At 59.7% G+C, this 57671-nt stretch carries 36 protein-coding genes and 10 pseudogenes (1 of these 46 cut by a window edge); 20 read left to right on the plus strand and 26 right to left on the minus strand.

Going from position 1 to position 57671, the window contains the following annotated elements; genetic code table 11:
• Nucleotides 1-198, plus strand: the 3' portion of a protein-coding gene (locus tag MB84_RS26420; RefSeq protein WP_052653841.1) for a soluble NSF attachment family protein. The gene continues 1887 nt to the left of window position 1, outside the view; the window shows 198 of its 2085 coding nt (coding positions 1888-2085); its start codon lies off the left edge, out of view; the stop codon is at nt 196-198.
• A gap of 178 nt (nt 199-376) precedes the next feature.
• Here MB84_RS26420 and MB84_RS26425 read toward each other — a convergent pair.
• Nucleotides 377-655, minus strand: a pseudogene (locus MB84_RS26425) (transposase domain-containing protein); the annotation flags it as partial.
• Between the two features lie 68 nt (nt 656-723).
• Between MB84_RS26425 and MB84_RS26435 the strand changes: the two are divergent.
• A protein-coding gene (locus tag MB84_RS26435) for an IS3 family transposase (protein WP_157122635.1) occupies nt 724-1811 on the plus strand; the annotation gives its coding sequence in 2 pieces (ribosomal slippage) (nt 724-973 and nt 973-1811; 1089 coding nt in all).
• 137 nt (nt 1812-1948) lie between these two features.
• Here the strand turns inward: MB84_RS26435 and MB84_RS26440 are convergent.
• From MB84_RS26440 to tnpA, 7 genes and pseudogenes are all read right to left on the minus strand, one after another.
• A complete protein-coding gene (locus tag MB84_RS26440) occupies nt 1949-3199 on the minus strand; it encodes an IS256 family transposase (RefSeq protein WP_046290551.1) in 1251 nt (416 codons plus the stop codon).
• Nucleotides 3200-3247: 48 nt separating this feature from the next.
• A pseudogene (gene tnpC / locus MB84_RS26445) lies at nt 3248-4459 on the minus strand (IS66 family transposase); the annotation flags it as partial.
• Nucleotides 4460-4522: 63 nt separating this feature from the next.
• Nucleotides 4523-4792, minus strand: a complete 270-nt coding sequence (gene tnpB, locus MB84_RS26450) for an IS66 family insertion sequence element accessory protein TnpB (RefSeq protein WP_052653847.1) — start codon at nt 4790-4792, stop codon at nt 4523-4525.
• A 35-nt stretch (nt 4793-4827) separates the two neighbouring features.
• Nucleotides 4828-5424, minus strand: coding sequence for a plasmid pRiA4b ORF-3 family protein (locus tag MB84_RS26455; RefSeq protein ID WP_046290070.1), 597 nt, complete (start codon nt 5422-5424; stop codon nt 4828-4830).
• 11 nt (nt 5425-5435) lie between these two features.
• On the minus strand, nt 5436-6980 hold the full coding sequence (tnpC, locus tag MB84_RS26460) for an IS66 family transposase (RefSeq protein ID WP_046290069.1): 1545 nt from the start codon (nt 6978-6980) through the stop codon (nt 5436-5438).
• 51 nt (nt 6981-7031) lie between these two features.
• Nucleotides 7032-7379, minus strand: a complete 348-nt coding sequence (tnpB, locus tag MB84_RS26465) for an IS66 family insertion sequence element accessory protein TnpB (RefSeq protein ID WP_046290068.1) — start codon at nt 7377-7379, stop codon at nt 7032-7034.
• Nucleotides 7376-7810, minus strand: coding sequence for an IS66-like element accessory protein TnpA (gene tnpA / locus MB84_RS26470; protein WP_052652849.1), 435 nt, complete (start codon nt 7808-7810; stop codon nt 7376-7378). Before tnpA ends, tnpB (MB84_RS26465) begins: the two co-directional genes overlap by 4 nt.
• Nucleotides 7811-7857: 47 nt before the next feature.
• Here tnpA and MB84_RS29470 point away from each other — a divergent pair.
• From MB84_RS29470 to MB84_RS30630, 3 genes and pseudogenes are all read left to right on the plus strand, one after another.
• A protein-coding gene (locus MB84_RS29470) for an IS3 family transposase (protein ID WP_157123044.1) occupies nt 7858-9224 on the plus strand; the annotation gives its coding sequence in 2 pieces (ribosomal slippage) (nt 7858-8329 and nt 8329-9224; 1368 coding nt in all).
• Nucleotides 9225-9557: 333 nt separating this feature from the next.
• Complete coding sequence (locus MB84_RS30290; RefSeq protein ID WP_157123046.1) at nt 9558-10907, plus strand: hypothetical protein; 1350 nt, start codon at nt 9558-9560, stop codon at nt 10905-10907.
• A 131-nt stretch (nt 10908-11038) separates the two neighbouring features.
• A pseudogene (locus MB84_RS30630) lies at nt 11039-11170 on the plus strand (IS6 family transposase); the annotation flags it as partial.
• 206 nt (nt 11171-11376) lie between these two features.
• Here the strand turns inward: MB84_RS30630 and MB84_RS29475 are convergent.
• Nucleotides 11377-11565: pseudogene (locus tag MB84_RS29475) on the minus strand (IS6 family transposase); the annotation flags it as partial.
• Nucleotides 11566-11607: 42 nt separating this feature from the next.
• On the opposite strand from MB84_RS29475, the pseudogene MB84_RS31285 reads away from it, so the two are divergent.
• The 4 genes and pseudogenes from MB84_RS31285 to MB84_RS29480 all read left to right on the plus strand — a co-directional run.
• Nucleotides 11608-11697, plus strand: a pseudogene (locus MB84_RS31285) (IS6 family transposase); the annotation flags it as partial.
• Nucleotides 11698-11765: 68 nt separating this feature from the next.
• Nucleotides 11766-13076, plus strand: coding sequence for a hypothetical protein (locus MB84_RS26495; RefSeq protein ID WP_052653856.1), 1311 nt, complete (start codon nt 11766-11768; stop codon nt 13074-13076).
• A 68-nt stretch (nt 13077-13144) separates the two neighbouring features.
• Nucleotides 13145-13315, plus strand: a pseudogene (locus tag MB84_RS30295) (IS5/IS1182 family transposase); the annotation flags it as partial.
• Nucleotides 13316-13342: 27 nt separating this feature from the next.
• A pseudogene (locus MB84_RS29480) lies at nt 13343-13591 on the plus strand (IS6 family transposase); the annotation flags it as partial.
• A 29-nt stretch (nt 13592-13620) separates the two neighbouring features.
• Here the strand turns inward: MB84_RS29480 and MB84_RS26505 are convergent.
• The 4 genes and pseudogenes from MB84_RS26505 to MB84_RS26520 form a co-directional block, all read right to left on the minus strand.
• Nucleotides 13621-13902 (minus strand): annotated as a pseudogene (locus tag MB84_RS26505) (IS3 family transposase); the annotation flags it as partial.
• Between the two features lie 19 nt (nt 13903-13921).
• On the minus strand, nt 13922-15007 hold the full coding sequence (locus tag MB84_RS26510) for an IS110 family RNA-guided transposase (protein WP_046289963.1): 1086 nt from the start codon (nt 15005-15007) through the stop codon (nt 13922-13924).
• Nucleotides 15008-15245: 238 nt separating this feature from the next.
• Nucleotides 15246-15920, minus strand: coding sequence for a DDE-type integrase/transposase/recombinase (locus MB84_RS26515; protein ID WP_084009760.1), 675 nt, complete (start codon nt 15918-15920; stop codon nt 15246-15248).
• Nucleotides 15917-16414, minus strand: a complete 498-nt coding sequence (locus MB84_RS26520) for a transposase (RefSeq protein WP_046289964.1) — start codon at nt 16412-16414, stop codon at nt 15917-15919. The genes MB84_RS26515 and MB84_RS26520 overlap by 4 nt, the downstream gene beginning before the upstream one ends.
• Before the next feature lie 69 nt (nt 16415-16483).
• On the opposite strand from MB84_RS26520, the pseudogene tnpC (MB84_RS26525) reads away from it, so the two are divergent.
• Nucleotides 16484-17926: pseudogene (gene tnpC / locus MB84_RS26525) on the plus strand (IS66 family transposase); the annotation flags it as partial.
• Between the two features lie 31 nt (nt 17927-17957).
• Here tnpC (MB84_RS26525) and MB84_RS26530 read toward each other — a convergent pair.
• The 4 genes from MB84_RS26530 to tnpB (MB84_RS26555) all read right to left on the minus strand — a co-directional run bounded on the left by MB84_RS26530 (nt 17958) and on the right by tnpB (MB84_RS26555) (nt 23320).
• Nucleotides 17958-18404 (minus strand): hypothetical protein, encoded by a 447-nt coding sequence (locus MB84_RS26530; protein ID WP_052653865.1) that lies wholly within the window; start codon nt 18402-18404, stop codon nt 17958-17960.
• Nucleotides 18405-18827: 423 nt separating this feature from the next.
• Nucleotides 18828-21053, minus strand: coding sequence for a hypothetical protein (locus tag MB84_RS30300; RefSeq protein ID WP_157123050.1), 2226 nt, complete (start codon nt 21051-21053; stop codon nt 18828-18830).
• A gap of 276 nt (nt 21054-21329) precedes the next feature.
• Entirely contained in the window at nt 21330-22916 is a 1587-nt protein-coding gene (gene tnpC, locus MB84_RS26550) for an IS66 family transposase (protein ID WP_052653871.1), read from the minus strand.
• A gap of 56 nt (nt 22917-22972) precedes the next feature.
• Nucleotides 22973-23320, minus strand: coding sequence for an IS66 family insertion sequence element accessory protein TnpB (gene tnpB / locus MB84_RS26555; protein ID WP_052653874.1), 348 nt, complete (start codon nt 23318-23320; stop codon nt 22973-22975).
• On the opposite strand from tnpB (MB84_RS26555), the gene MB84_RS31290 reads away from it, so the two are divergent.
• Nucleotides 23305-23610, plus strand: a complete 306-nt coding sequence (locus MB84_RS31290; RefSeq protein ID WP_169835070.1) for a hypothetical protein — start codon at nt 23305-23307, stop codon at nt 23608-23610. The two genes, tnpB (MB84_RS26555) and MB84_RS31290, sit on opposite strands and share 16 nt — an antisense overlap.
• Here the strand turns inward: MB84_RS31290 and MB84_RS31645 are convergent.
• The 5 genes from MB84_RS31645 to MB84_RS26575 form a co-directional block, all read right to left on the minus strand.
• Complete coding sequence (locus MB84_RS31645) at nt 23548-23733, minus strand: transposase (RefSeq protein ID WP_084010133.1); 186 nt, start codon at nt 23731-23733, stop codon at nt 23548-23550. The two genes, MB84_RS31290 and MB84_RS31645, sit on opposite strands and share 63 nt — an antisense overlap.
• 323 nt (nt 23734-24056) lie before the next feature.
• A complete protein-coding gene (ureC, locus tag MB84_RS26560) occupies nt 24057-25760 on the minus strand; it encodes an urease subunit alpha (protein ID WP_052653877.1) in 1704 nt (567 codons plus the stop codon).
• Nucleotides 25761-25768: 8 nt separating this feature from the next.
• Nucleotides 25769-26074 carry an urease subunit beta gene (locus tag MB84_RS26565; RefSeq protein ID WP_052653880.1) on the minus strand — a complete coding sequence of 102 codons (306 nt, stop codon included), beginning with the start codon at nt 26072-26074 and terminating at the stop codon, nt 25769-25771.
• A gap of 17 nt (nt 26075-26091) precedes the next feature.
• Nucleotides 26092-26394 (minus strand): urease subunit gamma, encoded by a 303-nt coding sequence (locus tag MB84_RS26570; protein WP_052653883.1) that lies wholly within the window; start codon nt 26392-26394, stop codon nt 26092-26094.
• A gap of 21 nt (nt 26395-26415) precedes the next feature.
• Nucleotides 26416-27243 (minus strand): urease accessory protein UreD, encoded by an 828-nt coding sequence (locus tag MB84_RS26575; protein WP_245725600.1) that lies wholly within the window; start codon nt 27241-27243, stop codon nt 26416-26418.
• 208 nt (nt 27244-27451) lie between these two features.
• Between MB84_RS26575 and MB84_RS29495 the strand changes: the two genes are divergently transcribed.
• The 4 genes from MB84_RS29495 to MB84_RS26595 are packed head-to-tail and all read left to right on the plus strand — an operon-like array spanning nt 27452 to nt 31515.
• Nucleotides 27452-28024 carry an urease accessory protein UreE gene (locus tag MB84_RS29495; protein ID WP_084010134.1) on the plus strand — a complete coding sequence of 191 codons (573 nt, stop codon included), beginning with the start codon at nt 27452-27454 and terminating at the stop codon, nt 28022-28024.
• A 46-nt stretch (nt 28025-28070) separates the two neighbouring features.
• Entirely contained in the window at nt 28071-28688 is a 618-nt protein-coding gene (gene ureG / locus MB84_RS26585) for an urease accessory protein UreG (RefSeq protein ID WP_052653889.1), read from the plus strand.
• Nucleotides 28678-29649, plus strand: coding sequence for a cobaltochelatase subunit CobS (cobS, locus tag MB84_RS26590; protein WP_157123055.1), 972 nt, complete (start codon nt 28678-28680; stop codon nt 29647-29649). The genes ureG and cobS overlap by 11 nt, the downstream gene beginning before the upstream one ends.
• 9 nt (nt 29650-29658) lie before the next feature.
• Nucleotides 29659-31515 carry a cobaltochelatase CobT-related protein gene (locus tag MB84_RS26595; protein ID WP_052653895.1) on the plus strand — a complete coding sequence of 619 codons (1857 nt, stop codon included), beginning with the start codon at nt 29659-29661 and terminating at the stop codon, nt 31513-31515.
• Between the two features lie 477 nt (nt 31516-31992).
• Here the strand turns inward: MB84_RS26595 and MB84_RS26600 are convergent, their stop codons facing one another.
• Nucleotides 31993-33873 carry a hypothetical protein gene (locus tag MB84_RS26600; protein ID WP_157123057.1) on the minus strand — a complete coding sequence of 627 codons (1881 nt, stop codon included), beginning with the start codon at nt 33871-33873 and terminating at the stop codon, nt 31993-31995.
• Nucleotides 33874-35321: 1448 nt separating this feature from the next.
• On the opposite strand from MB84_RS26600, the gene MB84_RS26610 reads away from it, so the two are divergent.
• The gene (locus MB84_RS26610) at nt 35322-36251 is read left to right on the plus strand and encodes a hypothetical protein (protein WP_052653904.1); all 930 of its coding nucleotides are present in this window, start codon (nt 35322-35324) and stop codon (nt 36249-36251) included.
• A gap of 766 nt (nt 36252-37017) precedes the next feature.
• On the plus strand, nt 37018-38958 hold the full coding sequence (locus tag MB84_RS26615) for a soluble NSF attachment family protein (RefSeq protein ID WP_169835087.1): 1941 nt from the start codon (nt 37018-37020) through the stop codon (nt 38956-38958).
• 604 nt (nt 38959-39562) lie between these two features.
• On the opposite strand, the gene MB84_RS26620 is transcribed toward MB84_RS26615, so the two are convergent.
• The 3 genes and pseudogenes from MB84_RS26620 to MB84_RS26630 all read right to left on the minus strand — a co-directional run bounded on the left by MB84_RS26620 (nt 39563) and on the right by MB84_RS26630 (nt 51957).
• The gene (locus MB84_RS26620; RefSeq protein WP_052653910.1) at nt 39563-44914 is read right to left on the minus strand and encodes a hypothetical protein; all 5352 of its coding nucleotides are present in this window, start codon (nt 44912-44914) and stop codon (nt 39563-39565) included.
• A gap of 434 nt (nt 44915-45348) precedes the next feature.
• Nucleotides 45349-46281: pseudogene (tnpC, locus tag MB84_RS26625) on the minus strand (IS66 family transposase); the annotation flags it as partial.
• A gap of 162 nt (nt 46282-46443) precedes the next feature.
• Nucleotides 46444-51957: a hypothetical protein gene (locus tag MB84_RS26630; protein ID WP_052653913.1), complete on the minus strand. Its 5514-nt coding sequence runs from the start codon at nt 51955-51957 to the stop codon at nt 46444-46446.
• 1701 nt (nt 51958-53658) lie between these two features.
• Between MB84_RS26630 and MB84_RS26640 the strand changes: the two genes are divergently transcribed.
• The 3 genes from MB84_RS26640 to MB84_RS26650 all read left to right on the plus strand — a co-directional run bounded on the left by MB84_RS26640 (nt 53659) and on the right by MB84_RS26650 (nt 57116).
• On the plus strand, nt 53659-54879 hold the full coding sequence (locus MB84_RS26640; RefSeq protein ID WP_046289972.1) for an ISL3 family transposase: 1221 nt from the start codon (nt 53659-53661) through the stop codon (nt 54877-54879).
• Nucleotides 54876-55505, plus strand: coding sequence for a hypothetical protein (locus tag MB84_RS26645; RefSeq protein WP_052653919.1), 630 nt, complete (start codon nt 54876-54878; stop codon nt 55503-55505). Before MB84_RS26640 ends, MB84_RS26645 begins: the two co-directional genes overlap by 4 nt.
• A gap of 75 nt (nt 55506-55580) precedes the next feature.
• A complete protein-coding gene (locus tag MB84_RS26650) occupies nt 55581-57116 on the plus strand; it encodes an MORN repeat-containing protein (protein ID WP_084010135.1) in 1536 nt (511 codons plus the stop codon).
• Nucleotides 57117-57671: the final 555 nt, after the last annotated feature.

Here is a 57671-nt window from a genome sequence, read left to right on the forward strand (position 1 = left end):
CCAGAGGCGACCGTGGAATGGCTCGCGTTCGACGCATCTGACGCGAAGGGGGTCTTCCACTTAGTCACCGCGAAGACGGTGTCGACCGTGATCAAAGGCCACCACCCGTACCTGCGGCGCCCCGTCGAGGAAAAGGAATGGCTCAGAGGATACGACTTGCTGGAGCGTCTGCAGGAAGCGCCTCTGGATCAGGCGTAAGCGACGAGACCCAGCAACTGCTGTCGCTGTCGGGACGCAACTCTCCCATCTACCCGGCGCCTGTTTCCTTGACGGCGCCGGGCCGCGCCCGCTTCGCCGTCACGGGCAATCAACTCAGCAACTGTGATTTGCGTCGTAAGCCTCCGGTAAACCCATCCCCAATGGAGAGTCCGGGCAATCAGGTGTTTGCCGGCTTCCAATGATGCGGTAGCAGTTGCGCGATGTCTCTGGCTTTGTGCGTCGGCAATCGAGTCAGCACGTCCTTCAGATAGACGTACGGATCGTGCCCATTGAGTTGTGCCGAGCGGATCAAGCTCATGATCGCCGCACCGCGCTTACCCGCACGCAATGAGCCAGCAAACAACCAATTGCCGCGTCCCGTTGCCCATGGGCGGATCTGGTTTTCCACCCAATTGTTATCGATAGGCAGCAGCCCATCGGCCAGATAACGTGTCAGTGGGTAATGCCCCCTGAAATCCACCGCTAGGAGAAGTAGAATTTTCTCGTTAAGAGGGAGTTCTGCAGATGAAGAAGTCGAGATTCACGGACAGCCAGATACTGGAGGCGCTCAAGCGCGCGGAGGCTGGGCTGGCGGTGCCGGAGCTGTGCCGAGAACTGGGCATCAGTTCGGCAACGTTTTATAAGTGGCGCTCGAAGTACGGCGGCATGGACGCGTCGATGATGTCGCGCATGAAGGAGCTGGAGGCGGAGAATACCCGGCTTCGCAAGATGTACATCGAGGAGAAGCTCAAGGCTGAGATTGCCTCGGAGGCCCTGCAAAAAAAGTTCTGAAGCCATCTCGTCGGCGCGAGATGGCAAAGCAAGTTGTGCAACAGCGGCGCGTGTCAATTCGTGTGGCGTGCGCGGTGCTCGGCATCAGCGAGTCGTGCTACCGGTACGCGGCGAAGTTGAACACGGAGAACGAAGAGATTGCCGACTGGCTACTGCGTATTACGGGCTGCCATCGCAACTGGGGTTTTCTGCTGTGCTACTTCTACCTGCGTAATGTGAAGGGATTCGGCTGGAACCACAAGCGCATTTACCGAATTTACCGGGAGCTGGAGCTGAACCTGCGCATCAAGCCGAAAAAGCGGCTGGTGCGCGAAACGCCGCAGCCGCTATCGGTACCGGAGGCCATCAATGAAGTGTGGTCGATGGACTTCATGCATGACCAACTGGTTGACGGGCGCAGTATCCGGACGCTGAACGTGATTGATGATTTCAACCGCGAGGCGCTGGGCATCGAGGTGGATTTCTCGTTGCCATCCGAGCGGGTGATTCGCACGCTGAAGCAGCATATGGAATGGCGAGGCAAGCCGAAGGTCATCCGGTGCGACAACGGCCCGGAATATTTGAGTGCGGCCATCGTGACATGGACGCAGAAGCAAGGCATCCGGCTGGAATACATCGAGCCGGGCAAGCCGCAGCAGAATGCGTATATCGAACGGTTCAACCGGACTGCGCGATACGAATGGCTGTCGCAGTACCTGTGGGAGGACCTGGAGCAGGTTCGCGAAGCGGCGGCCGACTGGATGTGGATTTACAATCACGAGCGCCCGAATATGGCATTGGGCGGTTTTACCCCGAAGCAGCGGCTTGCCATGGTCGCTTAGTTTCTACTTCTGCTGACCGTGGAAAACGGGGGCATTACCAGTGCTGCCCAGCGCTTGAGGCTGTAGTCCAGCGCTTTGGCGATGGCCGATCCCGGCGGGGGGTGTCAGAAATTCCGTGTTCAAGGCGGGGTTGAGGTTTACACGGATGGCCGGACGAAACGATCCTCGTAAAGGATAGCGAATTGGTTCATAGCTGTCTTCCAATCTTGAGCGGCGCGGCCCCAATCTGCGGTGATGTTACGCAGCGCCAGCCAGATCAGCTTTGTTGCCGCATCATCGGTTGGGAAATGGCCTCGGGTCTTGATGATCTTGCGAAGCTGCGAGTTGATGTTCTCAATAGCGTTCGTTGTGTAGATCACCCGGCGCACAGCGGGCGGGAACGCGAAGAACGGAATGACACGATCCCAGGCATTGCGCCACGCGGCACTGACCGGCGGGAATTTCTGGCCCCACGGCCCTTGGGAAAATGCGTCCAATTCGGCCAGAGCCGCCTCGGCGCTTGGTGCCGTATAGATCGGCTTGATTGCGGCGGCCAGCCCCTTACGATCCTTCCAGCTCGCGTAATCCAAACTGTTGCGGATCAGGTGGACGATGCACGTTTGCAACGTCGTCGCTGGAAACACCGCGGCTAACGCCTCGGGCATGCCTTTGAGGCCGTCAGTCACAGCAATCAGGATGTCGCCCACGCCGCGCGTTTTCAGATCGTTGAACACTTTCATCCAGAACTTGGCCCCCTCGGTGTTCTCGATCCACAGGCCCAGGATGTCGCGCGTGCCGTCGGGCAGAATGCCCAGCGCGAGATAAATGGCCTTGTTACGCACGACGGCATCCTCGCGGATCTTCACGCGCAGCGCGTCGAAGAACACGACCGGATACATCGGCTCAAGTGGCCGAGCCTGCCACGCCGTGACTTCAGCCATCACTTCGTCAGTGACTGAGCTGATGAACTCGGGCGAGACCTCGGTGCCGTACTGCTCCAGAACAAAGCCCTGAATCTCGCGCACGGTCATACCCCGGGCGTACATGGCGACTATCTTGTCGTCGAAGCCTGTAAAGCGTCGTTCGTGTTTGGGGATCAACAGTGGTTCGAAGCTGCCATCACGGTCGCGGGGCACCCCGATGCGAATCGGGCCGCCTTCAGTCAGAACCGTCTTGGCGCCTTTGCCATTGCGCTGATTGGTCACGCTGGCCGGTTTGGCCGCGCCAGGCGCGTAGCCGAGATGGTGATTGAGCTCGCCCCCCAGCGCGCGTTCTATGAGCGCCTTCTTGAGCGCAAGCGTCGCGGCGTGGATGGCTTCGGCCGTCATCGGGCCGTTACCGAATTGTTCAAGCAATTCAGCGGGAATTGCCGGTAGCTCTACCGGCGGGGTCTTCGGTTTGCGAGGCATAGTCACTCCTTGGCGACATGTTATGCCTCAAACACGAAATTAATGACAGGCCCATCCCGGCGAGACTCGCCCACGCTGCTCGATCATCCACGCGTGTAACCCCTGCGCAATCGGCCGGCCTCGCGCTTCGCGTAGTTCCCTTCGCTCGCCTGCGCTAAGCTGCGCGAGCTCGCGCTCCACGTCGTAGAGCGCACCGAAGTACGTCAGCGCCTGGGCCGCGAGCTCACTTTTGTGTTGCACATGCAGATCAAAGAATTTGCGTCGCGCGTGCGCCATGCAACCCACTTCGGTCAGCCCTTGTTTGAATCCTTCTTTGTAGCCGCTAAAGTCATCGCACACCAGCTTGCCTTGCCATGCCTCTAAGAATCGACGCGCGTTTTCGCCAGCACGGCTTTCGGCAAAGTCATAAACCACTGCGCGAATGTCAGCGAATTGCGTGCTCGCATACGCCCACACGTAAGCGCGCTGGGTTTTGCCCTTGCCCGGTGCCAACATCTGCACCGGCGTCTCGTCGGCATGCAATACCGCTTGGGCAAGCAGGGCCTCACGCAACGCGTCGACCAGCGGTTGCAACTGCACCCCACACGCGCCTACCCAGGCACCCAGGGTCGATTGCGGGATCGCCAGGCCCGCGCGGACAAAAATACGTTCCTGCCGGTACAGCGGTAGGTGATCGCCAAACTTCGCGACCAGCACCTGCGCGAGCAGGCCCGTCGTCGGAATCCCCTTATCGATCACGTGCGCCGGCACGGGTGCCTGAATCAGCGTCTCGCAAGCCTTGCAGGCCCACTTGCCTCGGATGTGGCGCTCCACCGTAAAGACGCCGGGCGTGTAGTCGAGTTTCTCGCTGATGTCCTCGCCCACGCGTACCCGCTCACATCCGCAGGTGCAAACGATACTCTCCGGCTCGTGGTGAATCTCTGTTCGTGGCAAGCGCTCCGGCAATGGCAAGCGTTTGGGTTTCCGGCGCGTGTCGTGCGGGGCCGGCACCGATTTCAACTGCGCCAGCTCGAGCTCAATGGCCGCCAGATCCGCGTCCATCGTCTCTTCGAGTAGATTCATCTGCTCGGTATTGAGCTTTTCGCTGCGCTTGCCGAAGTGCATGCGCTTGAGCACGGCAATTTCATGCGTGAGCTGATCGATGCGCGTCTGACGGTAATGCAGCTCCCGGTCCTTCTCACCGACCTGTGCCATCAACCGCGCAGCCAGCGCGCGCAGTTCGTCGGGGTTCAGGCTATCGAGTTCGGTGGCAGAGGTCATGACAGCCAGTCTGCCACAACCTGCCTCGCAGCCCTCGCAAGCCAGTTTACGGCCGTGGGGGTATTACACGACGGTAATCGCGTGATCCGCCGCGAGCGTTTGCCAGGGGAGTCCGCACACGAGCGCGTGCAGCTGTTCCGCGTTTAGCGCGTTGACGAGGTCATACTCGCCGTTGCCCCACACGAAGCGCCCTTTGTTCAAGCGGCGCGCGGCGAGCCAGAACCCCAGGCCGTCGTAGACCAACACCTTCATACGTGTCGAGTGTCGGTTAGCAAACAGGTAGGCGTGGTGTGGCCTGGCCGCGCCGAACACGGTGACCACGCGGGCGAGGATGGTGTGTAAGCGTCACTCTAAGGCCGTCTTGACGATCAGAGCTTGACCTCTGAGAGCCGCTGATTCGTCAGCACGAGATCGAAAGCGGCGGGATCGAAGCTGCCGCCACACCTCTCGAGGAAGTGGTCGTGTTCCTCGTGCGTCGGATCGGTGATCGCTTCGAGGAAGTCGGCATATCCTGGAACTCCACCGACGTCTTCCGGTGGACACGCATTCTGCCCGTCCAGGCACAGCGGCCGGCGCATGTCTGGATCAGGCGTCAGCGCCTTCTCGACCTTGATCCGATGCTGCCAGTTGTCCCCGTAATCGTAGACGTAGGTGAATGACTTCAACCCGCCCAGCGCCTTCGCCAGCGTGACCCGTGCTTCATTGAGCATTGGCGGATCGCTCTCGAACCCGAAGTCATCCGGTTCACCATAGTTGGTTTCGCCGAAGACGAATTCGTGCAGGTGCCCGCCCTCCCAGCCCATGGCCAGCAGTAGCACGACATGCAGCTTGCCCAGCCGGATCGAACCGGGAACGATGATTCGGCGCCAAATCGCAGGCTTGATGTACTTCAGCTCAACGCGCAGTACGTAATCGGGCACTGGCGCCTTGACTCGGCGCACAGCAGGTCTGAGGGGGTGGACCATCGGATTGATTCTCAGGCGGCGTGCTGCTCGACGTGTTCGGCTGACATCAGGCTCCACGGCAGCAACTCGTCGATGCGGTTGATGGGATGATCGGCGATGCGCTCAAACACCGTGCGCAGGTACGCAAACGGATCGAAGCCGTTCAGGCGTGCAGTACCGATCAGGCTGTAGATCACCGCCGCGCTTTCGCCGCCGCCGTCTGAGCCTGCGAACAGATAATTGCGCCTGCCGAGGACCAGCGGCCTGATCGCACGCTCCGCCGTATTGTTGTCCACCTCGACGCGCCCGTCTTCGCAATAGTGTGTGAGTGCGTGCCAGTGCCCCAGCGAGTATCTGATCGCCTTGGCCAACCCCGACTTCGTCGAGACCTGTGAGAGCGAGTGTTCGAGCCAAGCCTTCAGCTCGGTGAGCAACGGTGCCGAGCGTTGCTGACGCGCAGACAGGCGCACGTCCGGCGTCTGGCCGCGAACCTCGCGTTCAACAACATATAGCGCCCCGATGCGGCGCAGTGCTTCTTCGGCAATCGGTGAGCTGTCCAGCTTGTACAGGTCGTAGAACTTGCGCCGCGCATGCGCCCAGCATCCGGCCTCGATGACCGTGCCGTCACGATACAGGGCGTCATACCCGCTGAAGGCATCTGCCTGCAGGATTCCCGTGTAGCCCGCCAGATGTTCCCGAGGTCGCTCCCCTTTGCGGTCGGGTGAGTACCTGTACCAGACTGCTGGTGGCGCACGGCTTCCTGCCGGGCGGTCATCGCGCACATAGGTCCACAGGCGCGCCGTGCGTGTCTTGCCACGCCCCGGCTCCAGCACAGGCATGGGCGTGTCGTCGGTATGGATCTTGTCTGCATCGCGCACGTAACGACCAAGTGCATCGGACAGCGGTTGCAGCAGCGCAGCTGCTTCACGCACCCACGAAGCCAGTGTTGCCCGATCCAGTTCGATGCCCGCGCGTCGATAGATGCCGGCCTGCCGGTAGAGCGGCGTATGGTCAGCGTACTTCGCGACGACGACCTGTGCGAGCAGCCCCGCACCCGCCATCGAGCGTGCTATCGGCCGCGAAGGTGCCGGCTCCTGCACGACTGCGGCACAGCGCGGGCAGCTCAGCTTCGGACGGACGTGACGCAGTACCTTGAAGTAGCCGGGCACATAGTCGAGCACCTCCGAGACGTCCTCGCCGAGTGCTCGCATCTGTTTGCCGCACTCCGGGCATCCGCAGTTTGACGGCGCATGCACAACCGTTTCGCGAGGAAGATGGGCAGGGAAGTGCCGCGACTTGCGGCGCAGCGGGACAACGTTCGTTGTGGCTGATGTATCAGCAGCCGTATCAGCATCGGGCACCTTCGACGTCGCGGTCATGGCCGATTCAGCAGCGGGCAGTTCACCGAGCGCGAGCTGCAACTGGTCCATCAGTTCGGTCATGCGCTCCGATGACCGCCCATACTGCCAACGCTTGAGTCGCGAGATCTCGGCCAGCAACTGTGCGATGGTCTCGTCGCGCGAAGCAACGATTCGCTTGAGTGCGGGGATGTCATCGGGCAGATGGCTAGCTGGCATGCGTGCCAGTGTAAATGAAGCCCACGGGTTTGTGGACCCTCGCTTCCCCCTTTACGCCGCGTGCGTCGGCTGCCACGTCCGCTCGGGATGCCGCCAATCAATCCCCTCGAGCAGCATCGACAGTTGGGCGGCAGATAGATGGACCGTTCCTGAATCCGCTTGTGGCCACACGAAGCGTCCGCGCTCGAGTCGTTTCGCGTACAGGTTCATGCCGTCGCCGCTCCACCATAAAATCTTGATGAGGTCACCGCGACGCCCGCGAAACAGGAAGATGTGCCCCGAGAAGGGGTCACGTCCGAGTGCTGACTGCACCAGTGCGGCAAGCCCATCCATGCCACGGCGCATATCGGTAATGCCCGCTGCCAGCCAAACGCGGGTACCGCTTGGCGGCGCAATCATGCTGGCATCAGGCAGCGCAGCACGAGGCGCAACTGCACGGGGTCGACCATGCCCGTGACACGTACACGGGCACCGTTTAGTTCAATTTCGATGCCCGATGCTGCCGGCACGCTCTCGCGATGTGGCTCGACAGACTGTAGAGCGGGCGACACCGGTTCTGCTCTCTCGCCGCTCGGTGCATCAGGTAGCGCTACGGGCAGCAACACCGCTGTGCTGTGCCCCGTCCCTTCAAAAAGTCCCGCTCGCAGTTGCCGACGCCACTTGAACACCATATTCGAATTCAGCCCGTGCACCTGCGCGAGCTTGGCCACCGAAATACCCGGCTCGCATGCCGCGACGGCAACTTGCCGTCGGTACTCTGGTGTGTAATTCGGTCTGCCTTTACGGTTCGAAGGCTTTACATTCCGTGTGTCCAAAGTAGTCCCCACCACTTGAAGTGAACTGAACCCCGAAGGTTGGACTCCGATCTGAATAGATTATGGGAAAATACACGGATCAAGCCAAGTTGGCGGCCGTTAGAGATTACTGCAGCGGCGAGGCCGGCCTAAAAGCGGTTGCCCAACGGCATAGCGTCAATGTTTCATCGTTGCGTCAATGGATTGCCGGCTATCGGGCTCATGGTGAAGAAGGCGTGCGAACGAAGAAGCGGATTCCCACGAATTTCAGTGCTGAATTCAAACTTTCGGTGCTGAAGCGGATGCGCGAAGAAGGCTTGTCGCAGCGTCAAACTGCAGCACTGTTCAACATCCGCCGCTTCAACGTGATTGGCGAGTGGGAAGATAAATTCAATCAAGGCGGTCCGAAAGCTCTCGGGCGAGTGCCCAGAGAGCGCCGCAAGACGATGTCAAAAGCCTCCTCTGACCAAGCAAAGCAACCGAATTCCGACCATGACCGCAGTCGACAGGATCTGATCGACGAGCTCAAGAGTCTCCGAATGGAGAATGCATATCTAAAAAAGCTCGAGGCCTTGGTTCGGGCGAATGCTCGGCAACCGCAAAAGAGCGGACGCTGATCGTGCTTGAGCTGAGGCAACATTACCCGCTTGCCGGTCTGCTGCAGCTAGCCGGCCTTGCCCGCAGCACGTTCTACTATCAGCAAAGGACGTTGCAGCGAAATGACAAATATGCCGACTTGAAGTTGAAGATTCGGGAGTTGTTTGACCGGCACAAAGGGCGTTATGGCTATCGTCGTATCACGGCTGCTGTCCGCCGTGGTGGTGACCTCGTGAATCACAAGACGGTTCGCCGACTGATGGTGCAGCTTCAGTTGCGATGCCGGGTACGAGTGAAGAAATACCGTTCCTACAAAGGTCAACTCGGACACGTTGCCCCAAACGACCTGGCGCGTCAGTTTTATGCCAATCGGCCAAATGAAAAGTGGGTGACAGATGTGACCGAGTTCAACGTGGGCGGTCGGAAACTGTACCTGTCTCCCGTGCTAGATCTCTTCAATGGCGAAATCGTTTCGTACGAGATGTCCTCTCGACCACTTTTCGGCATGGTTGGCGGGATGCTCAAGAAAGCCTTTAGCAGGTTGAAAGTTGATGACCGGCCGATGCTGCATTCGGACCAGGGCTGGCAATACAAAATGCCCGAATATCGGCGGCTGCTTGACGCACACGCGGCGAAGCAAAGCATGTCGCGAAAAGGTAATTGCCTTGATAATGCCGCGATGGAAAGCTTCTTCGGCACGTTAAAGTCGGAGCTTTATTACCTGGAGACATTCCGCAGCGTAGAGGAGCTGCAAGCAGGCATTGATCACTACATCCGGTACTACAATCACGATCGGATCAAGCTGAAGCTCAAAGGCCTAAGCCCCGTCGAATACCGGATTCGCTTCGCGTGAAATTCGTTCAACCACCGTCCAACTTCTGGGGTTCAGTTCATGAAGTAACGGACATCACTTTGGACACCGCAGGAACCTTTGTCCATGCGGCCTTCAAGTCACGCTTACGCTTCATCGACTGAGTTCCCGGTGCTTGAAACTGTAGAATCTACCTGACTATCCATATTGCGACGGAACCAGATTTTTTCATGTCGCTTTCTATCCTCCCACCTCGCCCATCCGAACAACCTGACAATAACAGCCAATTCGCTATGCCGCTTGATTAAAGTTCATGTGTTTCTAATCAATAATGTCTTTTGTTTTCCCAGTGAATTTTTCAATATGGATTTTCATATGTTCACTTCAATGAATGTAGGTGGATACAAATCAATATACCAAAAACAAGATCCGAATGACGAGGCTTCTTCTATTGGGTGCACCAATACGGCTCACTTATATTTTCATGATGGAGATTCTTCAACGGAAGAAAAAATTCAGAAGGCCGACTCGTGCAAAATCAATCCAGGATTTTATTCTTTGAATGTGGACTCTGACGTTGCCACTGCAAAAATAGCCGAAACAATAGAGGGCAATATTAAGAGTTTTTTGAAAAAAAATCCTGAATGCAAGTGTGTGAATGTCAAATTTCACAGTTTTGATAACGACTCACCAGCAAGGGTGAGTGCGATCAAAGAAATTGTAATTAAAAAATTTGCCGATACCGATATAGAAATAAAGCCAGCAGACAAAAAAATTAGCTATAAATCATTGAACAATAGTCGATTCAGAAATAGAATGATTCGCTATGTTGGCGAGTTAAATAAAAAAAACAACCTTAGATACGAGGACGAATTTCTTACCTCGAATGGCGCCAATAGAAAAGCAGGAAACTTTAAAAATCTTTGCGAAGAAAATAGAAAAATATATAAAATATATCAGGACGTCTTAAGTAAAGAAATTGAGGGGATGAGGCAGAGAATAGAAGAAGATGGAAGCATCGCGTATATCTACGAGGGTAAGGATTTATCTGGGGCTTTGAATAAGTTGATTGCTCACGATCCTTTTGTGTTGGATTGCACGTTGTTTGTTAATCTGTGCATGACTTTATCTTTGAGGGATGAGCTTGGCGATGAGCGTTTAAACGAATTGTTATCCAGCAAGCTTGGCGGAAAATTTTCTTTAGACGCATCGGACGTCAATAAGTTATTGGAAGAAATTGGCCTAAAAATTGCCGTGAAATCCGTTAATCAAATGAATAAAGGTGACATCCTTTATATTGAAGCCGTAAATGCTCGCGTGTTTCACCCTACGGCCACAATGAATTCTCATAATTTAGTTTGCATCGGCAAAAACCCAGCGGCAGATCATCAGCTTATGTTTCAAGGTTTTGAGAGGATGGAGCCGTCAACTTTGGCTGACCTCAAGGAGTTTATTGTGACTTTGGCTAAGTGTAATTTAACTTATGCCGATCTACTAACAATGCACTCCAATTCGAAATTTGACGATGTTCTTGAAGGGGAAGAATTTAGCTGCAAACAAGCTTGGGAAGAAATTGTAAATAAGAACGGCAGGGAAGTAGTGAGTAACGAGCTTGATTTTATTAAGGATAGAGATATGCGAGGCATATACGACGATTCACGTATTGAAATGCCTGACGTCTTGATCTTCCCCGACATGAATGTCGTCGGTGTGATGGAGATATAGGGCATTCCATTACACACTCGGGCACCTCAAAAAACCACCCAGACGCTGGCATGAGCAGATGGTGCGAGGGTTCCGTCGCAATATGGATAGTCAGGTAGATTCTACAGTTTCAAGCATCGGGAACTCAGTCGATGAAGCGCGCAGCCAAACCGCCGAAAAAGCCCTTGCCCGCAGGCATCGTCAAGGTCCTGAAGCGGTTGCACTACCCGTTGGAGGTTATGTTGCAGTGCGTGCGCTGGTACGCAGCCTATTCGCTGAGCTTGGTAAGCGCTCGATCCATACCGTCTTTTCGTGATGTTGCAAGGAAGGCACTCTGATTCCCGAACACGCGTTTCGGAGCGCCGAACACCGATTCCGGAATTCACCGAAACCGTTCGACTTCAACCGAAACGGCTGTTCACCTTCCTCCGGAAACCCTGTTCGACTTCAACCGAAATCGGTGTTCGGCTTCGCCGAAATACGCACCTATTGCGACGGAACCGCCAAACTTGTCGCACCAGCGGCGGATCGTCTCGTAGCTGACTATCACCCCACGCTCGAACAGCAACGCTTCGATGTCGCGCAGGCTGAGCTGAAATCGGAAGTCCCAACGCACGGTATGGCCGATGACCGACGCCGGGAATCGGTGGCCGTGATAAAGTGATTTCGGTTTTCTCATAGCTTCATCGTACGCCAACTCACCGCCAACGTGACAGTGCCCGCGACACTCTACCGCAAACAACTGGCGGTGTGCTTTGCTCAATGGCGTGAATTCACCAACGTTACCCAAAATCCGTCCAATGCTTTTTGAGACGCTGGGGACTCATACATCGGCTTCGGTCAAACCTCACTAAGTTGTCAACGCCGGAAAAACAAACAATGTTCGACGAAGTTTCCGCTATTTCGATTAGTCCCGCATCGCAGGTGACGGCGACAAATGAAAATATCAATCGAGTTACGTTAGGCAATGACGAGGCGTATTTTCTAGCCATGAATTTTAAAAGTCTGGCAAGCCGGCTTTACCCACCATTCGAAGCACTACCCACGGGGTCAGACAGATATTTCGACGATATTGTCGACCTACCAGAATCGATCAAGAACATACGAGTCGGCTACCGATACATTTATATCGTGGATCCGATGCTTGCCTATAAGGATTCATACAAACCGTCTAGGCTCTTTGGCGAGAAAATGTTTGACGACTGGCGGGGCACAAAGAACACCGAAAGCTTTTGCGCGGGAATGAATTACGCCAGCTCACAGCGATTTGATGTGGGAAATTTTGACTGTATTAAAGAAATTTACCGGCGTGTAGGTTACAATGCGAAACTGTGCGTCCCCGCGCAGACTCGTGATTTTCTAGTTGTTCCTGTTTCGGCCGAAAGTTGCGGGGCCAAGTACAGCGTGATGAAACGCTACAAAGAGGGTAGCATTTGCTTCAATATGGCCGATAGAACCCTCAACATCAAGCAACCAGGGGATGTCTTTAGGGGTTATCAATTCAAAGCCGGGATTGGTGAAATCGAAAAAAAGGAATTTATTGATTCCCTCAAAACAACGGATAGGTTGGTAGCTCCAGAAAAGTTGGCATATCTGTTTGAATATATCAAGTACTCGCTGCCGGACGGCGAACGTAACAATTATGTTTCAGCTAGTTACGGCCCAGGTTATGCGCAAATGTATTTCCCCAAACAGGAATATCCATCGGGTTTCCCTCTCGGCAGCAGGCCAACCATAGAAGAAATGGAATTCATGCACAGTTTCCTAGGTAAAAACGACGCCGGATATTTTCGCTCTTATCAAACTAACTACCAAAATGAAGCGCAAATCACGAAATTATATGAAGCTGCTTTCAAGAAATATCTGATCGCCAACCTAAAAAATATAGCCGACCCGGATGAACAGATAGCCTTGATCTCAGGCTTTGCATCCACCATGGTACATTTGCACTTTTTTAACGATAAAAACAACCGGATATGGACGCAAATTCTTTTAAACCACCTGCTGAGGTCGTGCGGGTTAAGCGATTCTATTCTTGCCGTGCCTAACGGCTTTGCCCATGCAATAAGGTACTGCTGGATCAAAGGAGGTGCGCCGGCACCGGGAACCCCTGAATATATAGAGGTTATGCGACCCGCTATCAGTGCCATTCGCGATGGCATGGCGTATTATCGATCCGTGTGCGCCTAAGAACTTATCCGTAAATAAAGGTATGCTTCATTCGGAGCCGCAAGCGAGTGCGGCGTTGGAGCGAAGGCTTGACTAAGAAGCGAGTCGAATCGTGGGAGGTGACCGATGAGTTCTGGCAGGGGGTGGAGTCACTGATTCCGCAACGTGCGCCTTCACCAGAGAAAAAGTACCTGCGCAGGCCGGGCGCGGGACGACCGCTGAAGCCGGCTCGCCAGGTGTTTGAAGGGCACTGTCACGTTGGCGGTGAGTTGGCGTACGATGAAGCGATGAGAAAACCGAAATCGCTCTATCACGGCCACCGATTCCCGGCGTCGGTCATCGGCCATGCCGTGCGTTGGGACTTCCGATTTCAGCTCAGCCTGCGCGACATCGAAGCGTTGCTGTTCGAGCGTGGGGTGATAGTCAGCTACGAGACGATCCGCCGCTGGTGCGACAAGTTTGGCGCGGGCTTTGCTCACCGGGTCAAAGCGGCACGCCGCAAGCCCGGTAGCGCGTGGCACCTCGACGAGATGTTTGACCCTGCCTCGTTTTCACGTACAGCAAGTCATGCAGCAGCCAACGTGGCCTCGTACTCGACAGGGGTGAGAAAGTCGATTGAGGTGTGTAAGCGTTGTCGATTGTAATAGCCTTCGATCCAGTCGACGATATCCAGGCGAGCCTGTGCTCGCGTGTCGTAGCGAACCTGATAGATTCTCTCGACTTTCAGGGTTTTGAAGAAGCTCTCCATCGGCGCGTTGTCCCATGCATTGGCACGGCGGCTCATCGAGATGGTGGCTTTGAATCCGACAGCCAGCTTCCTGTACGCCCGGCTTGCGTATTGCGCCCCTCTGACGCCCTTCTAAAGGTCAAGAGGTAAATTGGGTCTGCGCGATCTGGCGGTAACGTTGCCGGATGGCGTAGAAGACCTCTCGTGCGATATAGCGCTTGAGGCATCGAATCGCTTCAAGCTTTGAGTGGCCCTCGCTGACGCGTTTGGCGACATAGGCTTTTGTGCGATCGTCGGTTCGCAATCGACCGATGGCGATAATGTGCAGGGCGCTGTTGGCCGCGCGATCTCCACCGCGATTCAGTCGATGTCGTGTCACCTTGCCAGAAGACGCCGGGACGGGACTCACTCCACAGAGGGCGGCGAAGCTGGCCTCTGACTGAAGCCGGTCGCTGTTGTCGCCAGCGGTCAGTAGCAGTTGCGAAGCGGACTCATAGCCAATTGAATACCGGGAGACCAGATCGGGGGCGAGTTCATCGACCAGAGCCGCGATCATGACATCGAGGTCGGCGATCTCGTCGTGCAACTCGAGATACCGACGCCCCAGTGATTTTAATGCAATCCGGTTGGCAGAGATCAGGCTCCGATAGTCAGACAGATCGGGACGCCACGCGGCCAATGTTCGAATAAGCTGCATCCGTGTCATCTTGCGCAGCGATTCGCGTAACTCGTCAGGCGCGCTGATGATGGTACTGTGAATTAGTTGCAATGCAACGCGCCTCGCGGAGATGGCGGTCTTCCGGCAGACTTTCAGAACGCGCAGCGATTCAATCATGCCGTCGCGTGTCTTGGGCGTGACTGTACGCACACCAGCAAAGGCAGCATGCGCCGCGTTGCAAGCGTCCAGCGTGTCGTCCTTGCCGCGTTTGCGCCGGTCGCTCCTGTCGGGTGCCGTGACCTCAAGCACCGTTACGTGGGCCAGTTGAAGGTAGCGAAGCAAGCCCGCTCCGTAGGAGCCGGTGCATTCGACGCCAACCCGGGCAAGCTCTCCGAATGAGCGCATCCAGAGCAGCATCTGTTTGTAGCCATGCCGCGTGGTAGGGAAGCATTCACTGCCGAGCAGACGATCGTGTTCGTCAACGACAGCTGCAACATGCACGTCCTTATGGGTATCCACGCCGCCCACAACGTTGCGATATCCAGAAATAGCCGGTTCTTCTTTCATGAGCCTTGCTCCGGTTGCCGATGAGATTGAGGCGATTTCACCGGCATCGAGTACCTGGACAAGACAGTAAAGCGACAGAGCGTCAGGCCCTTCTTGAGTCACACGTATCGACGAGGCGAAACCTCGCCGCTCGGCGGTTCCGGACGATCGACAGGTCAGGGGAAAGACACTACGTCGATCGGAATGTGGGTCAGGTCGCCCGGAACGCTTTACGGCACCAAAAGTCGCCGGACAGCCCTCATTGAAAGCCGCGAGAAGCCCGGAAACATCTGATACCCGTATTCTTACTATCCGAATGCAGAATCACCTGGTCGGGTGGTATCGCTTCGCGCGCACACAGGTCCTTGAGCACTTCACTGGCCAGTGCGCTGCTTTCCTGCGCATAGACCTGCCAACCAACGATCTTTCGGCTGAACACGTCCAGAAACAGGTACAGATAAAAATACTGCCCGCGAACCGTGCTCGGCAGATAGGTGATGTCCCAGCTGTACAACTGGTTCGGCGCACGCGCGCACACCGCACGGGGCTTGCTATGGGCCTGGGCCGGCCGTTCGCTGCGCCGGTGGGCGAGTTGCTTCTCGGCCTTCAGGACCCGGTAGAAAGTCGATTCCGAGGCAATATAGCGTTGCTGATCTGCCAAGCGCGGCACGATCTGGCTGGGCGGCAGATGACCCAATTCGGCCGAGTTCGCCACCGCCAGAAGCTCGGCGCGCTCCTCGGCGCTAAGCTTATGGCGCGGCTCGTGGTGTCGTAATGTGCGCCGGTCCACTGCGTCAGGTTCGCCGCGCTGCCAGCGCTGAACGGTGCGGGCACTGAGCCCCAGAATGACGCACGCGCGTGCTTGGCGAGCCCCGGCCCGAGTCGCCTCGGTGATCAGACCAATCAATACTTTGCGCTGCTCAGACGACGTCATTCGGCCTCGTCCCCGAGCAGCGCACGGTACTTTTTTTGCAGCACCAGTAGCGCCGCAGCCTCAGCCAGCGCCTTCTCCTTGCGCTTCAACTCGCGCTGCAGTTCAACATTGGCCTGCTTCAGAACCCGCACCTCTTGGGCGCTTTCGCGCCGGCTATCACCGTTTCTGCCCGCGGCACAGAACTGCGCTCGCCACTGCGCGAGATGATGCGCAAACAAGCCGCGCTCCCGGCACCAGCCATGCAAGGCTTCGTCGACCAGACCATGGCTCTCCTGCAAGGCCATTAGCCGTTCCTCCAGCGACCAATCTTCCGGTCGTTTTGCGTGTGCAGAGCCCGAGCTCCGATTCGCGGCAGCGGCGCCTCTCATCCATTTCCTCAATGTCAGTACGTTCACGTTCAATTCGTCGGCCACCGCGCCAACCGTGCGGCTCCCACGCCGCAGGACCTTCGACAGCGCTTGCTCCTTGAACTCGACAGAATACGTTTGTTTCACTTTCAACTTACACCTCTGACGCTACTTAATAAGGAAGTTCAGAGGCGACAACTAGTATGACGCCGGGGGCACTTGAAGCTGCTCATCGACAAACTCAAGCGCATGCAGTTTGGACGCAAGTCCGAGAAGCTCGCACGCCAGATCGAGCAACTCGAGCTGCGCCTGGAAGACCTGCAGGCCGACGAAGGTGCCACCGAGGCGGCCACGCCGATCAAGTCCCAAGTAAAAGTCCGATCCGAGCGGCAGGCGCTGCCGGAGCACCTCGAGCGTGAAGAGCGCGTCTACCTACCCGAGGCCGAAGATTGCCCGGCCTGTGGCGGTAATCTCAAGCCGCTGGGAGAAGACGTCTCGGAGCAGCTCGAATACGTGCGAGCGCACTTCCGTGTGATTCGCCACCGCCGCCCCAAGCTCGCTTGTGCGTGCTGCGACACGATTGTGCAGCAGCTGGCACCGAGTCGCCCGATTGAGCGTGGCGTGGCTGGCCCCCATCTGCTCGCGCACATCATTACCAGCAAATTCCTCGATCACCAACCGCTGTACCGCCAGCAGGCGATCTACGCACGCGACGGCGTAGAGCTCGACGCTGGCCAAATGGGGCATTGGCTGGGGCGCGTGAGCTGGTTGTTAAATCCGCTGGTGGACGCTGTGCATGCCTACGCGCTGGGCGGCACCAAAGTGCACGGCGACGACACACCATTGCCGGTGTTAGAGCCCGGGCGAGGTAGCACCAAGACTGGACGGCTCTGGGTGTACGTGCGTGATGACCGGCCCAGCGGCTCGACTGAAGCGCCGGCGGTATGGTTTGCTTACACGCCTGATCGACGGGGCGAGCACCCACAGCGACATCTCGAAAATTTTGGTGGCGTACTGCAAGCCGATGCGTTTGCCGGCTACGCGCCACTTTATGAAAACGGCAGCATCCGCGAAGCGGCGTGCATGGCGCACGCGCGACGCAAGATCTACGACCTGCACGCGGTACGCCCCAACGCCATTACAGAAGAAGCTCTGCACCGCATCGGCGAGCTATATCGCATAGAAGCCGAAATCCGGGGCAAACCACCGGACGAGCGACGGCAAGTGCGACAGGCACAGGCTGTACCTCGACTCGAAGCGTTACGGCAGTGGTATGAATCCGTGCTGCCAACACTCTCTGCGAAGTCCGACACCACCCGCGCGATTCAGTACTCCCTGAACCGCTGGCCCGCGCTCGCCTATTACTGCGAGGACGGGCAGGCGGAGATCGATAACCTGATTGCCGAGCGTGCGCTGCGCGGCGTGGCGATCGGCCGCCGCAATGATCTGTTTGCCGGCGCCGACTCGGGCGGTGAGCGTGCTGCAGCGATGTACAGCCTGATCGGTACGGCGCGCTTGAACGGCATCAACCCCGAAGCCTATCTCGCCTACGTGCTCGAGCGCATTGCTGATCACCCGGTCAATCGGATCGACGAGTTGCTGCCATGGAACGTGGCCCAGCAACTGCCCGACACCGCCAGGATCGAGCCCATTCGATAACCGCCAAGCACCGGCGCGTCAACTACCGCTTCTACGGTACACATCGAGTGCTTACGCAGCAACTTCCTGACACCGCCAGGATCGAACCCATTCGATAACCGCCAAGCACCGGCGCGTCAACAACCCGATCTACGGTACACATCGAGTGCTTACGAAGCAGGTCGGGATCGTTCGCGTTCTCCATCGTGCCGCGATGGAAGAGCGCGGTATTCACGGGGTCGGCCTCCAGTCGGAAGGTCCCCGGGCGCGGCACTTGCACGCACGCGATCGGCTTGGCGTGACCGGGGGCATGGATGGACGACTCCACCCTGTCGTCGTCGAGGATCGCGCATTTGAAGTGGGCTTGGTCTTGCTCGGAGACCAGGTCGCGCAACAGCACGAAGCTGTGCACCAGGGTGTGCGCGTCCGCGCCGTGCATCAGGCGGTGCAGCGCCCGCTTGGCCTCCAGCCTTTGCGCGCCATAGAACCAGTCCACCACACGAGCGTCGACGAAAAATGCACCGAAACCCGCGTGGTTACTAGAGCCCCCCCAAAAAAACTGCCGTTTTTGGCGACGAAGTGTCGAACTCGGGAGGCCAGCCTGATGCGCGCATTGGACCTCAAGAAACCGACCGAAACCGACCGAAACCGAGCAGCTGACCCTGCCGTAGTGGCAAACGCAAAGTCTCTGGCCATAAAAATCAACCGCTTACGATGTTAACTGTCGAACTCGGGAACTCCCCGCGAACGTAACAGTGCCCTGCGAACGGCTCCCCAGGACGTTCATCGATTGGATGCCCGCCCCTCGAAACCGGAGAGCCTACCTGACGACCACTATTGCGGCGAAACGATTTTTCGAGGGGCTTATTTACAGTTAAGTCAATTTTTGAACGCCCCCGCTCTCAATGGAAAGTGTCTATTTTTAAAAATTTAAACTAGGCTTAATATAAATATCACTTGAAGATAAAATACTGACCATCTCTTTAATTTTCTTTTCCCCCAATTTAGCAACAGTTTTGTCTGTTTTGCCGTTGTGATAAAACACCTTGCTCGCACAATAAGCGAGTGTATTATCAAAAAATAAATTTTTATTATTTTTAATGGAATTCAAATCAAAAAGCACCCTGTATTCTTTTTTGCCCCCCAGCAATCGCATTTCGTATGTATTGTCTTCCGCAATTTTGATAATTCCTTGCACTTTATATTTTCCTTTTAAGAACGTCTTCAACTGGATATTCTCCATAAGAGAATTATACTCTGAGTCTGAGAGCTCCTTAGATAAGTCATCAAGAATCTCTTGTGGGAAAAGTATATAAGCGTTTGCCTGAATTGAGCTTGAGTAACTAATAATCGGGTTTCGTCTATCTTCCGTTTTCCATAAGCGACCTATCGCTGCATCCCCCTTCTCCAGGTACAATCCCCCGCCGGAATATGTTAGTTTTTTCAAATCATCCCTGTAGGCGTCAGGGTGCATCATTTGCGCTGCATCTTTGACTTTTATTTTATGTTTTTTAGACGATAAATTTTCAACTTTTATAATATTCGCACCCTTTATTTTTTGCTTTGAGGAACCTGTGGATGGCGCCGACAAAACAGCGTCGTAATCGTGAGATTTTTTCTCCAAAGAAGAACCGGAAATGGTGGCATGACCCATATTTTCCGCCATTGATTTGCTTTCTTCTTTTGGAATGGATTCCGCGTTTTCGGAGGCAAGTTGAGATGTTAAAATTTCCCCATCATCTAATAATGCCTTATCGGCCAAATGACTATCATTAATTTGGTCCAATAGCTTATACATCAACTTCGATACTGTCATCTCCAATGAATAAATATGTTCAGGCAAAATAAAATCAATGTTCACAATGGTACGATTCTCCCGAGAGGCTACGTTCTCTTGATCATCATTTACATCTTCCGAACCATTATTTTCGCTTGCCAAAGCATTATTTTGGCTCAACAAAAATTCCTCCCATGCGACAACTGCATTTTCATGAATTTTTCCGTTTATTAAGGAAAGAAAAGAATCCTCATCAATTTTAAGATCTGGATTTACCGCACCGTTGATTGATTGATTTTTTACATCAAACATTATTGATATATTTTTTTCTAAAAATTCCTTTAGACGGAATAAATACGCCTTATTAGCCCGGTTTAATAAAATTTCATCTTTTTGATGCCAATAAGTTTCTTCAAAATAATAATCGCAATACTTGATCATAATTTCTATGGCGAGTTTCAGGTTCTTTGTTATTGATTCAGCTGAATCCCCCTGCTGCAAGCAGTGCGAAAAAACATAAATCCAGACCATGATTTCTTTATTAATGGTTATTTTATTTTTTTCAAAGTATGCCTGAAGTTTATGCTCATCAAACGCCAGCGGCAGAATTTTATATTCAAATCTTTTCACGCGAATTTCGTCGGTTACACTATCCTCTTTATCTGCAGGGGAGGAGAAAAGATCACCATACGCACGCAGTCGAGAATATATTTTTTCCGGGGCGCTTCCGGTGGGGTACTGACGAACCATTTCCGAAAAATAGTGGTCAATCTCAAATTTGAACGCCGTTTTTAAAAATGATGCTGTAGCTGTTTTTATCTTTTTCGAATGAGGCTCCATTCTTTTGCGTATACTATCGTCTATATATTGCTCGTCCATCCGTTTGCCAAGAATTGCTACCATATCGGATGATTTGTCTAAAGGATATTTGCCGCTTATGTTTCCCAACTCAAATAGGCTTTTAACAAAAACAAACAAATCGACAACATCAATGGAAAATAAAAATTCATCAGGGGCCTCAAGAATTAGGTGGGTTATGCCGCCAAATTCTGTAAGTAAATCGCATCTTCTTTTCGTTTTTTCTGCATAAGCCTCCATTATTTCCATTGCATGCCCATATGTTTCAATGCATGCAGATATGTTTGTTTTTTCTTGCTCGGTCAAGCCTTCTTTGTTGCTGAGCTTGTTGATTATTATTTTTTTTAATTCTTGACAAGCTTTCATTCCGGATTCATATGCTGCCTGCTTGTCTGGATCAATAATACAATCAAAATCTTTTGCGGATAACTTGCTATTTTTAACCAGATTTAGACCATCGTAATTATTGTAATTAGGGTAAAGAATTTCACTGCCGGATATTGTTTTTCTCATACAATTCTCTTTTTGAGAAATATAGATTTCGTTGAAAAAATTCGCTGTGATAAAAATATTTGATTTGCACTTATTTCATATTGACCCATTAAAAAATCATGTTTTAAAATCAATTGGTAAGGCGATTCGGTTAACTTCCCTAAGATGACGAATGGGCAAGTTGCCATCAGATGCAGAGTGGCGCGGGTTCTCTCACATCGGCTGCATACGTGAGAGGCAACGTAAGCGCTCGATCAGTACCGTAGTACGAGTCGTTGACGCGGCAGTGATAGCCGGTTATCGGATCGGCTCGATCTTTGCGGTGTCGGGCAGTTGCTGCGCCACGTTCCATGGCAGCAACTCGGCGATCCGATTGACCGGGTGATCAGCAATGCGCTCGAGCACGTAGGCGAGATAGGCTTCGGGGTTGATGCCGTTCAAGCGCGCCGTACCGATCAGGCTGTGCATCGCTGCAGCACGCTCACCGCCCGAGTCGGCGCCGGCAAACAGGTAATTGCGGCGGCCGATCGCCACGCCGCGCAGCGCACGCTCGGCAATCAGGTTATCGATCTCCGCCTGCCCGTCCTCGCAGTAATAGGCGAGCGCGGGCCGGCGGTTCAGGGAGTACTGAATCGCGCGGGTGGTGTCGGACTTCGCAGAGCGTGTTGGCAGCACGGATTCGTACCACCGCCCTAACGCTTCGAGCCGAGGTACGGCCTGTGCCTGTCGCACTTGTCGTCGCTCGTCCGGTGGTTTGCCCCGGATTTCGGCTTCTCTGCGATATAGCTCGCCGATGCGGTGCAGCGCTTCTTCTGTAATGGCGTTGGGGCGTACCGCATGCAGGTCGTCGATCTTGCGTCGCGCGTGCGCCATGCACGCCGCTTCGCGGATGCTGTCGTTTTCATAAAGTGGCGCGTAGCCGGCAAACGCATCGGCTTGCAGCACCCCGCTAAAGCTTGCCAGATGTCGCTGTGGGTGCTCGCCCCGTCGATCCGGCGTGTAGGCAAACCAAACGGCAGGTGCCTCATGGGAGCCGAACGGCCGGTCATCACGCACGTACACCCAGAGCCAGCCAGTCTTGGTGCCACCTCGCCCGGCCTCTAACACCGGCAGCGGCGTATCGCCGCCGTGCACTTTAGTGCCGCCCAGCGCGTAGGCACGCACAGCTTCCACCAGCGGATTTAACAACCCACTCACGCACCCCGGCCAATGCCCCATTTGGCTGGCGTCGAGCGCTACGCCGTCGCGTGCGTAGATCGCCTGCTGGCGGTACAGCGGCTGGTGATCGAGGAATTTGCCGGTAATGATGTGCGCGAGCAGATGGGGGCCAGCCACGCCACGCTCAATCGGGCGACTCGGTGCCGGCTGCTGCACAATCGTGTCGCAGCACGCACAAGCGAGCTTGGGGCGGCGGTGGCGAATCACACGGAAGTGCGCTCGCACGTATTCGAGCTGCTCCGAGACGTCTTCTCCCAGCGGCTTGAGATTACCGCCGCAGGCCGGGCAATCTTCGGCCTCGGGTAGGTAGACGCGCTCTTCACGCGCAAGGTGCTCCGGCAGCGCCTGGCGCTCGGATCGGACTTTTACTTGGGACTTAATCGGCGTGGCCGCCTCGGTGGCACCTTCGTCGGTCTGCAGGTCTTCCAGGCGCAGCTCGAGTTGCTCGAACTGGCGTGCGAGCTTCTCGGACTTGCGTCCAAACTGCATGCGCTTGAGTTTGTCGATGAGCAGCTTCAAGTGCGCAATTTCTTGCTCGCGCGATGTGAGGCGCTCCTGCAGCGCGGCCGGTTGCGCTTGCTGCCGATGCAAAACCTCGTCACGTGCAAACACCAATGCCTTGAGGGCATCGATGTCGTCGGGCAGATTGGCGTGCGAGGAGGTCATCGCACAAAGGTAGCCGCTCGCACGCTGAGAATCTATCGGAAACCGCCCAAAATGCGTTATCTCGCACTACGCGGCCTGGCCGCATCGACGGGCTCACGCCAGTCAAAGCCTTCGAGAAGAAGCGAGAGTTGGGCCGTGGTGAGCGCCACGACACCACCCTGGGCGCGCGGCCACGCGAATCGCCCCTTCTCGAGCCGCTTGGCCAGCAGGCAAAGTCCGCCGTCGCTCCAGTACAACGCTTTGAGCAAATCACCGCGCCGGCCACGAAACAGAAAGACGTGCCCCGAGAACGGGTCCTTTTGCAGCACCGACTCGACCTTGGCCGCCAGACCGTTGAAGCCACAGCGCCTGTCGGTCACACCCGCGGCGATCCACACACGCGTATTTGATGGCACGCCGATCACCGAAATGCCTCCAACACCGTGCGGAGCACCTGCGCATCAACAGGACCGGAAATCTTGACCGTCGCCTGACCGATCCGTACTCCGATCGTGCCCGGATCCCGCCGCACTTCAGCAGCGATGGGGGCGAATATGGGGGCGAGCGCGCGCCCTGCATGCTCGAGAGCGGCGCGATCGCTGACGAGCGTGACCGGCAGCAATGGTGCGGGTTCGATGGCAAGCTGCGCCCGCTACTTGCGCCGCCATTTGAACAGCATATTGGCGTTGATGCCGTGCTCGCGCGCAAGCTTTGAAATCGATACCCCGGGCTCGCACGCCGCCGCTGCCAGGCGCCGGCGAAACGCCACATCGTAGTTCGGACGACCACGCCGTCCATTCCCATGATTCTTTTCTGATTCCAAAGTAGTTCCCGTCACTTAAGTGGCGGGAGCTACTTTCCCAATACTTCATATCGCTCACAAGACGGTATGAATCGAGCGCTTACACAAAGGCGCACGTCAGCACCGGCATGCCGATCCGCTGAAAAAACGGCCATGGACGCCCACGAAGCAGACCACCATCGGCTTTGAGGAGCATGGCAGTCGCGGTGCCGGCGCGCAGCCCAAGCACGCAGTCACGCAGCTCCCGACCGGCATGACAAGGCGGGAGCGTGCCTGAAGGGCGTCAATGCCACGGCGAACCGGTACCGCCCTCGAATTCAAGGGATGCCTGCGCCGCAGACGAAGCGTGTCGAAAACGTCTAGAACAGGAAATATCGCTGCGCCATGGGCAACGACTCCGCGGGCTCGCACGTAATGAGCTTGCCGTCGACGCGAACCTGATAGGTCTGCGGGTCCACTTCAATTTTCGGTGTCAGCCCATTGTGGATCATGTCCTTCTTTCGCAGCGATCGAATGCCCTTCGCGGCAACCAACGTCTTGGTGAGCTTGAGCTTCTCGCCAATGCCATCGTCAAGCGCGGCCCGCGAGACGAAGGTCACGCCTGTGGCGCTAAGCGCGCGTCCCATCACGCCATACATGGGACGGTAATGCACGGGCTGCGGCGTGGATATGGAGGCATTGGGATCGCCCATGGGGGCCATCGCAATCATGCCGCCAATCATCACCAGCTTGGGTTTGACGCCGAAGAAGGCCGGCTTCCACAGGACCAGATCCGCGCGCTTGCCAACCTCAATCGAGCCGATTTCATGCGCGAGTCCATGCGTGAGCGCGGGATTGATGGTGCATTTGGCCAAGTAGCGCTTGACGCGAAAGTTGTCGTTTCGTTCGCTGTCCTCGGGTAGCGGGCCTCGCTGCACTTTCATTTTGTGCGCGGTCTGCCAACAACGTAACGTCGTCTCTCCGATACGACCCATGGCCTGCGAATCCGAAGACATCATGGAAAAAATGCCCATATCGTGAAGCACGTCCTCGGCGGCGATGGTGTCGCGTCGAATCCTCGATTCAGCAAAGGCGACATCCTCCGGAATCCGCGGGCTGAGGTGGTGACACACCATGAGCATATCGAGATGCTCGTCCACCGTATTGACGGTGTAGGGGCGCGTCGGGTTGGTCGATGACGGCAGGATGTTCTCCTCGCCGGCAGCCGTGATGATGTCCGGCGCGTGCCCGCCGCCCGCGCCTTCCGTATGAAAGCTGTGAATCGTACGGCCCTTCATGGCCGTGAAGGTGTCCCCGACAAACCCGCTTTCATTAAGCGTGTCGGTATGGATCGCGACCTGGATGTCTTCCTGCTCGGCCACCGCCAGGCAATTATCGATCGCCGCCGGGGTCGTGCCCCAGTCCTCATGAAGCTTCAAGCCGATCACACCGGCACGAATTTGCTCGCGCAAGGGCTCCGGCCGGCTCGCGTTGCCCTTGCCCAGCAAGCCGATGTTGACCGGCATCACATCGGCCACTTCCAGCATCCGGTGGATGGCCCAGGGCCCGGCTGTCACGGTCGTCGCAAGGGTGCCCACCGTGGGCCCCGTGCCCCCTCCCACCAGCGTCGTGGTGCCCGTCGCCAGCGCTTCATCCGCTTGTTGGGGCGCGATGAAATGGATGTGCGTGTCAATGGTGCCCGGCGTGAGAATCGCGCCTTCCCCGGCAATAACGTCCGTCCCCGGCCCGATGACAATCGTCACGCCTGGCTGAATATCCGGGTTGCCGGCTTTGCCGATGCCGATGATGCGCCCGTCCTTGATGCCCACGTCGGCCTTGATAATGCCCCAGTAGTCCAAAACAATCGCGTTGGTAATGACAACGTCGGCGACATCCTTGGCCATTCGTTGGCTTTGCCCCATCCCGTCCCGGATGACCTTGCCACCGCCGAAGGTCACCTCTTCGCCATAAATGGTGTGGTCGTTTTCGATCTTGATAATCAGTTCGGTATCGGCCAGCCGCACTCGATCGCCGGTGGTCGGGCCATAAAGACTTGCGTAATTCTCGCGCGTGATGGTTGCCATGTGACCCTCTACACTTTGCCCATGATCCTGGCGTTAAAGCCATAGACTTCGCGTGCGCCGTCCAGCGCGACAAGCTCCACATTGCGATCCTGGCCCGGCTCGAAGCGCACGGCGGTACCCGCCGGGATGTTCAGCCGAAATCCTCTTGCACGCTCGCGATCAAACACGAGCGCCGAATTGACCTCGTAGAAGTGAAAGTGCGAGCCGACCTGAATGGGTCGATCGCCCGAATTCTCGACCTGCAGGGTGACGGTTTGTCGCCCCGCATTGAGCTCAATCGTGCCCTCTTCGAGCAAGTATTCCCCTGGGATCACGACGACCTCCGTGCGGCTTACGGAATAGGATTGTGGACGGTGACGAGCTTGGTGCCATCCGCAAAGGTGGCTTCGACCTGGATGTCATGAATCATTTCGGCAACGCCGTCCATGACATCTTCCCGGGTGAGCAGCGTCGCGCCGTAGCACATCAGCTCGGCAACCGTTCGACCCTCGCGCGCGCCCTCCACGACCGCAGATGAAATAAAGGCGATGGCTTCCGGGTAGTTAAGCTTTAAACCGCGAGCGCGGCGCCGCTCCGCAAGCAAGGCGGCGGTAAAGAGAAGCAACTTGTCTTTTTCACGCGGCAACAGGTCCATGAGTCCGCTCTCGTTAAAAAATCAGGTTGACCAAATACGCGGCGCCACGCCGCGCTTTCCCATCGCGCACTCGCGTAAGACTTCCCATGCACGACGAAACAGTGATTTGCCCTCGGACATTCGCGCCCCAAGATAACGGCACACGATGATGCGCTCGAGCTGGCTCACGCTGAAGACGGCGCACGCCCCCTCGCCCAGCGCGCCGCGCACGCGCTCGGCGGCATTTTCAATGGCGGGGCCCGCATACACCATCGTGCCCATGATGGGACGCTCGGCGAGGACAAAAGGTTGCGCCGTGAGCATTCGTGTGCCCGACAGGTTAAGACGTTCGAACCAAATCGGTACATCTTCGCGAACAATTTCCACGCTCTGGCGAAAATTGCCTGTATGAAAGCGCTCGCCCGCAGCGGGGCGGCCCAGACTAACGAGATCCCAGCCAATATAAATTGAATCGGCCGCCAGCGAAACTTTTGTTTTCATGGAGGCATGCGCGCCGCTAAAAACTATCGTCTCCTGCGGTAAATACTCACAGATCGCGCCGGCCCCCACGTCGATGTGCACGTGCTGCTCACTCAAGTTTTCGTCGCTGCGATAAAACTTGGCGGCGCCGGGGGTCGTGAGCAGCGTCCGAGCCGTTGAAGCCAAATGACAATGGATGGACAACCGATCACCGCCCGCAATGCCCCCGGGCGGGTGTAGCAGATAGACATGCGCCGCCCCGTCGGCTTCCGGATAGAACGGCTGCTGAATGGCCAGCGGGCCCGTATGCCGGCGCCGTATGAGTCGTGTCTTGCTTCGATCATTCTCAAACCACAAGTCCAGCTTTGCGCACCAACGGTTCGCCACCACGCATGCCCCCTTCGCCAAAGGACCGACAGCTCGCCCGGGTTTTGGTATAACCTACAGGCGCCGCATCCATCCAAAAGAGATTAAGTCGCTTGGCGCCAGCATACAGGGAATGTGGCACTTCTAACGAAACTTCCGCCTCGAAACCCTGCAGGTCGAGTGCCTGCGTCGCCGTACGATGTCGAACCCACTTACGAAATCGGAGTGATGCATGCTGAGGGTGATTGCTGTCAAGCGTAATCGCAGTGCGGGCGATCAAGGAGGCGCCGCATCGCGCGGCACCTTATTCATGGCACATGATGAGCGCCACCTGCGCCGACGTGTCCTGAGGCTCGCCGATGGCACTAAAATCCTCTTCGATCAACCCGCGTCGATCGTGCTCGCCTGCGGTGACCAATTGCTGCTCGACGACGATACGTGCGTCGCTATCCGGGCGCTCGACGAGGCGCTCTACAGCGTCACCCCGCGAGATACGCTGCATCTTGTCGAGCTGGCCTGGCACATCGGCAATCGTCACTTGGCCGCGGCGATCCAAGCTGAGCGAATTCTGATACTCCGCGACCACGTCATCAAGGCCATGCTCGAAGGGCTGGGCGCGACGGTCGCCGATATCATGGCGCCCTTCCATCCGGTTCAAGGGGCCTACAGCGAGCGTGGCGGCGGCGAGAGCGGGGACGGCCACGGGCATACCCGTCGCCACGCGCATTCGCACGCGCATGGCCACAGCCCCGATGACGCGAGCACCGCGCACGGGCACGACGCTCACGGGCACGATCATGCCTAAGCGTCTCGGCCTGCAAATTTCACCCTGAAAAGCGAGGAGAATTGCCGTGTCTCAGAACGGGCCATTACGCGTGGGCATTGGCGGCCCGGTGGGGTCGGGCAAGACCACGTTGACAGAGAAGCTTTGCCGCGCCTTGCGCGATCGCTACTCCGTGGCGGTGATCACCAACGATATTTATACGAAAGAAGACGCGATGATTCTCGCGCGTCGGCAGGCACTTTCCGAAGACCGGATCATGGCGGTTGAAACCGGCGGCTGTCCGCATACCGCGATTCGCGAGGACGCCTCCATCAATCTCCAGGCCATCGCGGAGATGCGCCGGAAATTCCCGGATCTCGACATCGTCTTTGTCGAATCGGGGGGCGACAACCTCGCGGCGACATTCTCGCCCGCCCTGGCCGACCTCACCCTCTACGTAATCGCCGTTTGCCAAGGCGAAGAGATTCCACGAAAAGGGGGGCCCGGCATTACCAAGTCGGATTTCCTCGTGATTAACAAGCGTGACCTCGCCCCCTACGTCGATGTGAACCTGGACGTCATGGAAAAAGACGCGGCGAGAATGCGAGGCGACCGACCGTTTGGCTTTACCGATTTGCCCCGGGGAAAGGGGCTGGATGTGATCGTCAACTTTATTGTGGAAAATGGCGGACTCGATGCTCGATGACCTCTTGCCGGATACCACCCTGTCGGTCGCCGAGGCCTTTGGCTTTGAGACCGAGATGGTCGTGCCGGCCTATTCGGAGGCCAACGCCGGCGTGCCCGACATTGATCCGGACTATCTCTTTGACCGGCAGACCACCCTGGCGATTCTGGCCGGTTTTGTCTACGACCGCCGGGTGTTGGTGTCCGGCTCTCACGGGACCGGCAAGTCAACGCACATCGAGCAGATCGCCGCGCGGCTCAAATGGCCGTGCACACGCGTCAATCTCGACAGTCAAGTGAGTCGCGCCGATCTTATCGGCAAGGACGCCATCGTGATTCAGGACGGCTTGCAGGTCACAGAATTTCGCGACGGCATCCTTCCCTGGGCGTATCAACGCAACGTCGCTCTGGTCTTTGATGAGTACGACGCCGCGCGGCCCGACGTGATGTTCGTCATTCAACGTGTGCTGGAGGCTTGCGGACGTCTCACGCTGCTCGACCAGCGACGTATCCTGGCGCCGCATCCGGCGTTTCGCCTATTCGGCACCGCCAACACGATCGGTCTCGGTGACACCGCAGGCATCTATCACGGGACCCAACAGATCAATCACGCGCAGATGGACCGATGGTCTATCGTCACCACCTTGGATTACCTGCCCCATGAGCGTGAGGTGGATATCGTGCGCGCCAAGGCAAAGCACTATCACGACCCGGTGGACGCCCCCACCGTTGGACGCATGGTACGCGTGGCAGACCTGACGCGCGCCGCCTTCAAGAACGGCGACATCTCCACGGTCATGAGTCCGCGCACCGTGATCATGTGGGCGGAGAATGCCGGCATATTCGGCGACGTCGGGTTTGCGTTCCGCGTCACGTTTCTGAACAAATGCGACGAGCCGGAGCGCGGCGTGGTGGCGGAGTTTTTTCAGCGCGTCTTCGGTGAAGAGTTGCCGGAATCCGCCGTCCATGCGGTGCTGAGCTAGGCGGGCACCATGGCCGGCGAAGCGCCGATCGATCGGCTCAAGCGCGTCACTGCCGCGTGCACACGGGCCATCGCGGGCGACAGCGCGCTTGACGTCGTGTTCTCAAACCTCCCCTCCGAGTTGACCGACACGCGCGCGCGCCTGCCGGCATGCCCCCCGAGCGCTCCCGTCGCCTGCATCGGTGTCGTGCGCGGCGCCGGCGACGCGGCCGCCCTGCAACACGCCTGGCATGACCCGCGCCTTCATCAAAAAAAGTCCCCCCCGGGACCGCGGGCCCGCGCCATCTTCGACGCCGTGGAGCGGGCACGTTTCGAGGCCATCGGCGCGCGCAGTATGCGCGGGGTGGGCGAGAACCTCACCGCCCGGCTGGCGCATCGGCTCGATCGAGCACACCCGGGGGGCGTGCGAGATATTCATGATGCGCCGCTCGACGAGGCTGTGGCACTGTTGGTGCGCGGCAGGCTCACCGGACTTGCGCCCCCGAAAAGTGGCGAGCGCATCGTCGAACTGTGGCGCGACCGGGTGGAGGCACGCGGCGGGCGCCACCTCGATTGCCTGCCGCCGCACATTCACGACCAAGAGGCCTTCGCCGACGGGGTCCTGCAGTTTTTGGCGGCCATCGGGGATGACCCGCGTTCGCGCGACACACCGCAGTCAACCGACGCTTGCGCGGACGACGACAGCGACGACGACCACGACGTCGCACGACCTGAGGACGATGTGACACGGACGGAGCCGGGCGAAACCCCCGGGCATGAGCGCGATAAAAACAACGGCGCGCGGCCGACCTGCCGTGCGAGTCCGCCTACGCGCAACGATCTCAGCCTCGCCGCCCCCCCTGCGACAAACGTCGCCGGCGTTCGCGCCGGTGCCGCGAGAAGGGAGACCGACTACCGGATTTTCAGCACGCAGTACGACACCGTCCTGCGCGCCGAGGATTTTTGTGCCCCCGACGAACTCGAGCGGCTGCGTGCCGTTCTCGACAAGCGCCTGGGCGCGACACAGCGCGTCGCGGGCCGGCTCGCGCATCGCTTGCAGCGCCAGCTGATGGCCTTACAAAATAATGGTTGGGACGTTGCGCAGGATGAGGGCGTGCTCGATACCGCCCGCCTTTCCGAGCTCATCGTCAATCCCCTGCGGTCACCGCCCTTTAAGCAAGCGCGCATCAGCCGCTTTCGCGATACGGTCGTGACGCTGCTCATCGATAATTCGGGCTCCATGCATGGCAGGCCCATCGCCATTGCCGCCATCTGCGCCGATGTCCTGTCACGCACACTTGAGCGATGTGGCGTGCGCGTCGAGATCCTTGGCTTTACCTCGCGCGATTGGGGCGGCGGGCAAGCGCGTCAAGCATGGTTAAAGGCCGGCAGTCCCGCGCAGCCGGGCCGACTGAACGACGTGTGCCACATCATTTACAAGTCCGCCGAGCAGCCGTGGCGCAAAGCCAGACGCAATCTCGGCGTCATGATGTCCGAGACGTTACTGAAGGAAAACATCGATGGCGAAGCGCTCTTATGGGCGCACCAACGCCTGATGCTCAGGCCCGAACAGCGCAAGATTCTCATGATGGTGTCCGATGGTGCGCCCGCCGATGATTCCACACAAAGCGTAAATTCCGACGGCTATCTGGAACGCCATTTGCAAGACGTCATTGGCGCTATCCAGGCGCACTCGCCGGTTGAACTGCTGGCCATCGGTATCGGCCACGACGTGACACGTCACTACCGTCGCGCGGTCTGCCTCTCGGACGCCGACGATTTGGCGCACGCCATGACGGATCAACTGGCCAAGCTGTTTAGCGCGGACGAGCGCACCCGACGGCCCGCCTCTGCGCTCATGTGTGGGCCCGCGAAGGCTAACCCCTGAACAGGTTTTCAGTGCGTGCGTCCAGAGGCGGCTGCGTTGGCCGTCCTTCGGGAGAACTATTCGGACTTTGGGCCGACGCCGGCGTGTGAGAAGCGGCGCGAGATGCACGCTCTGCCGCTCACCCAAGGGACGGTCCGTCAGTTGATGATCGCCGGTGGACTCCGGCCGCCACGAGCGCAGCGCCCGCCGAAGTTTTATCAACCCCGCAAGCGCCGCGCGGGCGTGGGCGAGCCCGTCCGGATCGATGGCCGTGACCCTCGGCGGTGTGAGGATCGAGCGCCGGCGGGTGCGGCATGGGTCGGCGTCGACCACGCGACCCGTCGGAACATGGCGCCGCGCCCGGGGCCGTCCGAATCGACCACTCGTTCCTTGAGTCGCACGCGCAGGATGTGCGCAGCATCGTTATTTCGTTCTCGGACACCTCGCCTGGCCGCGGGGGCGTGACAATGGCGACCGTCGGCGCGATGGCATACCGCGTCACACCGGCGACGGGTCAAGCGGTGGCGTTACCGGAACGTTAAGCTCGAAGGTTGCGTAGTACCAGGCATTGACCAAGGTGGGCTCCTCGTTATCCTCCACGCGCCAAAACGAAACGGAGGCCATCTTCGCTTCATGAAACCGGTCCTTTGCTAAGGTGCTGCGGCCGAATCGAATTTCGCCGCGCTCACCGAGCGTATTGACCGACGAGCAAAACTTGATAAAAGCTTGACCTGCAACATTCGGCCGTGCGGGGTTTCTGATGAAGATGGAGATTTGGCGCGTCTCATCGTGTCCGTTCAAAAACTGAGGACCGCCGTCGCCCTGAATGACGACGTGCTGCGATGCTTTCTCTGCGTAGGCGAGCGTTGTGAGCACTTGAAAGGCCCCCCCCGGATCATCCCGAAACGCCTCCTCAATCCGCTTGATGACCGCCTTGACCAAGCGTTTTTTCACCTGCATTATCTGCTCGGGCTCACTCAGCCCCGATAGGTCGTGCGCACGCGCCAACGCGTCAACGCGCCGCCTTAGTTCCGGCAGCTCGGCCGCCGGCGCCAATCCCTCGGCCGTTTGCGCCCGCTCCAGGCGGCATAACAACTGGGCATACTCGAGCAACGCCGCGTCATGTCGCGCCAGGATGTTCTCGGCGCCCAGCGTGATGAAATCATGGTTCGTCATGCTGTACCGAAACAGATCGCCCCCGAGCGCGTCCTCGAGGTCTTTTAACAGCGTCGCCTGCGCTTCGGCAGCGAGAGCCGCCCGCGTGAGGTACTCGCCGGCATAGCGATTGGTATGCGACGCAAGCGCAAAGCGACCCCCGCCACGAAGATCATCCCCCACGGTCAGTTTTTTCGCCGCTAGCAAAAGGCTCGCATGCCGATCGGCTTTCGCGTTCCCGTTCGCTATATAGGCTTTAAATTGTAACTCGTCATCGAGGAGATAATCGCCGCGCATGACCTGATCGTCAACGCTTCGATATTCCGCCACGCCGTTGTTCCACCAGCCGTAGTCTTGCGCTGCGCACACGAGTAAGGCCGATCGATCGAAATCCTCATCCAAGTACGTCAGTTCGAGCTGCCCCGGGCGCGTCACGGCTTTCACATCGGCGAGATTTTCCGCATTGCCCACGACCACCTCAATGCCCCGCTTGCCAAGCAGGCCGGCGAGCCGCGAAAATACCTGTGTCAGACATCCCCAGAAACCATTCGGCGCCCTCGGCACCTTGAAATGCCGAGCCGCGGAGGTGACCCTCTCGTCGGAGCCGAGCAGAACGTCGCGCTCAAGTGCGCCGCTCAGACGCACCGCCGCATTGGTCACCTGGGCGTGGAGCCGCCACGTATCGCCATAACCCAGGTAACTGCGCTCGGTCCATATCTTCGTCCCCAGGTCCACGACCTGCGTCAGGGTCTCACCGCCCTTGGCCTTGTAGGTCGTGGTCTTGTGAAAGCAAACCTCGGTGCCCCGGACGCTGACGTCAAGCACTTGCTGATACACAATTTGCTCGACATTGGGGACGCTCAATAGGCGGTCCACATTCAAGAACTCCTCGCATGCCAACTGGCTCGCGATCACAAAAGCCTGTACGTGGGCGATGTTTCCCGGCACGCCCGCGTCCACGAAGGCCGCGCTGATGGTCGCGGTGACCTGCTCAAGAAGTTCGCTGCCGGTGCGAGGCGGCGTGTTAAGCGCGCCGGCGCCGTGCGCCGCGTCCGTCCACACCTCATTCACGCGCAGCCGGATCGGGGCGGCCGTAGCGCCGAGCGAGGAAAAAAAATGGCGGTCTATTCCCTCACAAACGCCGGCGTGGCTTAATTCGTTAAATGAGACTTGATGATTTAGTGCCCGGTCCAAAGCTCCCGTGGGCAGCCAAGGGCGGCTCACTCTCATGATCGATTGCGGCGTGTGACTGCGTCTCTCGGAGCGGCGTGAGGGAGCCGCGGATGATTGGCATCATGCGTCCTCTCATCATGCCGCCGAAATGCGCTTTTTAAAGGGCCTCAAGAATGCGGTTTTTGGACAGATTTTGCAACCCTGATTTCGCCGATGTCGCTGATTACGTCGTTCGGCGAACGTGAGCACAATCCGCCGGACTCCGAACATGCACGCCCTCCGTTGGCGCAGCGCTCAATTCACGAGGGCGCGAACGTCATGATTGCCCCGATTCGCGAGCTTGCGCGCACGCTGGCCTGCCGGTCACGCGTCGGGCCAAGCCGACAGCACTTCGCACGCCAACGCCAACGCCATGCGCGGCGCGCAGGCGCTTATCGTCGGCCGCTCGCGGTGCGCTTTGCTGCATGGCGTGCATGCGCCAACGTGACGCCAATGCCCTCTCCGGCTTTTCGCGCTCCGACGAACGCATGCAGGGGCGTCGCCGCATCGCGGCAAGTTGCCCCCTCAGCCGACGATCGTTGGCCCAGTCCCCCCATTCCAAGGTTGCCCGTTCGACCGGCCCGCCGATGACGCCCCGGGCCAATGGGACGGATCCCTTCCGCCGTGGACACGCCGTGGTTCGTTTCAGCCACGGCGTCATCGCAGGCGTGGCCGCGGCTGCTCAGTGACGGCTGCCCACTGACGGCTGTCTACTGACGGCTGTCCACTGACGGCGCCCCACCCGCCTGGTCCCGCCAAGCCGTTGAACGGCCGGGGTCGACGCATGCACAGGCACCGAATCGGGGACGGCCTCGGACGCTACCCCACAGCGCGTCCCCGCTCAGACGGCCGTGCTCCCCGCCCCGTGGCGACAGACAGACCATCGCGCGTCAGCGACGCCCGGGCGGCGATTGCGCCAGGCGTTTGCGATGCGTTCCCGATCGAGGGGGCGCCACACCACGCGCGCCGCCTTCGCCCGATGGAGACCACGGGCCCGCTCGCGCGACTGTGCGCGACTGTGCGCGATGATCTGCGCCCGGTGGGGTTTCGCCGTTCGCGCCCACGCGTGTTCCTTGCCGCGCCGCGCGCGTGTGCCATTGCCCCGCGCGTCGCGGGGACGCACGCCGTGCGGTTCGGGCGGGGACACCCGCGGCACGCGCCGTGTCGGACACCGAGATTCAGGTGTTTACCGGACGTCGGCCCGGGCGAGAACCGCCACAATGAACGCAAGACCTTGAGCGCAAGCGATTCGGCGCGGCCTCGCCGTGCACAGTGAAGCCGCTTTTTTTCAGGCGGAGCGCGCGTGAACGCGCCGCCCGAGGGCGGCCCCGGTATGCGCCGCACAAAGCGCGCCGCGCTTGCGCGACGCAAACGGCGCCATGTCGTCATCGGGCGAGATGCGCGGTGATTGCGCGCGGTGTCACCCGTCACCTTTGTTTGGATAACCAGGAGTCCCCGCCATGGCCGATGGACCGCACTTCGCCACCCTACGTAGCAACCGCCCGTTACTTCCCTTCGAGCGCCACATCACGGCGAAGGATTACGCTGCGATCCGAAACAACGACGCAAAAACGATCGCGTCCCTCACGAGCACGCTGTCGATCATCGGCGACTGGGTCTGCGGCACCGACAAGGTGAAGGCCGTGCGACTCGCGGTCATGATCGCGAATGAGGAGAACGATCCCCTCGTCAGGCTGGAGAGCGCGGCGGCACTCGAGCGCTTGGCGACCCCTGCCTACAAGCAGAATTTCGCATTCGAGAGGCGCCCGGACGGGCAAGTGGCCGTCCGTATCACCGGCCCGGACAAGAAGGTGTGGGCATTTGAAGCACCGGTCCCAAGCCGCCTCGACACGCTGACGACGACCATCTTCGGCACGGAGCCCACGCAGCCCGTGCGGCCCGACGCATGGCGGGCGCGCGCGAAAGACGATCCGGCTCTGACGGAAGCGCTGGCTCATGAAGGGCTGCCGGAAGCGCTCAAGCTCCGGTCGCAGCCGTTCCTACCGCCCACGATTGAATTCGAGCTTCTCGGGGGCCAGCCCCCTCATATGAAGACTTGCTACGCCGAGATGCTGCACACGTTGGGCCGGTACGAGACGTTCTGCGCCCTCCGAGAACCCCTCGACGAGCAGCGTCGACAGCAGGTGGAGGACGGCGTGCAGCACTTGAGCGAGACCGGTTTGTTGCCCTTCGAGGGCGGCACCGGCTCGCCCCCGCCGACTATCGACGACCGCATCTTTGCGCCCTACCTGTCGGTGCGGGAGATGGGTCCCAACGCTTGGCTGGTCGACCTTAAGTTCGAGGCGACGAACCACAACTCACCCTATAGCCGCTACGAGGCAACGGTGCTCCTCTCCGGCGACAAGATGGCCTTTCTTTTCACGGGTTGAGGCGCGTCGTGCGGGCCGTGTGTTCGAGGTTCTTTCGAGGCTCTTTCGAGTTTCTTTCGCGGTCCATGCCGCGCGTGCCCGAGCGCGGCTCAGCCTCCCCGTTACCCGGTTCGGTGGCGATAACGACGTGGCGCCCAAGCGAGGCCCGGGGCCCGTCGGTTATGACGCGACCTGTCCCCGACATGGCTTGGCCGGGCACGCCGGGCGGCCCTTGGGAGCCAGCCGTTGGCGCGCGCGAATCATGGGGTTGGGCTCGAGGCCGCGCACGACGAGGCGGGCACAACGGCAACGCTGCACCCTGCGTCCTCTGTCATCGGCCCGGGTCACCGGCGACAGATCGTCGCGTGGCCCGCCACCACGCGTCGCTCGGCCATCGGCGTCTTCCGATCTCGCAAGCTCCGCGAATGGGCGACGTACCCGAGCACGCACTGCCACCTAAGCCCCAACGGGCAGTGCAACCGCTTCAGGACCTTGGCGCTGCCGACCGAGAAGGGCTTGCTCGGCGGCGTGGCCACGCGCTTCACCGACGGGGTTCCCGGTGCCCGGGACCGTGGCGTCGACCTGCCTGCCCCTATGGCGACGGCTCGCTTAAACGCACCGGCGTCCACGATTGCCGGGGCGGTGCAGTGCGTGTGCACTGGGGGAAAACGAACAACGTGGTTGGGTCATCAGACACGTCTTCTTGGCGAGTATTCTCGCCTAAATGGGGGGCCGGGGAGATGAGACCAGGACGGCGTCCCCCAATGCCGGCTTAAGGAGCTATCTCATGGTTGACAGTCCCGCTCGCTTATTTCGCCGCTACGCCCAATGGCTCCCCTGCGTGTCTGAGCCACGTCGCCGGTACACCGAAGGGGCGCTAAACGCCGTTGACTTCAGTCGTCCGGCATCGATTCAGGCTGCCCTTCGCGATATCACCCAAATGGGACGGGTGGATCGCTTCTTCGACCGTGCGCTTCATGGCAAAAGTAAAGCCGCGAGTTTGCTCGCCTTCGGCATCTTGGCGCTTTACAAGCATGCCGACGCACAGGGCGAAGACGCGGTGAAGCATCTGACGGACTTTATTCATGAGAATTTTAAGCTACGCCCGCAGCACGGTAGTCCGATAAGCCGTGAAGACACTCAGATAAGCCGCGAAAGGGTCGTGATGATGCTGAGGGAATGTCTCACGGAGACGGCGAAAGCCGACCTGCTACAAACCACGGAATACGGCACCGGCCTTAACGAGTTTTCAATCTTCCTTGCCGCTCAAGACCGGTGTTCCATGGCCGCGCAGGTGGCCTTCGCACAAGGGGAGGTGTACCACTATCGCGGTGAGGCCCAGCGCGCCATCACCGCCTACCGGCAGGCCGCACAAGCCTTCGACGCGGCCGCCAAAGCCTATGAGGACGCCGGTGTTGATCAGAGCGAACTGGCCGCACAAGCTTACAAGCAGGCCGGGGACGCCTATCTGAAGGTCGCGCAAGCCTACACGCAAGAGGGGCGGCACGACCTGGCGGCACAAATCCTCATGAGTGCCGCGCAAGCTTACGTGACGGGTGGCCACGCCCTTAAAGCGGAACAAGCCTACAAGCAGGCCGGGGACGCCTACTTGAAGGTCGCGCAAAGCCACACCCAAGAGGGGCGGCACGATCTGGCGGCACACGCCTGTCGTGATGCCGCGACCGCCTATGTGAAGGGGCATCGGCGCGATCTCGCCAAACACGCTTACGGGCAGGCCGGGGTGGCCTACGCGAAGGTCGCGGCAGCCGCCCAGGCCGACGCGAAAGCTTACCAGGACGTTCGCCGGCGCGCGCAGGCCAAAATCGCCTGCGAGACGGCGGCAAAAGCCTTCTGGGAGGCCGCACTCGCCTTCAGCGAGGACGGACAGTATGATCTGGCGATCGTCAACTTCAGCCAGGCGGCAGAACTTTATACGACGCTCGATCAGCAGACGCCGGCCGCAGACGCTTATGCGATGCTCGCGGACGCCCTCACGCTCACGGCTGAACGGCAACCTCGCAAGGCGGCCGCGGAATTCCACAAGCAGGCCGTAAAAGCCCTCGAACAGGCCGTGAAAGCCTATACGGCGGCTACGTTGCATAAGCTGGCCGGAGACGCTTATGGGCGGATCGCCAACGCCCTCAGACACACGAGTGATCCGCCGCCATACGCGCAGATCGCAGAAGCTTACAAGCAGGCCGCGAAAGCCTATACGGCGGCTCAGCGGTACGATCTGGCTGCCGAAGCCTATGAGGAGGCCGCGGAAGCCTTTGCGCAGATTGCACAGCGCGAACTTGCCGCAAAAGCCTACTGGAAGGCCGCACGCGCCTACCTGGAGGCCGCAAAAACCGACGCGCCGGCGCGCTATAAAGAGATGGCCGCTTTCGCCTATCGGTTGGCCGCAAAATACTACACGCCAGCAAGGCTTGATCTGGCTGCACGCGCCTATTGGGAGGCCGCGGAAATTTTCACGGAGCTGCGGATGTGGCTCCGTGCAGCACAAGCCTACGCGCAGGTCGGTGAGCATGACAAGGCCGCTCACGCCTACCTGCGGGCGGGCCTACCCCAGGAGGCCGAAGGCGCCTACGCGATGCTCGCACACGCCCTCATGAATGCGGGTCGGTACACGGAAGCCGTCGGCGCCTTTATGAAGGCCGGGCTGAATGAGCACGCCGAAGAAGCCCAGACGCTGGCAGAGCGTGAGCGCGGATTTGTCAGCAGGGGCTGATTATCGAGACTCCACCCGTCTATTCCGTGGGCGGGTACGTCGGACACGGCTGCGGCGCGGGCCGAACCGCTCGCGTCGGCCGGCGTGTGCGGCCAGGCCGCGTCGCTCTTGTCGAAAGGGCTCGGACGGGGGCAGACCTTGGTTGCGCGCCGCCCGGACATGAGGCCGATCGCGACCCGACGCGGGAGAAACCGACGACCGTCGGATTTAGGTCAGATTTAGTCCGAGCGATCACCGTTGATGTTCTGCGATGCGCGCGACGCGATACCGCTGCCGCGCGCCGGGGCGAACCGCGCCGCGCGGCAAGCGCGACGATAGCGCAACGCCCGGCCCGAAACACCCACCGACCTCCTCCCGCCCCCCTCCCTGACGCGCCTCGGCGCGCCGCACCGCCGCGCGATCCATTGGCGCGTCAGACCGATGTTGGATTGCCGGCTTTAGCGTTGTGCCCGCATCGTCCCGGGCGGCATGAAGACCCGGCCCCGGCGTTGCAAAGGGCATGGGCTCGCCCCCAAGGGACGCCCGGCGTCCCCGGCTAAGCCATGCTGCGCACGGGCCGCGTATCCACCCGCGTGCCCCCGGGCTTCGCTTCGGCGTCACTTCGTTAACGCCTGCGTCCCGCGCTTGAGTGGCTCGCCTTCTTCACAGTTGAACCCGGGTTCAGCGCCTTGGCACTCTCGCTCGTCAGCGCAAGCTCCCCCTCGAAACCGCAGTGCTCCATTACCATCTGACCGCCCTGGATGCGAATGTGCGCGACGCCCTGCACACTCGCGTGACTCAGGTGCCGTAGGGAGAAGACCGCGGCCGCGGCCTCGTCGCCGAATCGTACCGTGCCCTTCGGGCCGAGCGGCAGGCACACCCCTTGGACCCGGAGCACGACGTGGTCTTCGGGGACCATCACCTTTGAGGGCATTGCCTTTTGGACCGGCACGGTCAACTCGTCGTTGGGACGGGTGCAGATGAGGATGCTTCGTTGCTCGCGGTCCGGGTCGGACCAGTCGAGGCCGCCCTTCTCTCGAACGACGCGGTGCATCGCATCGGCTCCATTCACAACCGCCGCGATCACAAGCTCGCGCGTGCGCTCGTCAGGAAATGCTTGCTCGAGCGCGTTCATCACCTCGATGACCAGGAGCCTCTGAACCTCCACGGTCATCTGGGTCATTGGCAAATCCGTCAGTGACGGCTTCTTATCCTTCGACCTAAAGCTTTTCGCCAATTCGTAGGTCGCGTGATCGTCGATCGTATTCCGGTCTCGCGGCACCTGCGCGTAGTGTTTGGACAGGCACTTCTTGCGCTCAGCCAGTATGTCGACGTCGTTCACCCGGAGGAACGGTTGATTACGCATGCAGCCCAGGAGCAACTGCCTGCCCAGCGCGCGCAGTGATTGCGTTCGCCGCTCCTTCTCCGAAGTATCCATGGTGCCTGCGACCTTTAGAAACAGGGTGCCCAAGCGAAGGCCGTCTGCATCAACGCCGAGATACTCCTCCCAGCTCACCTCCTGGTCCTGCAGCAACGCCTCATACTTCGCGTGGGCCGTCGGGTTCCCCTTATCGCGCAGCGCCTCCCGGGCCTCATAATCCAGGCCGTTTGTTGACTTGGCCCGCCAGAGCTCGTCACGATCCACGTCTTTGTTCGGCAGCGGCGGCCAGTCTCGAAAAGACAACATCGCAGGCCCCGCACAGTGCATGTGGGACTCAAGATGCGTGAGTTCCGTTTCTTGCTTCGAGACGCGCCAAGCCGCCAGGGACGTGTGTGTTGCCACCGTCTGCGCATCCAGCTCCCCATTGCCGATAAGGACCGGGGCGTCCCCGGGCTGCCGCTCGTCTTGCGAGTAAAACTTGATCGTGGCGTGAGCCGCTGCGCCCGCCTGGGCGTCGGGCGAGGTGTCGATGGTGATACGGTCCGGCCGTGCATGCGTCGCCCCGAACCGGGGCCCGCCATTGCCCTGAATCACTTTACCCGCCGCATACCGCCCGTGACAGAGCACCTCGACGATGCGCTGTTGCACGTCTTCATCGGGAAACGCGCGGCGAATATACGCGGCCAGCTTTTCGTACAGATGCGCTTTCACCGTCTCGATCTGTGCGTCCAGAGGTTGGCCCCGCATCTGGTAAATGTCGGCGCAATGGTCGACGGTTTGTCGCGCGGCTTCGACTTGTTCTGCGTTCTCTTCCGTGGCTTTGGTTGGTTCTGCGTTCTCTTGCGTGGCGTTCGATTCCTGCGGCTCCGGCCCCTTTGTTTCCCCCTTCGTCGCCTGCACTCGCGCCAGGGTGTCCAAGGCGCGGGCATACTGGCGCAACGTCCTTGTTTGATTGTCGTTGCCGGCCAAGGGGTTCTCGCCGTTCAACAGGATGAAGGCGTCCGGCTCGGGCCGCAGACACCGCTCCCACACGGTATCAGCCAACACAGCCGCTTCGGCGCCGAGGGCCAGGCCCGTGGTGCCGGTGCGCTTCTCGGTGTCGCGGGCCTGCTCGACAAACATGGCACCAAAGGGATACACGAACGAAGCCACCTCGTCCTCCTTAAGCGCGGCGTATCCATCGGTTTTTATCCGTTCCACCAGAGCGCCGCGATTCTCGTCGCCGCGCTCGCCGCCGCCCCGTTCAAACGCTTTAAGCAGCGCGTCGCGCTCCGACCTCTTGAGGATATTGGAGGCGGCCGCGTTCGTCCGACAGACCCTGCTCTGTGCCTCACTGACGCTCTGGGGCCTACGTTTAAACCGCTCGTTGTAGTGCACATTGTCCAGTTGCAAGCCCTCGGAGGTGACGCGCCAGTCCGCCTCGAAACTTCTCGAGGGGTCCGGACGCGCTTTCGCATCGGACGCTTTACCGCCGGGCTTCACCGTTGCGCGCTCACCCGGTGTCGTGCCGGCGGAGTCCATCGTGAGCGCAACCTCACCGGCATTGACACGGATACCCGGGAATTTGTCACTCTCCGTGGTGAAAATTTTGAAGACAAGCTGCGCGGTGTCCCGCTCCGGCAAGCGGGCGTGGTCGTTGCTATCAATGAGTTCGTGCGTCGCGTCCGCCCCGTAAAGCAGCAGCGCGCTGACTTGCTCCCACGCGGCGTCGGTCGCGCCGAAGCCGACGGCGGCCGCGCTCAGCGTATGACGAATCCGACCAAACAGCACATCGAGCAGGCGCTCTTTCACCCGCGCGCTCTGTTGGGCGGGCGACACGTCCTGTGCGATGTCAAGCGCACGCAAACACGCCTTGACCTTGGCTTGACATGTGTCGAGCGCAGCCTTCTCGGCCTGGTACGCGCGCACCACGTCGTCTCCCGAGTCCACCCCCGGGATCACACTGAAGACATTGCGCCACCCCGCCCAGTCGGTCTTGCCGAGCGCCTCCTCGGTTCGCAGGGTCTGATGCTGCAGGGCGCGGAGCGCATCAATGTATGCGCGCACCTTCAGTGCGTCATCGCCTGCCGCATCCGCCAATGCGTCCCCGCCGTTGAGCTCGACGACAGGGAGCCCTTGCTCGAACCTGTCGTACACATACGCCGCCAAGTCTGCGCGCGCTTGATCTTCGGTCTTGACGTTTGCCTGAGCAGCGGCGCGCAGCTCCGCGACGAACCGAGGGCCGACGCCAAGCTCGTGCGGCGGCAGCGTCTTGCTGCGCGGATCGCGCCGCTTAAGCGCGGCCGGCGGCGCGGCCAACTCCGAGGGCACGGTGGTCCGGGAGACGGCCGCGTTTTCAACGCCCACTGCGCGCTGTGCCGTGCTCACGTTTGCCGTGCTCACGTTTGCCTTACTCTTTTTTTGCGGCCTCAGCGCGAACTTCGCGTCGTACTTTACGAGGTCCAGTTTCGCGCCGGCTTTGGGGGAGACAAGCCAGTACGCCTCGAATTTTGTCGAAGCGTCGACCGTGTTCGCCTCGAGCTTTTCAGGACCGAACGCCACCGTATCGTCCGGCTTGAGCGCCGCACAGCCCGAGGCGATCGTGACCGCGACCGTGCCGGGCTCGACACTGATATCGGGAAAATTCTCACTCGCCCGGGTGCAAATGTGGAGCGTGAGTTGCTCGGTGTCGCGCTCCGGAAAGCGCGGGCCGTCGTGCGCAATGAGCGTGCGCGTCACGTCGGGTCCGTGCTTCATTAGCCGCAGGAGCCGCTCGTACAAGCCGGGGGTGTGGCCGACCTTCAACTCGATCTGCGCAAGCAACGCGTCGAGCAGCTTCGCTTTCACCGAGGCGAGCTGCTCTTCCCGCGACAAGCCCTCCTTGAGCTCAAGCGCTGTCGCGCACGCCAACAGCGCGCTTTCGCAGTCGGCGAGCAAGGCGTCCGCAGCCTCAGAGTTCTCTCTACGCCGTCTCTGTGTACCGAAACCACCGAAAAACGGCGCAGGCTTTTGGAGCGCCTCGCGCGCCTCGAACGCGACCTCAGTCTGTTCCTCGACACGGCGCAGCGCATCCAGGAAATTGAGCGCATTGCGCACGACCTCCGACCCATACGGCATGGCATCCTCACCGTCCAGCAGGACGAAAGGTTGCTTCTTCTTGAGCGCGTCACACAGGCGCTCCTCCAGCACAACGCGCGCTTTGAGTGCGGCCGCCTGTTTTCTCGTCGCCTCGACGACGGCCGCCGAGAAGAGCAGCGACGCGTCGCGATAAGTGTTCTCGTCGAGGGCCCTGCCCTCATACGTTACGGTACGGTCTTTCGCCAAGCTTTGCGTCAGCTCGCGGTAATGCGCGCCGGCGGCGATGACGCCCCTCGCCTCAAAGCGCTTAAGTCGCGCCTGGGCATCGTCGTCCCGAAGCGCCGACAGTGACGGCGTGTTTGACAATTTATTGTTGCGCGCCACCTGCCTCTCGGAGAAGAGGTGGTACCGTGTGGGTTCACGCACCCCATCGCCGCGCGGGTGCGCGGAAAAGCACGTGGTGTTGCGCTCGAAATTCGTAAGATCCTCCGAGTCCAAGTGCGCCGCTTGGGGGGCGGCGTCCGGGGCCGACGTCGGTGCTTTAGGACTAAACGCAAACGCAATGCCCTTGAGCCGAAAGTAGTTGGCTATGCCCTCGAGGAATTTTTCCAGCCACTTCGGAATCCAAACACTACCTGGCGCGCCCATGCGCACCGTTTGCTCATGCACGAGCTTGGTGGCCAGACGCTTGTCGAGAAGCACCCGGACGTTGTCACACCCTGCGGTGAGCGTCCCGACGCCCGCGTCGCGATCGTACTTGGACGTAATCCACACCGCCCGCCGGACGTCCAGCATCGTCTGGTCGCCGCCTGCGCTCGCGTCCGGTGCACGCCGGGCAGGCTCGTTCGGATCGATGAACGAGGTCTCGGCCGTCTCATCCAACGCATTGCTGCGCACCTCGCTGAGCTTGGCAGGCTTGGCCGTCGGGTCCGGCTCGCTCGGGTCCGCGACCATCCTCCCCTTGGCGTTGCCTGCGCTCGCCTCCGGCGCGCGCGGGGCAGGCTCGTTCAGATCAATGAACGAGGTCGCGGTCGTCTCATCCAACGAATTGCTGCGCGCATCGCCGCGCCTGACAGGCTTGGCTGCCGCATCGGTCGTAGGATCGCTCGAGCGGAAGGTCGTCTTCATCTCAAACACCACGCGCTCGCCTGAGGTGACAACATTAATGAACTGCTCATGGAGCGTGCTATTCGCGGGCCGCAACTTATCTGGCACGTCCAAGACATCTCGGTTTGCCAACATGCACGCGATGTCCACGGCCATCGCTTGCACAATACGCTTTGGCGTATCGGTTTTAAGCAACGGTTCGGTGATCGCGTCGGCCAGGCGGATCAGCAGAGCGGTGCCGGCATCGCGCTCGAGAAGACCGGGCTCACGCTTAAGCATCTTGGCGGCAATCGGCACGCCATCCAAGCATAGCGTAATCGGGGCGGCGGCCCCCGATCGGGCATCGCCGATCGGCGGAAAATAAAGCGCCTGCATGGTGTTGCCCACCGGGGCGAAGTCCTCCACGCCGATGCTGACATCTTCGGTGATCATGCTCCCGATCACCGGTTGCGGGGACGGGCCCCTGAGCGGATTGATTGGCATACGGCGTCACTCCGTGGAAATAGGTGCCGGAACCCGGTGAGACGGGTGAGCGCTGACGGGGTTGATAAACCAAGCACGGGCTTGCTGGGCGCTCCGGGTGTGTGGGCGCGCCAGGCCGCGCCGCGGGGCGCGAGCACCGCGTCCCGCGCGAAAACGCGCCGCGTCCGGCCGACAATAGCTCGATGGTCTCAATGGCTTGAGTGTGAGTCTGCGCGTTTAACGGCAACGCGAGTCTCAGGTGAACGCCTGAACTTCGCCCCCGTGACGCCGGTCTCGCCTCGTTAAGCGAGGCTTCGGCCCGCCGGACCCGACATGATCCCCGCGCCGGGCGTAACCCCGGTGAGCACCGGGTGAAGACACCCCCCGGGGCACATTGCCGTCACTCAAGCGGCGACGGGTGCCCAACAATGCGGCGGAAGTGCGGCGATGTCGTCGGCGCGGTGGCTCGGCAAGCGATTGAGCACGTCTTTCAGACAGACGGAGGGATCAGGGTCGTTGAGCTGCGCCGATCGAATCAAGCGCATGATCGCGGCGGCCCGCTTCCCGGCGCGCAGCGATCCGGCGAACAACCGGTTCGCCCTTCCGGTTGCCCACGGACGAATCTGGTTTTCCCACCAATTATTGTCGAGGGGCACGTACCCATCGTTCAGATGACGCGTGAGCGCCTCTCGGCGCTTGCGGCGGTAGTCGAGCGCCTTGGCGATCGCCGATCCTTCGGAGACCCGGCCGCGCCGGGCAAGCAGCCACTCGTGTAACGCGTCGGCGGTCGGACGAGCGCGCTCCTGGCGAACTTCGCGTCTATGCTCGGGCTTCGGCTCCATGATGTCGCGCCCGACGTCGTAAAGCATGCCGAAGGTCCTCAGCGCCTGCTCGGCAATCCGGCGCTTGCGGTTGATGTGTAGCTCGAAGAACTTCCGTCTCGCATGCGCCATGCATCCAATTTCAGTGATGCCCGGCTCGAACCCTGCTTTGTAGGCGCTGTCATCGTCGCATACCGGCTTGCCACGCCACTGGCCACGGAACGTGCGAGCATGTTCGCCGGCACGGCTGTCGGCGAAGTCATGGACCGCCGCGCGTATGGCCGCGAACTGCGTCGTGGCGTACGCCCGGACGTTCGTGCGCTGCGTCTTTCCTTGGCCGGGAACCACCGTCTGCACCGGCGTTTCGTCGGCGTGCGGCGCCGCGCTGCAGGCGCGACGATAGCGCAACGCCCGGCGCGAGACACCCGCCGACCTCCGCCCGACCCACTCCCTGACGCGCCTCGGCGCGCCGCACCACCGCGCGATCCATTGGCGCGTCAGAGCGATGTTGGATTGCCCGCATTAGCGTTGTGCCCGCATCGTCCCGGGCGGCATCAGGACCCGGCACATGCCTTGCACAGGGCAAAGGCTCGCCCCAGGGGGCGCCCGGCGTCCCCTGTTGAGCCATGCTATGCACCGGCGCGTACCACCCAACGTGCCCCTGGCTTCGCTTCGGCGTCACTTCTTAAATACCAATGCGCTCGCCTGCTCCAACGTCAGGGGCGGGGCCAACTTGTCCGCACTCGCGCGCGTCAGCTCAAGCTTCCCAAGGAAACGGCCGTGGCCCACTGCCATTTGATCGTCTTGGATGTGAATGTGCACGGTACTCATCAGTTTCACCGTCTTCAGGTGCTGTTTGGCGAAGACCGCGGCCGCGCCCTTGCCGCCGACTCGTACCGTGCCCGTCGGGCCGAGCGGCAGGGACGCCTCCTTGATCTCGACCACGACGTGGCCCTCGGGGACCTCGACGCCAACCTTTTCGGGCTGCGCCCCCAGGACCGGCTTCACCAAGTCGTCGTTGGGACGGGTGCAGATGCGGATGCTTCGATGCTCACTGTGCGGGTCTGACCAGTCGAGGCTGCCCGCCTCTCGAATGATGCAGTGCATCGCATCCGACCCATTCACCACCGCCGCGATCACAAGCTCGCACGTGCGCTTGTCGGGAAATGCTTGCCTGATCGCTGCGAGCGCCTCGTCGACCAGGCGCGTCTCGACCTCCGCTACCAGGTCGTTCATTGGCAACTCCCACAGGTCCGGCTTCTTATGCAACTCAAAGCTTTTCGCCAAAAACTTGACCGCGTTGTACTCGGTCGCATTCCGGCCTGGCTGCCGCTTGGCGTGGTAAGCGGCCAGGTACTTCTTGCGCCCCGCCAATAAATCGACGTCGTTCAACCGGAGAAAGGGTTCATTACGCGCGCAGCTCAGGAGCAACTGCCTGCCTAGCGTGCGCCGTAATTTTGTTCGCCGCTTTTCATCCAAAGCATCCAAAGGGCCTGCGACCTGCAGATACTTGGTGCCTCGCTCAAGGAATTCCGCATCAAGCCCCCATCGCTCATCCCAGCGCACCGTCTCGCCCCGCAGCAACGCCTCGTACTTCGCCTTGGCTATCGGCCTCCCCCGCTTGCTCAACGCCGCCCGGGCCTTAAGATCCAGGGCGTTGACCGGCCGCTCCCGCCAGTTGCGAAGATCCAACACCTCACCACCCATACACTGCAAGCGGGACTCAAGGTGCACGAGTTCCGTTTCTTGCTTCGAGACGCGCCACGTCGACAGGGACGTGTGCGTTGCAGCCGTCCGCGAATCCAGCTTCCCATTGCCGATGATGACCGGGGCGTCCCCGTGTTGCCGCTCGTCGTGCGCGTGAAACTTTATCGTGACGTTATCCGCTGCGCCCGCCTGGGCGTCGGGCGAGGTGTCGATGGTGATACGGTCCGGCCGTGCATGCGTCGGCTCGAACAGAGGCCCGCCATTGCCCTGAATGACTTTACCCATCGCATAGCGCCCATGACAGAGCACCTGAACGATTCGCTGTTGCACGTCTGTATCCGGAAACTCGTCGCGGATGTACGCGACCAGCTTTTCGTATAGATGCGCTTTCACCGTTTCGATCTGTTTGTCCAGAGACTGGCCCTGCACCTGGTAAATGGCGGCGCACTCGAGGCGGGTTTTTTCCGCGGCTTTGGCTTGTTCCGCTTTCTCTTTCGTGGCTTTCGATTCCGGCGGCTTCGCCCCCTTCGCCGCCCCCTTTGTCGCCCGCTCTCGCGCCAGGGTGTCCAAGGCTTGGGCATACTTGAGCAACGTCTTCGTTCGGTCGTCGTTGCCGGCCAAGGGGTTCTTGCCGTTCAACAGGAGGAAGGCGTCCGACTCCGGCTGCAGACACTGCAGCCACAGGGTCTTAGCCAACACAGCCGCTTCGGCGCCGAGTGCCACGCCCTTGGTGCCGCTTTGCTTCGCGGTGGCGCCGGCCTCCTCGACAAACATGGGGCCATAGACGTACGTGGACGGACTGACCTGGTCATCGTTAAGCGCTGCGTATCCATCGGTTTCTATCCGGGCCATCAGCGCGCGGTGGTCCTCGTCGCCGCTCACGCCGCCGAGCGATTCAAAATCCTTAAGCCGCTTGATGCGCTCCTCCCTCGTGCTTTTCTCGGCGACGGCCGCACTCGCCTGATGGACCCTGCTCTGAGCCTCACTTTCGCTGCGCGGACTACGTTTAAACCGCTCGTCGTAGTGCACATTGGCCAGTTCCAAGCCGTCCGTGGAGGAGACGAGCCAGTCCGCCGTGAAACTTCTCGAGGGGTCCGGGCGCGCTTTCTCACCGGACGCTTCACCGTCGGGTTTCCCCGTGCCGCGCTCCGCCGGTGTCATACCGGCGGAGTCCAGCGTGACCACAACCTTACCGGGATTGACACGGATGCCCGGGAATTTGTCATTCTCTTTGGTGAAAATGTTGAAGACAATCTGCCCGGTGGACGGATCCGGCAAGCGGGAGTCGTCGTTGCCATAGATGAGTTCGTGCGTCGCGCCCGCCCCGTAGAGCAGCAGCGCGCTGATTTGCGCCCGCGCGCCGTCGGTCGCGCCCAAGCCTTCGGTCATGCGCAACTCCCGATCAATCCGCTCAAGCAGCGCGTTGAGCAGGCGCTCTTTCACCTGAGCGCTCTGTTGCTTGTGCGACAAATCAAGCGGCAGGTTAAGCGCTTCCAAGCACCGGTTGAACTCGGCTTGACATTTATCGAGCTCGACCTTCTCAGCCAAGTACTCGCGCACCACGTCGTCTCCCGAGTCCACCGCCTCGACAAAAAAGTGCCCGACATCGCGCAACCACGTCCAGCCGGTCTTGCCGAGCGCCTCCTTGGTTCGCAGGATCTGATGCTGCAGGGCGCGGAGCGCATCAATGTAATCGCGCACTCTCGTTACGTCATCGCCTGCCTCATCCGCCAATGCGTCCCCGCCGTTGAGCTCGACGACAGGGAGCCCTTGCTCAAACCTGTCGTACACATACGCCGCCAAGTCTGCGCGCGCTTGATCTTCGGTCTTGACGTTTGCCTGAGCAGCGGCGCGCAGCTCCGCGACGAACCGAGGGCCGACGCCAAGCTCGTGCGGCGGCAGCGTCTTGCTGCGCGGATCGCGCCGCTTAAGCGCGGCCGGCGGCGCGGCCAACTCCGAGGGCACAGTGGTCTGGGAGACGGCGGCCTTTTCAACGCTCCCTGCGCGCTGTGCCTTGCTCACGTTTGCCGTGCTCTTTTCTTGCTGCCTCAACGCGAACGTCGCGTCGTACTTTACGAGGTCCAGTTTCGCGCCGGCTTTGGGGGAGACAAGCCAGTACGCCTCGAATTTTGTCGAAGCGTCGACCGTGCTCGCTTCGAGCTTTTGGGAACCGAACGCCACCGTCTCGCCCGGCTTCAGCGCCGCGCAGCCCGACGCGATCGTGACCGCGACCGTGCCGGGCTCGACACTGATATCGGGAAAATTTTCACTCGCCCGGGTGTCAATGTGGATGGTGAGTTGCTCGGTGTCGCGCTCCGGAAAGCGCGGGCCGTCGTGCGCAATGAGCGTGCGCGTCACGTCGGGCCCGTGCTGCATTAGCCGCAGGAGCCGCTCGTACAAGCCGTCGGTGTGGCCGACCTTCAACCGGATCTGCTCAAGCAACGCGTCGAGCAGCTTCGATTTCACCAGGGCGAGCCGCTCTTCCTCCGTTGAGCCCGCCGGGATTTTAAGTGCTCTCTCGAAGCCCAACAGCGCGGTTTCGCAGTCGTCGAGCAAGGCTTGCTCGTGCGCGGCCGCGTCCCATAGCGTATCTAATGATGTACCGAACAAAATGAACGACTTTTCAGCCGCGTGAAACGTCTCGCGCGCCAGCTCCGCGACCTTGGTCTGATGCTTGATACGGCGCAACATAGCAAGGTAGTCGCCCGCATTGCGCACGTCGTCTGCCTCATACGGCATAGCGTCCTTACCGTCCACCCAGACGAACGGCCGCTCCTGCTCTATGAATGCGTGGAACACCCGATTCTCCAGCGCAGCGCGCGCTTCGCGTGCGGCTTGCACGTCCCTCTTGGCCTGAACGCCGGCCCACCCGAGCAGCCAAGGTCCGTCGGGATAAACGTGCTTCGCGAGGGTGCTGCCCTGATACGTTACGGTACGGTCTTTCGCCAAGCTTTGCGTCAGCCCGCGGTAATGTGCGCCGACGGCGGCGAGGCCGCTCGCCTCAAAGCGCTTAAGTCGCGCCTGGGCATCGCCGTCCCGAAGCGCCGACAGTGACGGCGTGTTTGGCAGAGTCGCGTTGCGCGCCACCTCCGTGTCGGAGCGGAGGTCGTAGTGTGTGGGTTGATGCACCCAATCGCCGCGTTGGTGCGCGGAAAAGCATGTCGCGTTGCGCGCGAACTCCGTAAGATCCGCCGAGTGCATGTGCGCCGCTGGGGGGGCGGCGTCCGGAGCCCACGTCGGTGCGTCAGGAGTAAACGCAAACGCAATGCGCTTGACCCGAAAATAGTCGGCTATGCCCTCGAGGAATTTTCCCAGCCACTCCGGAATCCATGCGTTGCCTGGCGCGCCCAGGCGCACCGTTTCCTCATGCACGAGCTTGGCACCCAGACGCTTGTCGAGAAGCACCCGGACGTCGCCACACCCTGCTGAGACTTTTCCGAGGTGCCTCTCGCGATCGTACTCAAGCGCAAACGACACCGTGCGCCGCACGAGCATCATCACCTTGACGCCGCCTGCGCTCGCCTCCGGCGCGCACTGGGCAGGCTCGTTCGGATCAATGAACGAGGTCGCGGCCGTCTCATCCAACGAATTGCTGCGCGTATCGCTGAGCTCGGTAAGCTTGGCCGTCGGGTCCGGCTCGCTCGCGTCGACGACCATCTTCCCCGTGGCGCCGCCTGCGCTCGCCTCTGGCGAGCGCGGGGCAGGCTCGTTCGGATCAATGAACGAGGTCGCGGCCGTCTCATCCGACGAATTGCTGCGCGTATCGCTGAACTCGATAAGCTTGGCCGTCGGGTCCGGCTCGCTCGGGTCGACGACCATCATCCCCGTGGCGCCGCCTGCGCCCGCCTCCGGCGCGCGCCGGGCAGGCTCGTTCGGATCAATGAACGAGGTCGCGGCCGCCCCATCCAACGAATTGCTGCGCGTATCGCCGAGCGTGACAGGCTTGGCCGTCGGGTCCGGCTCGCGCGGGTCGGCGACCGCCGCATCGGTCGTAGGAGCGCTTGAGCGGAAGGCCGTCGTCATCTCAAACGTCACACGCTCGTCTGAGGTGACAACATTAATGAACTGCTCATGGGGCCGGCTATTCGCGGGGCGCACCCTGTCGGGCACGTCCAAGACATCTCGGCTTGCCAACATGCACGCCGCGTCCAGGGCCATCGCTTGCGCAACACGCTTTGGCATACCGGTTCCAAGCAGAGGTCGGGCGATCGCGTCGGCCAGGCGGATCAGCAGAGCGGTGCCGGCATCGCGCTCGAGAAGAGCGGGCTCGCTCTCAAGCATCTTGTCGACAATCGGCACTCCATTCACGCATAGCGTAAACGGGGCGGCGGCCCCCGACCGGGCATCGCCGATCGGCGGAAAATAAAGCGCCCGCATTGTCTTGCCAACCGGGGCTAAGTCCTCCACACCAATGCTGAAATCTTGGGTGATCATGCTCCCGATCGCCGTTTGCGGGGACAGGCCCCTGAGCGGATTGATTGGCATGCGGCGTCACTCCCTGGAAATAGGTGCCAGAACCCGGTGAGACGGGTGAGCGCTGACGGGGTTGATAAGCCAAGCACGGGCTTGCGTGGCGCTCCGAGTGTGTGGGCGCGCCAGGCCGCGCCGCGGGGCGCGAGCACCGCGTTGCACTCGAAAACGCGCCGCGCCCGGCTGCCAATAGCTCAATGGCCTCAATGGCTTGGGCGTGAGTGTGCGTGTTTATCGGCACCGCGTATCTCAGGTGAAGGCCTGAACTTCGCCCCCGCGACGTTGTTCTCGCCTCGTTAAGCGAGGCGTTAGCCCGCCGGACCCGACCGGATTCCCGCGTCAGGCGTCACCGTGGACGCGCAGGGGGTGGTCACCGCGGCGGGTGGGGAACGCGTGGGGAGCGGGTGGGGTGCGGGCGGGGTGCGGTCGCGAATGGGGTTGGGCTGCGGATTTTCCCTGTGCCGTTCGTCACGTGAATGGCGAGACTTGTCGCCGCGGTGTTGGCAGGCCCATGCGTCATGTTTCGTCATATTTCGTCACCATTCGTCATGTGAGCAAACGGCATACGGGTCCAAAGTTCAGAGGTCGTGTTTGCGCTAAATTGAATGTCGTGTTTGCGGGTTCAGGCTCGTGTCCGGCATTGCGTAAGGAGCGCCGGCCATGCACGCATCCGGCACGATCAGCTTGTCGATGACCGAGCTTGACCGGTTGACGGTGGGACAGGTCCCGTGTGAGCGGTGTCTGAAGTCCGCCCAGGCGGCGGACCGGCTCAGTTTGAGCGGGCGTCGACAGAGCGCCGCGCGTTTCGCGCTGGGTAGTGCGACGCGTGGCAACACGTGGCAACGCGTGCGGTGCGCGCGGCACCCCGAGAACCGGAGCGCAACCCGGGCCGTCGACGCAGACGGCGCGCTTGCCCATGTGCCGGCCTCACACAGGCTGCGGCGGATGCCCCTGGGAGGTTCACACCCTGCCGCGTCCGGTGTTCGACGCTCAGCCCCCGCGTCGGTGGGGGCTCGGTGGGGGCTCGGCGGGGGGGCGGCGCCGCCCCGCATGCCATCAAGTCGGGTTGCGGCGCGTCCCGCAGTGCACCCCACACGCGCCCCCCCGCTCGCGGCCCACGCGTGACCGGTTTGGGGGTGCGCGCGTGGATAACGGGGCTGCCGGCCGCCCGCAGGCGAATAGCCGCGGTGGGCGGCCGTCGCCGACAGCCGCCCCCACCCCGGTTCGCCCGTCGCAAAAATCAGGTGTTCGCCTGAAGTCGGTCGGCCCGACGACGTCGAGAATGGACGGCATTCCATTCACCGCGCGGGGCTGTCGCCGCGGGGCACGCCGCGATCCGCGCCGCCCTCGCGCGCCGAGCGCCCGCTTGGCCTCCCGGCGTTGGGCCATTCCCGGCCCGACGACGCGCGACCCTCCGCCCCGTGCCATCCCAAAGGGTTGTATCCATGAAACCAGCCGCCCCGGCTCCAGCAAACGCGCTGGGCACCCTCCCAACGCGCGCCGTCCCGAGCGATGAGATCGCGGCCCAAGGAACCGTCGCGCAAGAGCGCCGCCGCGCCCAACAGGAAAGACTGAGTGAATCGGTGACGCAGTATCGAGCGCGAAAACTTGCCTATGCCCATGCAGAAAAAAAGGTTCATCGCGCAATAGCGTGGAGGGATTTGACAAGTTTTCGTACTCTTGATGGCAGGAATTTGCCATCAGGAGTGCGTGGAGATGCTGGATCGCAAGCTGCTGGAGTCGCTGGGAGGCTGGCAGGGCTATGCCGTCGAACGCGTGGAGTGGCCCGAGGGCACAGGGCGCACGCTGTCGATCTATTTGAAGCCAACCGCCAAGGTGATGCTGTGCGAGCAGTGCGGCGCACGATGTCGCCAGGTCCATGAGACCACGGTGCGCCGGGTGCGAGATCTGCCGTTATTTGAGTACCGGGTTGTTCTTCATGTTCCACGCCGGCGCTTGTTGTGTGAGCAATGCGGTGGCCCGCGCCTGGAGCGGCTTACTTGGCTGGGTCGCTACCAGCGGGTGACGGATCGGCTTGCGGCGGCCTGCAGCCAATTGCTGCAATCGAGCAACGTGCAGGCGGTGGCGAGGTTCTTCGAGCTGGGTTGGCATACCGTCAAGACGCTGGACAAGGCCCGGCTCCGAGCGTCAGTGCGCGAACCGGATTGGTCCAGGATCGAGTATTTAGCGATGGACGAGTTCGCCCTGCATAAAGGGCATCGGTACGCGACGGTAGTCGTCGATCCGATCAGCAGGCAGGTGCTGTGGATCGGCCCAGGACGCTCACGCGAGACGGCTCGGGCGTTCTTCGAGCAATTGCCGCGTGGGGTCGCCCAACGCATCAAGGCCGTAGCCATCGACATGACTACGGCCTACGAGTTAGAAATCCAGGCCCACTGCCCACGGGCGGAGATCGTCTATGACTTGTTCCATGTCGTGGCCAAGTACGGACGAGAGGTCATTGATCGGGTGCGCGTGGATCAGGCCAACCAACTGCGCCAGGACCGTCCCGCGCGCCGGGTCATCAAATCGAGCCGCTGGCTGTTATTGCGCAACCGCGACAAGCTAGACCGGCAGCAGGCCGTCCGGCTCGACGAATTGCTGCAAGCCAACCAGCCGCTGCTGACGGTCTATGTCCTGAGGGACGAACTCAAGCGGCTCTGGTTCTACCGAAGACCTGCCTGGGCAAAACAAGCCTGGCACCACTGGTGCGAGCAGGCCGAGCAAAGCGGAATAGCCCCCTTGAACACCTTCGCTCAGCGTCTGAAAGGCTATCTGCATGGCATCCTGGCCAGATGCCGACATCGTCTAAACACCAGCATCGTTGAGGGCATTAACAACACTATCAAGGTCATTAAGCGGCGCGCCTACGGCTACCGAGACCAGGAATACTTCTTCCTCAAAATCCGCGCCGCCTTCCCCGGTAATGCTCAATGAACCGAAAAAAAGCCGTTGCGCTGTACGCCGGCGCTGCCGGCAGCTACGCTTGCGCCTCGAAGAAAAAAAACGCAGCCGTTATTCTCGGGAATTTGAAAAACAAATTTGAAGACCTGAAACAAGCGTATGAGAGCTTTCTGGCCAACCACAGGATTTGCGAAGCATTGGGTGTCGTGAATGAACTCACCGGACACTCGATCGACACGTGTCGGAATGAATTTGAATATTATCTCAATAAAATAAAAGAATCATTTGAAAAAAATTCAATCGAATTAATCCAACACACCAAATGCCTTTCTCCAAATAGAGAAATTCTCAAAAAAGAAAAAATCGAATACAACAATAGAAAAAACGAACTGGAGGCGGCCATAAAACAACACGCCCACTCATACCACAATACCAATGTGATACACATCACAGAAATAGAAGACGCCATGTCTGATATTAAAAATAAAATATCAGACATGGCATACGCTCATAAACACTTGAACGCAATATACACACTGAGCGGCGGATTGAACGACAGAGACATGGATGTCCTTGAGAAAAATCACCACCAACTACTCTCCATTTCAAATCAATATTTAATTAGACTTGAAAATATAATTTTCTTTGCCAAAACATAAAATGCACCGGCTTACGTATTAACCGCCGGAATTAATAAAGCGTTCATTCTGGCGTCCGATCACGCGTCAAATCGCGTGCGCGCAAAAATTGGTGGCGCCGGAATTTACGAAGGCAAATTGAAAAATGGGCTACCGGAAGGTCACGGATTTTTTAAATATCGGAATGGATGTCGTTATAACGGGATGTTGCACGCCGGCCTTCCGCACGGATCGGGCATCCTGCATTACGCCAGCGGGTCTACCTATGACGGACAATTCGCGGCAGGCGTTCCCCATGGGAGGGGCGTCGCACATTACGCAGATGGATCCACATATGAGGGAGAATGGAACTCAGGTGTGCCACATGGGTCGGGCGTACGGGTGTGGGCCGACGGCATTCGTTACGCGGGCGACTGGGTCGCAGGCGTGCCGGAGGGCGCAGGCGTTTATCACAACGTCGATGGTATAAAAATTGACTTGTTAATGAAGAACAACTATTGCAGCGACATACAACAAGACAAAGAAAATTTAGACTGCTACCATCAATTACTGCTTGGCGCCACCGGACAAACTTATCGCGGCTATGCGGAAGCGGCCATGCTTCGCTGCGCAAAGACAATGGAAAACGCGTCTTTCGATACCGACATCCGACGCGACGAATACATCAACTATCGAAATAACATGTTCGAGCTCGTCGAGCAGTCCCACCAATGGTCGTTACTCAAAAAACATGACCGTCTGCCCGTGTGGCGTGAAAAAATGAAAGTCGGTGGCAAAGGCATACTCTTTGAACCGAATTTGGACGGTCATGCGGTAAAAGTTGAGATGCTACCGCCAAAATTAGCAGGTGGTCGCTATATCGTTTCAATTTACAACTCCGGATATGGCATTCATTTTCATCGCAGACTTGATAAAACCAACAAATTTGAAACGCGTCTAAGCGTTTATTTTGACGCCGTCAAAATTGATTACCTTCAGAAGATATTCGTAGAATGCTCCCCGTTCTTTGTTGACGGCTTCTATGAGTTCATCCTTAACAATCGAAGTCTTGCCTCCTCCCACGTCGGCGATGCTGAGAATCATTACAGAACCACACACCAGGAGATGCAATCAAAGGCTGGAAATTGCACGACAGAAAGCTGGATGGCCGTGTTCAAAAACAAGGCCTTTCAAATGCATGAAAAATCAGGCTTACTCCATTACAACCGGTTTCGCAACGAAATGTTGAAACAGGTTTTGGACGCCGAATTGGAAAAGACAGGCACGCCGACTCTGAGTTATGGCCAACATAGAAGAATTATGACAACCCTGTCCACAGTTCAGCAAACCACCATAGAAAGACTTGAAGCCATAAAACGCAAGGTCGATGACTTACGCCCCAAAAAGTCGATCGAAGAAGTTTTCAGGCAGAGCGCCGAGCGACTGTATCCCGGCGAACCGCACAAGCAAGACACGCTCACCGCTTGCGTCCAGCCAGAAAAACTGCAAAGCAATTTGGAGGCTATCCACTCTGATAAAAGATGGTCATTCAATGCGGTACTGATGGCGTCCGCTTTCTCAAAAATTGTCAAAAGAGAGCTTGAAATCCTGGAAGTCAAATCGCTCAAAACAATCCGGCAGCGCATTGATTGATCCCCTTTGAAATGCGACGGACGCTCCCGTGCGACATCCCAAACCCGGGCGCGCCGCAGCCGTGCGCAGGGTCGCCGCGAAGCGAGGCGCACCGCGCGGCCAACGACCCGACCCCGCGCGCACGTCACGGCGTTATCACGCATGGACGCGCCCGGTTGCCGGGTTGTTTCCAGGTCGCGATGGGGTCAAGCTCGAGACGGCCGCCCTGCCTGCGGATGCGGGTGCCCGGCGCCGGCCGGCTGAGCCGTCACCGTGGCCCCGAAGAGAATCGGCTGACGCGGCCCCGATCCACCGGGCGAGCGCGGGGCGCTGTGAGCGCGCTGGGTTGGCGCTCGCCACGGTCTGAGCGGTTTTGCCATCCCCTGCTGACGGCCCGGGCAATCGGTGCCCGTGTCCGCCTGTTAGCTACACGCTTGATGCGGTTGCGCCTTGGCGGTTGCCCCTTGGCGGATACCCCTTGACGCGTGCGCAACGCGCGCGGGTGCTGAAGGGATACGACGGGCGCGAGCCCGTCGATGCGGCTCGCCCGCGCCGTGGAAGATTACGCGTTTCCGA

Origin of the sequence: Pandoraea oxalativorans, from assembly GCF_000972785.3 — a bacterium.
Classification (GTDB): Bacteria; Pseudomonadota; Gammaproteobacteria; order Burkholderiales; family Burkholderiaceae; genus Pandoraea; species Pandoraea oxalativorans.

Bases quoted from the DNA above. Each gene is read 5' to 3' on its own strand.
- MB84_RS26440 (WP_046290551.1), bottom strand. From the start codon at position 3,199: ATGCCTCGCAAACCGAAGACCCCGCCGGTAGAGCTACCGGCAATTCCC.
- MB84_RS26455 (WP_046290070.1), bottom strand. From the start codon at position 5,424: ATGGTCCACCCCCTCAGACCTGCTGTGCGCCGAGTCAAGGCGCCAGTG.
- tnpC (WP_046290069.1), bottom strand. From the start codon at position 6,980: ATGCCAGCTAGCCATCTGCCCGATGACATCCCCGCACTCAAGCGAATC.
- tnpB (WP_046290068.1), bottom strand. From the start codon at position 7,379: ATGATTGCGCCGCCAAGCGGTACCCGCGTTTGGCTGGCAGCGGGCATT.
- MB84_RS30290 (WP_157123046.1), top strand. From the start codon at position 9,558: ATGTTCACTTCAATGAATGTAGGTGGATACAAATCAATATACCAAAAA.
- MB84_RS26495 (WP_052653856.1), top strand. From the start codon at position 11,766: ATGTTCGACGAAGTTTCCGCTATTTCGATTAGTCCCGCATCGCAGGTG.
- MB84_RS26510 (WP_046289963.1), bottom strand. From the start codon at position 15,007: ATGAAAGAAGAACCGGCTATTTCTGGATATCGCAACGTTGTGGGCGGC.
- MB84_RS26515 (WP_084009760.1), bottom strand. From the start codon at position 15,920: ATGACGTCGTCTGAGCAGCGCAAAGTATTGATTGGTCTGATCACCGAG.
- MB84_RS30300 (WP_157123050.1), bottom strand. From the start codon at position 21,053: ATGAGAAAAACAATATCCGGCAGTGAAATTCTTTACCCTAATTACAAT.
- tnpC (WP_052653871.1), bottom strand. From the start codon at position 22,916: ATGACCTCCTCGCACGCCAATCTGCCCGACGACATCGATGCCCTCAAG.
- MB84_RS31290 (WP_169835070.1), top strand. From the start codon at position 23,305: ATGGCACGCCGATCACCGAAATGCCTCCAACACCGTGCGGAGCACCTG.
- ureC (WP_052653877.1), bottom strand. From the start codon at position 25,760: ATGGCAACCATCACGCGCGAGAATTACGCAAGTCTTTATGGCCCGACC.
- MB84_RS26570 (WP_052653883.1), bottom strand. From the start codon at position 26,394: ATGGACCTGTTGCCGCGTGAAAAAGACAAGTTGCTTCTCTTTACCGCC.
- MB84_RS29495 (WP_084010134.1), top strand. From the start codon at position 27,452: ATGCTGAGGGTGATTGCTGTCAAGCGTAATCGCAGTGCGGGCGATCAA.
- cobS (WP_157123055.1), top strand. From the start codon at position 28,678: ATGCTCGATGACCTCTTGCCGGATACCACCCTGTCGGTCGCCGAGGCC.
- MB84_RS26595 (WP_052653895.1), top strand. From the start codon at position 29,659: ATGGCCGGCGAAGCGCCGATCGATCGGCTCAAGCGCGTCACTGCCGCG.
- MB84_RS26610 (WP_052653904.1), top strand. From the start codon at position 35,322: ATGGCCGATGGACCGCACTTCGCCACCCTACGTAGCAACCGCCCGTTA.
- MB84_RS26615 (WP_169835087.1), top strand. From the start codon at position 37,018: ATGGTTGACAGTCCCGCTCGCTTATTTCGCCGCTACGCCCAATGGCTC.
- MB84_RS26620 (WP_052653910.1), bottom strand. From the start codon at position 44,914: ATGATCACCGAAGATGTCAGCATCGGCGTGGAGGACTTCGCCCCGGTG.
- MB84_RS26630 (WP_052653913.1), bottom strand. From the start codon at position 51,957: ATGCCAATCAATCCGCTCAGGGGCCTGTCCCCGCAAACGGCGATCGGG.
- MB84_RS26640 (WP_046289972.1), top strand. From the start codon at position 53,659: ATGCTGGATCGCAAGCTGCTGGAGTCGCTGGGAGGCTGGCAGGGCTAT.
- MB84_RS26645 (WP_052653919.1), top strand. From the start codon at position 54,876: ATGAACCGAAAAAAAGCCGTTGCGCTGTACGCCGGCGCTGCCGGCAGC.